This window comes from Candidatus Poribacteria bacterium (assembly GCA_026706025.1).
Lineage (GTDB): Bacteria > Poribacteria > WGA-4E > WGA-4E > WGA-3G > WGA-3G.
Map to the genome: position 1 here is coordinate 57,672 of JAPOZO010000084.1, position 57,671 is coordinate 115,342.

The window sequence follows — 57,671 nt, forward strand, 5'->3', positions numbered from 1 at the left end:
GCTCTTCCTCATCGCGAGCCGCCTGCATTTCGGACTCGACGCGTGCGAGTTCTGTTTCCTTCTTGCCGAGTCTCTGACGGAGTTCCACCGTCCCTGCCTCTTTTTCAAGGATCGTGGCATTCAATTTGGAGTTTTTGTTAACGTTAATGGCATGCCTGTGTGCAAGTCTGGCATCAGCGGTGGCTTGGTATGCGAGTCGGAGTGCGTCGTTGCCTTTCTTTTCCGTGAGTGCTGTTTTTGCAGCTTCAAGGTTGGATGTAGCGGCTCGAAAGGCATCGGGGGCAAGTGATGCCGCATCAACGTCCCGTGCGGCTGTGATAGCTGCTTCTGCATCCGCGATCGCCGTGTCAACTACAGATGACTCAATTTTTCCGAGTTTTCCACCACAACCTGCTAAAGCCAAAGAGACGAGAAGCATCGCGACAATCAAAATCCTAAGCAATGCGAAGTTATACTTCCGCGGTAAAGCAATGAACTGTTTCATTTTTTAACTCCTTCTAATTCTGTTTTATTATTCTGTTCGGTTTAATTTCCAGTTTTTTTACGACAATATCCAGCACCTCAGTCAATAAGTTGCCCTCGTGAAACCTATAGGTTTGGCTACCGTACGTCACAAGCCCCGATTTAATCGCGGGTTATTGACACATGGACAAAGCAAGCACATGGGGTTGGGTCGTAGTCGTCTTCATCTGCAAGAGTGTATCCTTGATTGTAGATGCCCTTGCTTTTCCGACCCCATCAATTGCTTGGAGTTCACCAATAGCGGCGGTGTAAATTCTATCCAACGTTTTGAATTCGTGAACAATGTTCTCAACAATATTGAAAGGGATACGCGGCACCTGTCTCAGCATTCGATATCCGCGCGGCTCAAGGACTTCAAAGGTATTCCGAATATCTCGGGGATACCCTAAAGCCTCACTAATATTACTCTGATGTGCAAGACTGTTGGCATCAAGCCCTATAATTTTCTCGACGGCTTCGGATTCATCGCGCAGACTTTCATGATAATAATCTTTAGTAATCAGAAGCCCGCTGTCAATTTCAGTTGTGAGCTCTGGGATGTGCTGAATAGATTCTGCTTGTGTGCCTAACTCTATTCTGTATAGGTTCAATTCCTGTTCAGCACGGCGAACCCTTTCACAGAGTTGGATCGCCGTGACAACATTCGCTAACGTGACGTTCCCACTTAACTCTGCCCAATTCAGCATAGCGACGGCATCTTGCATGGCTTTGACGTACTGGGTCAGTGCGAGCATGGTCTGATTCGCGCCTGAGAGTAGAACCGGACGTTCCCGGAAGATATAATGTTGGTCCTTGAGAAATAAGGTGAGCGTATTCCGACTCTGTGATACAGCAAGAACGATGTGTTCTGTCTGTTTAGCAAATTTATCTGCCGATCGGTGGCGGAGCCCGGTTTCACTGGACGGGATAGATGGGTCTACCCTTAACGTCACATTGGCGCGAACGATCCGTTTCATATCCTCGGAAAGGATAATCGCCCCATCCATTTTTGATAATTGATACAGACGCGCCGATGTATATTGGCAATTGATCCGAAAGCCGCCTTCTGTCAAATCTAAGATTTCCGGTGTATCACCAATGACAATAAGTCCACCCGTCTTACCCTGGATGATATAATCAATACCCTCTCTCAGATGGGTCCCTGGTGACAGCAACTTCAAGGTTGCCAAAAGTTCACGTGTCTTATGATTTTCTGTAGAGATGCTCCGCACTGCAACCACCTCCAATTATTAGGATACCATGTCTAAACTGCGGTGTCAAGGTTGAATTTAGTTATCAATTATCAGTTGTCAGTTTGAGTTCTGTAGGATTTATTTGCTTGGGTGTTTTTTGAGTATGTTTATAGAATGTCTTCAAATTTTGTTTGACTTCACGTGCAAATCAGTGTATAATGTCTATCAACTTGTATTTCGCCGAGAATACTATATCCATATAAGGACTCTCGCCGAAGATTTTCGATACAATTTCATTAAATAAGATTTACGCCCCAATCTCTTGAACAGAACCGATGTTGCGTAAGTCTTGATAAAAAACAGAAAAGGAATTCGTGAAAATTCGCGGTTTTCACAACGCAATCATGCGATTAAGTTTAGTAGGTGCATTTTTGGCGACAGTTATTTCATGCGACAACGAACAATTGCCTAATGTAACGATAGAAACAGAAAAAGGCAACATTATAATAGAACTTTACCCTGAAGCTGCCCCCACCACGGTAGCGAATTTTGCGCAGCTAATTGAGAACGGATTTTACGACGGCGTGACTTTCCACCGCTATGTACCGGGTTTTGTCATTCAAGGGGGTGACCCCGACGGTACCGGCAGCGGCGGACCGGGATGGACAATCCGAGGCGAATTTCAAGACCCTGATCTTCGCGACAAAATGCCGCCACACGATAAAGGGGTCGTAGCCATGGCGCGCACACAGAACCCCGATTCAGCCGGAAGTCAGTTTTATATCTGCCTCACATCTGATCAGAGAAGCGTTGGACATTTAGATGGGAACTATACCACGTTCGGGAAAGTTATAGAAGGAATAGATGTCGTTGAAGCACTTCGCGAACGTGATGTCATGAAAAAAGTGACGATTGAAAATTATACACCCGCACCCTAATTCCGCATCCTATAGCTGCAGCGCGAAGTATCGCTTATTGCATTACGCTTACAAAGAGACAGACGTAGCAACGGAATTTGGAAAGGAAGGACACACTATATGGAAGAATGGAAACGTCTCGTTAGGGATACTGTCAACACACCCGAAAAACTTGCCGCCGCATTCGATGTTGATTTAGAGGAGATGCGGCGGATTCACAAAGAATTCCCGATCCGCATTAATCCGTATTATCTCAGTCTTATAGAAGAGCCGGGTGACCCGATTTGGAAACAGGTCGTTCCTGATCCAAGGGAATTGATGAGCACAGGCGTAGAGGATCCGCTCCACGAAGAAGACGATAGCGAGGTGCCGAACGTCACACACCGCTATCCAGACCGAGCACTCTTCTATGTTAACTATATGTGCCCTATCTATTGCCGTTTCTGTACCCGCAAACGGAAGGTCGGTGACCCGCACTCGATTTCTGAGAATAACGTCGAAAGGGGGCTCGCTTATATTCAGGAACACCCAGAAATTCGCGATGTTATCATCTCCGGTGGCGACCCACTTATGCTGACGGATAAGAAAATTGATATGGTTGTCGGTGGATTACGCGCGATAGAACACTTGGAAATTATTCGGATCGGATCGCGTGTCCCCGTGACGCTCCCGCAACGGATCACACCTGAGCTGTGTGCGATTCTGAAGCAGTATCATCCATTTTATATTAACACGCACTTCAACCACCCCCGCGAAATTACACCTGAGACGGAGAAGGCGTGCGGCATGCTGGCAGATGCTGGCATACCTATGGGTAACCAGACGGTGCTTCTTAAAGGCGTGAATGACGACCCGGCTGTGATGGTGGAACTCATGAAAGGGTTGCTGCGGATCCGGGTCAAGCCGTACTATATCTATCAAGCCGATCTTATTGTTGGGACGGATCATTTCCGGACGGCGGTGAAGACGGGTTTAGATATTGTTGCGGCATTGCGTGGGCATATATCCGGACTCGGTGTGCCGCATTATGTTGTCGATGCACCCGGTGGTGGTGGCAAAATTGCGTTGATTCCTGATCCTATTGTGGCTTTCGATGACGAAGAAATCCAACTTCGGAACTACGAAGGCAACGTCTATAGTTATCCAAGCACGCCGTTCTTTGATGAGGATTGGTAGCGAATTTTGTTTATTTTTCCGCAGATGTTTCACAACGCAGGTCTGCCACCGGTCTATCAGAAAATCTTATTCTTAACAGAGGTTGTTTTTTATGGCACACATTGACAAACTGAAGGAAGAGATCGGTTGGTTGAAGATAGTCTTTGCTATTTTGATTGCGACTGCTATTTCTCTCGCTGCTTGGGTGATTCAAAATTATGGTGAAGCTAATCGTGTTCTTACCATAGGAGGCGCAGCAGCGGTACTTCTGATCATAACTATAATTATTCGGATCAATAGTGTTGCTTATCAAAAAATCGATAAATTGGAGGACTTGTAATGGAATGGGTCGCTTTTTTTACACTCGTAGTGGTTATTGGTGGGCTTTGTATAGTCGCCGGACAGGCTATACGTCATGCTAACAAAGACTAAATCCGCATCTGCAAACCGGAATTTACCGACAGCAGCGGGTTCAAGACAACGATTTGGCGTGCCACACCTCCAGACCGGATTAAGGGGCAGTCAGCAGCACGCCTATCACCCAGACTCGGCAGGAACTTCCACCTGTTTTTCTCTGTTTTTCGTGCTGATTAAGGACATCCCAACCACAGCAACGACAAATCCAATAACTGTGCCCCACAAGCCAAATTCAGGTGTATGCGCACTTATTTGTATGCCAGTTTTGTTTACAATATGGTAGGTATAAAAATAATTGATATAGTGTGACAAAAGAACACCCAATCCAATGCCACTGCCAATGAAAATCGGTACCTTGGATTTCCAGAGAGTTTGCCGCCACAGCATGTAGAAGTTAATCCCAACGATGGTGATCGTTGCAATCAAAGCAATTGTAATAAGCAGATGCCATTTCGCAAGATCAAAACCTGAAAAGGAACTTCCAGCACCTATTCCCTCCCACGGTAGGAAGAAGCAAGCAAGCGCACCAATCGCTGCAGCATGTGCGATAAACCATGCGTATCGTTCATCCACAAACATTTCAGATTGCTCTTCTGTCTTTTCTGATCTGGTTAAGAATACGCCAACACCGGCAACGACGAATCCAATAACTGTCCCCCAAACACCAAATCTGAGAATGAGTTGAAGATTTTCAGTCTCCGCTATATACGACCTTTCAACCAACCTTGTATAAACAGAGTATTCCGACCATAGCACCCCAAATCCGATAATGCTATTAATGAGAATTAACACTCTGGATTTCCATGGCGTTCCTCGGATTATCATATAGAGACTTGAACAGATAATTAGTAGACACGCAACGAAAGCGATTGCAATAAGTGGGTTGTTATGGATGCCCATCAATCCTGAGAAAGTTTCGCTCATCGGACGACTGTCCACTTTTATTTTCACCCACGGCAAGAAGAAACAAGCAAGCGCAATAATCCCACCGAGTGGCGTGATAAATTGTGTCCATCGCGTTGCTTGATGCGTGTCCATATTCTCTCCTAATCTGTCAGTTTTTCGAGGAACGGACTCAGCAAATCAATCGGGATTGGGAAGACGACGGTTGAGTTTTTCTCTGCACTGACCTCCACCAATGCCTGTAGGAACCGCAGCTGCACCGCTGTTGGCGTTTTGCTGAGGATTTCAGCGGCATCGGTTAACACTTGTGCCGATTCAAATTCACCTTCGGCGTGTGTGACTTTGGCGCGGCGTTCACGCTCCGCTTCCGCCTGTTTCGCCATGGCGCGTTGCATTTCGACGGGGAGGTCTACGTGTTTAATCTCCATCGCCAGCACTTCAACACCCCACGGTTCACAATGCTTTTTGATAATATCTTCCAAATCCTGATTCAGCTTTTCGCGTTCGGAGAGTAGGTCGTCGAGTTCGGCGCGTCCGAGCACGCTACGGAGTGTCGTCTGTGCGACTTGGGAAATCGCGAAACCGAAGTCCTCGACTTCAATCACTGCCCTATCCGCTTCAGTTACCCTGAAGCTAAGAACGGCATTGACACTCACGGAAACGTTATCTTTTGTAATAACATCTTGTGGGGTGACATCGTTGACGATAACACGGAGGCTGATTTTCTGCATCCGCTCAATCCAGAACGGAATCATAAACACGAGGCCGGGACCGCGAGTCCCTGTCAATCGTCCGAGACGGAAAATAACGGCGCGCTCGTATTCTTTGAGGATCCTAACGCTTGTCGCCAACAGAATAACGACAAATACGGTAATGGCAAAATAGATTGGCTCAATTTGTGGTAGCATATTTTTAATTTTCCTTGCGGTTCGTTGAGGTGAATTTGAATATTGACGATCCTCTACGTAGAATTGAAGAAACACCCAAGCAAAAACCCTTCCACTTCGTTTCAGGCTTGGTTTCTGATGTTATCAAGTGGAGTAGCCAGTAATGTCGCGAGCCTTCTGGAAAAAATCACGTTTACGCGATGTGTTGATCTGCCATTGCACCGGTACGGATTGGTAACCGTGGTAATAATCGTTTTCACCCGGGTCAAAGTATCCCCACGATGCGTATTGGCTGACAGCAGCGACGAAGTTGTTCAAGGGTTTATCGAAATCGAAATGATCGTCTTCGTTGAAAAGGATCGGCATCGGACGGTATCCCGGTACCTCGCGGGTCTGTTGGACCATCTCAATAATGCGGTTCGGGTCCTTGACACCGTTGCCATGCACGAGCAGAAAATCTGAGGAACGCACAACATTTTCCAGTGGCACCTTACCACCCCCGTAACTCGTTCCAACGAGGAATCTATTACCGTTATGTGTCGTCGCTTTGACCTGTTCAATCAATTCGTGTACCCGTTGTGGCATTAGAATTTCATGGGTATATGCCCTGACGTTGCATTCGTTGTTCACCTCAATGATAACGTTGGTATACCCCTTGTCGAAGAGCCAGCCCGTTGCATTGTCCACAGCACGTTTGACGGCGTTCTCGTCTTCAACCCGTTGGTCCTGCCCGAAATAGAAATAACCGAGAATGACAACCATGCCGAGCGTGTCGGCAAAATCAATGATGCGTTCAAGTCGCGATAGATAATCAGGGTTCAGGCTGCCATCGGCTTCAATACCGGAGTTGTGCCACGGCTGTGCTTTGGAGTAACCTTCGGGACTACCGCCTTGGAGGTTGATCGTGAACGCCAATACGCCGTGCGCGCGCCATGTCGGCATCGCGGCTAAAAATTCGCGGGTATTGCGTTCGGGGTCCCATTCTCCAGTGTCCGGGTATTCCCAGAGATGTATAGTCTCTGGGTTCCTGTCATCAAAGATACCCTGCACCATGCGGGTGTTGATGAGCAACCCTTCGATTTTGTTATCTTGGTAGAAACGCCCTGGGTAGGTAATTTCGCCGTTAATGTAAAATGCATCGTCAACGATACTAACTGCAGTCTTCATTTCTGCTTCCTTTTCGTTCATACGCTTATTAATATGAGTTTCATGGTTGTCCGCGTATAGTTGCTTGGGATTCTTAACGAGAAACATTCCCGCCAACGCGGTGCTTCCGTTAATCAAAAAATGTCTACGGTTCATGAATTTTTCCACCACGCTTACTGGGTCTTCTGCGAAAGTGCTTTAAAATAGCGTCGCAATTGTTCTCGATACTGGAACGGAATGTCCTCAAGTTCCTTTGCGTCAGGTGTAACTTCTAACTTCTGAACGATTTCGAGGAGTTCGGGATGCAGAGGTGGTACCTCCTGTGCAGGCGTTTCAGGCTTTTTCGCCACCTCGGCTTTGCGCTGTTTACCGACGTCCCGTTTTTGCAACGATTTTAAGCTGTCAAGCATCCGTGTCAGGATTTGCGCCTGCCTATTGAGCACTTGCTCGTCGAGTTCACCTTGCCGGAGTGCTTGTTCAACTTCTGTCATGTCCTCAGCGACGTCTTCAAGACTTCCCAACATTTGTGCCATCTGTTCTGCGCGCTCAGCGAGGCGTTCGGTGGCTTCCCTGATGAGCTGCTGTTGGGCGGCGAGTTGACGCATCATCTGTTCAAACCCCGGCGTTTGTCCCTGTTCTCGCATCTGCTGACTCAGATTTTGCGCCATTTGATTCAACTGTTCCTGACTCTCGGCAAGCTGCTGGAGCTGCTCCAACAGGTTTTCCATCCCACTGGCACCCATCTGTTGGTTCATCTGTGCCATTGCGTCAAGGAGTTCAAAGATCGCCTGATTCAGATCGGCAAGTGCGGTTCTCTGAATTGGTGTAGCGAGGCTGGGTTGCCTGTCCTCCAAGGCACGCGCCGCACGCGCAAGCGCGTCATTTGAGGCATTCAGATGCCACACAACCTCAGGTGGGACTTCCATTTGTCGGTTACCGAGTTCCCAAAGCTTGTTGGCAAGTTGCGCGATACCTTCTGCGGTACTGAGTTCATCCGCTGCCAGATTCTGCAATTGTAAGATCTCACTCGGCATATAAGCCTCTGTCTGTCCAGCAATGATGAGGTCGTTCGTTTTAGAAAGCACTTCCTCATGGAGATGTGAGAGGTGCAGTCCGCTTTGAACGGCTTCACGCATCGCGGTCAAGGTTTCGTTCGCGTTCGCGCCTTCCATAAATTCCAAGGCGTTATCCAAACCTTGTGCGAGTTCTGTCAGCGTCTGTTCCGCCTCTCTGCCAGATTCAAGAGCCTCTCTGTTCTGTCCGCTTCGGAGATTTTCACTGGTCGTTTCAAGCGTTTCCGATAGGTTATGATCCTTGGTAAACTGGTTGAGACGTTTGATTTCATCTGCGAGACGTTCTATCTGCGGTGGCGCGTTCTCCTTGTTCTCGGCGAGTGCTTTCATCTCGGTACCGAGTTCGTCTAAGTCTCCGCTGAGCTTGTCGAATTCTTCACCGACGCGATCCTCCTTTTGTGCCAGTTCATTTGCGGGTGCGGTGTCGGGAGATGTCTCCAAAGTATCCATCAGTTCCTTCTGCTGTTCAGCGAGTGCCTTCGCCTGTTTCGCGGCGGCTTCGAGTTCCTGTTGGAGAAGAATCTGTTCATAGAGCGATTTGGCGCGTTCCAACTGCTGTAAGAACCGTTCTTGGCTGAGGTTCGCCTCCATCATTGATCTCTCCTGTTCACTCACCTGCTGCTTCGCCAATGCCTCAGATAACTTCCGCAGGATCTCTTTATGTTCCTCGGAGAGTGCCTGCTCCATCAGTTCCTGCAGTTCCTGATACTTCTGTATCGTCTCAGTGTCAAAGAGTTGCTTCTGCTCCATATCCTCTGCTGTCCGCTGCATATCTTCGACTAACCGCTTTGCCTCCTGTTCAATCTGTTTCTGGTTTTCAAGCACCTGTTGCATCAAGTTTTCATCGTTGAAAGTGAGTTCTTGGCTTTTCCTAATTTTACCGAGGAGCGTATCAATTAAACCTGTTGCATCTGCTTGCTCATCGACGAGTTCCTCAAGACCTTGCTGCTCTGTTTCCTGTTCAGCCGCAACTGAATCGTATAATTCGGAGAGCGATGGGAAGCGGAGTGTATAGGTAGGCGACTTGCCGATATTTGGACCTGAAACATTGTCGTTATCCAGAGCCTGGACGTAATAAGCAAGCACTTCACCCGGGAAAATGCCAATCCGATCTACATCCCACCTGTATGCGACAGAGACGGATCTACGTATAGGCACGTTCTCCACACCCCACCGCTTTAAAGGCACGTTCGCTTCTTCGGCACCCTCTGCCTCAACACGATATACCAATTGGAGTGCTTGTATACCGTAGTCATCCGTCGCCTCCGCCTTTAGGTCCACCAACATGGCATTATCCAAAACGGTATCCCGCGCCGGTGAAACGATATTGACATCAGGTACGGCATCTTTGAAAACGGTAAGCGTATAACTAATAGGGTCACGATTTTTAAAACCCTCAATATCGGTAATTTGGATACGGTAGTTTCCGCTCTGCTGGGCAATGAAGCTGCCTCGCATTGTCCGAGGGATAGGATTCGCTTCCGGCAGCTGCCCATCTGCACCCGGCTGCGGAATCGTTTCCGGTAGGTGTCGCGCTGTAATCTCTAATTCGACATCATCGGATTCTTCAAATGCGAGGGATGCCGCCGTAAGGGGTTTGTTACTTTCACCTGTAAATACGATCTCCGTTCCGAAGAGCACCTGTATATCACCGGTGTTTGCTGGAAACGTCTGCGATTGCAGTTGTGTGTAGGCGGGGTAGTTAAGCCGATACTGGAATTGGGTAACAATCGGTTCGTCGCTGATCGTCACTTGATACTGTGACGATGCTACCGCTTCGGCAGAAATATAGTATTGTAGGGGACGGGTAACATTTTCGAGCGTCAGATGATAGGAAGAGGCAGTGCCGGGAACTTGTTGATCACTGGCGCGTTGCATCGGCATCGATTGCCATTCTACGGCTGCCGTTTGCGCATTACCGTCACCGATGCGGTAGTAAAGTGTAACGGGCGCGCCGAGGTGTCCGCTCACTTTTGCGGCGACGTTAACATCGGTGCCGCGTTCGACTTGCGTGCTACCGGGATGGATTTCTGTAATCTGAATGGCTTTCTTCAGGTTCTCTTGAGCGTTTGGTAGTGTCCGTGGCAAAGTCTGGAAGGTCGCAGCAAAACCGTTGAATGCGTTGGGTAAAAGAAAATGGGTAATAAGCAGAAGTCCTACGCCAGCGACAGCGATACCCGCGTTCCGTTTAATTTTTTGAAATTCGGATTGAAACACCTCTCTCCGCTGAATGTGTTCCATATCTTGATCGGTCTGGATGATGAGATGTTCAATAAATTCTGGGGCATAGCCGAGCCGATTATCTGTCAAGTTCTTCCAAAGTTGTACGGCACTGAGAATCCGGTTCTCTGACGCGAGTTCGCTCTGGCCTTGTGTCGATTCGAGACGCGATGCGACCGCAGCGTCTGTGAACCTTTTGCAGAGCGGTATAATAAGCGAGCGGATCACTATGTAGACAGCAACCCCGATTGACAATAAAAGGATCCCGATACGTACCCAGCGTAAGAACGGAGCCTGCCCTATTTGGAAACTGACGTTTAGAATGGCGAGCACACCGACCATAACAAGTGTTAGCATACCGACGCACTTCAGCACGCCTTCAGAGAAAGTGAGCCACCACCACTGTCGCCGGGTGGTCTGCAACTGAGCAATGAGGCTTTCGTAGGCATTGTTTACATTTTGTCTGTCCATTCTATTTGTCCTTTTGTTAGAGGCATTTAGTTTTAAGAAATCCTTGAATTTGATGTCTTTTTTGCCAATCCGGTGCGGTTGGGAATGCAGATCGCATGAATCAACGGTATGAATGCCTTATGGGCATTCCCCGAGGTGTGTACACCGCAAAACCGCACCTACCGGGTTGGTTACTTCTTTTAATGTGTTAGCGCGTACACAGCAATATTAACCGCCATCTTTGCAGCGAGCTCCCGTACCTGTGGCGTATCCTCTGGGTGTACATCGGCATCTTCAAGTCCATCACCGATATCGGAACTGTAAACGTAGTAGACAACCATTCGTCCATCGTGAAAGAGTCCAAATCCTTGTGCTGGCTCGCCATCGTGTTCATGAATTTTCGGTAACCCTTTCAACTCGTAGAAACACCGGTAAATTAGATGTGTATTCGGTATCGGTTGCAATTCTTGTTCGGGAAACACCCTTTGCATTTCACGCCTAAAGCTCTCGTCGAGTCCGTAATCATCGTTGGCAAAGAGAAATCCACCGTTCATCAAGTAGTCTCGTAATGCTTCAACCTCCGCTTCGGTCAGTTGAATATTGCCGTGTCCTACAAGGTATAGCATCGGATACTGGTAAAGCGTATGATCCGTTAGTTTCAGAATTACACGAGCCTCAGCGGTCTCAATATCCGCCCGCGTTCGGAGGAGTCTGAGCCAATTTTTAATAACAGTTGCGTCTCCGTACCAATCACCACCGCCGCTATAATGCACCTGAGCGATGGTCATTGGAACCTCGGAGGCGAGCAGCCTTTGTCCTATAAACAGACCCACTGCTGTGCAAAATAGGAGGCAGCCGATAAAAAAAGGATTCCATCTTATGAATCGTATCATGGCATACTGCTCCGCTAAGTCAACCCAATCCGTTTCCGTAAAAACCATTCTGTGCCTAACAATCCGACGACCATAATGAGAATCAACGGATGGCTCCAGAGTTCCCGTTCTGCATCAACAAATACCTGATTTTGGACCTTGACAACATTTTCGGGTAATGATTCTGCATCCGCCATTGCAAAATAGGCACCACCGGTTTCCGATGCGAGTTTCTTCAAAAGGGCTTCGTTGAGTTGCGGTGCCTCTAATTCGGCGAGTTGTGGATGAACGTGGATATCAATTTGATCTTCGCCCAACGTCTGATGCGTAGTTCTCGCTGTTGCCCGGATCCGGTAAGTGCCATTTTGTAGTAACGAAAATTGGGTGCTATAGAGATTACCGGTTTCAGTAGCGGTCTCGGTTGCGCGCTCGGTTATACCGCGGATTTGGAGTTGGAAGGGCGCGCCTTCAGGCGGAACAACTTCAAATTGAACGGTTGCATCTGTCTGTGTTGCGCGGTAGGCTTCAGAATATAGATACGCCGTAACCGTGGCTGTGTCGCCGATAGCATAACTGTTGGCATCCGTGGTAAGGTGCAATTGATCGTCATCGGTATTTGTTGCCATCCATCGCAGGACCTGCGCCCAGAAGCGTAAATAAATGTCTTGATAACGGGTATCTTTAAAAGTATTGACCCCGAAATCCCAATTCCAGAGTCCTTCTGCTGCGATCAATAGGCTTTTTCCCAAGCCCGTTCGCTGCAGCATCAGGATAGGCACCCCTTTTCCGCTTTCCATGAGAGCGGTGGCACCACCTCTCAAACGAAACCCACTAAAGGATCGAGACAATGCTGGCATATTTCGCCACGTAGATACGTTATTATCGGCTAAGGACGAAACTTGATTTGATTGCGTGTCCATAAGCTGCAACATCGGGTGAAATATACCGGATGCGGTCGGTTGTACAATGAATTCAGTATCGTGTCTACGACAGCCGTTTCGTGGAATCTCAATCGGCAGCAGCTGCGCCAATTCCGTATTTCGTAGCCCATTGGTCCCGAGCATCCTGCGAGACGGGAGAAATATAATCGGTTTTCCTTGTACCTCAACGAAATCAACAATTGCGCGTTGCTGTGCAGCGGTCAGATGTTCGCTCCCTAAGTCGCCTAAAATCAATACATCGTATTTGGCAAGCTGCAGCCGTGTTTCAGGGAATCGCGCGGTTTCCGATGCTGGCGTCGTTTGTGGGTAATACCCATCTAAGCGACTGAGCAGACTACCCGCTGGTGGAAACCGCTTCGCGCTGTTCTTTAACAAGATGGCACAAGTCGCCTCAATATCAGGGTCTCGTTGGAGGGCACGTTTCAGGTATGTGTATTCCCATCTGGGTCTACCTTCGAGATAGAAAACATTGAGCTTTGCTTTCACAACTTTCACGGAAAATGTTTTTTGATTGTTCGCCGCTGTCAATTCACCATCAAGCACTGGAAACTCGACGGTATATTGAAAGTTTCCTTCAACTTGCGGTGTCAATTTCAGCTCAACGACCTGTTTTGTGGTAGCACTCGCGGAAGTTGCGTCCTGAGGTTTGTCAAAGATGAGTGTCGCACTATCTACAAGCGTTTTACGCGTCATCTCCCGCAAAGAGAGTTGTGCCGTTTTACCAGTATATCCGGCTTGTGCAACTGTTACACGGATGATACTCTCATGGTTTGTATAGGCAATCGGTGGATAATCAATATGTTGGATCTGAACGTCTTTGGGTGGTTCCGCAGAACCGACACCTATTGCATAAACAGGCACCCCTAACCCGGTAATATCTTCTAAAGGGAATTGCCCAGAGTTATGTCCGCCATCTGTAACAAGCAGCATCCCTGCGGTGTTTTGCCCCTTCCAGGCTGCTGCCGCTTCCCGTATAGCCGTTCCAATATCAGTGAGCGTTCCGTTCGGTTCAAACTGTGGCAGTGCTTCGGCATCAAGGTCTTGTGGTAACACCGTGCTTTGATGGAGTCCCGTATCGAAAGGATAAAGATGCACCTCGAACCGGTCGCGTAAAGCCTGTAGGAATTGCTTTTCCCCATTGAACAGCAATTGATTCACCTGACTCAGCCGAGAGACAGATGTTTCACCCATAGAAGCATCAACAAGGTTCATGCTTTTCGAGGTATCCACTAAAATGGAAAGATGCGTCGGTGGTGTAATGTCCTTCTTTTCAATGATGACGGGTGCTAAGAGACAACAGAGCAAGATCGACGCTGCACAGATGCGCATTGCGATGAGTAAAAATCGATACCTCGGATGCATAGGCTGTGTCACCCGTAGGTAAACAAATACAGTTACACCGATGACAATACCGATACCGAGTACAACTGCCCACCCGGGCAAAAAATAGGTGAATCGCATATATGTTCTAATCCCTTCTACAACATATTATAGTGTACTTAGCGGATTGATGTCAAACGGAATTTAGTTATCAGTCGTCAGTCGTCAGTTGCCTCACAGTGAGAGTAAAGTTATCAACTTCACAACTTTAGCACACTTTCTAAACTGACTGCTGATGACTAATGGCTGATGGCTGACTCGAAATAAGTTTGACAATGCGCGATTTGCTGTGTTAAAATATGTTTAAAATAAATTGCGACAAAAGTGGGGTAAAGCATGGCGGAACAAAACGGCAACGAAAATGTAGCCGAAACGCAAGGTCAGACTGAGGCAGCGAGTGGTGTTATCATTAACGCTTCGCAGCTGCAGTCGATTGATATTAGCGAACGGTTCACACGGACGAAAACAGAGACGGGTTGGCGGATTCAATTGGGAGCATCCGCCCGCGTCGTTGTCAACTTTATGACGAGTATGCGGAAACTTGAAATTACACTCATGCAGGACGATTGTATTGAACGTGACGGCGACGACCTAATTCTGATACGGAATCAATCTGCTGACGCGTATCGCTCACAAAGAGGCGTATCTTCATCACCGCTCGCGCGGAGCAATGAACGCCCATCGGCTTCTGACGCGTCTGAGAATTAGACGCTCTGATGCGTCTTTCATCAGGAAATACAGGGGGTGATTGCCCATTCTGGAACGTATCTATCGGCTTCTCTCAAGTTTAAAGGGTGGGACAATGATCCCTACAGGAGTAGTGCTGAGTCCACAAAGCTATGCACAAATTGTCTCGGAGCTTGCTGAGGTGCTTGGTTACGAAGGTGTATCGCATTTGCAGCTTGCACATCATCTCGCCTTAAGCGTTTCCATCCAACAAGAAAATACAGATCTGGTTGTCCTGAAGGAGTTGAGTCCTAACCCGTGTCCAATCTGTCACCGTCGGCTAACATTCCTTCGGGAAACAATGGATCGTTTTGAAAGCGACGGTTCCCAACAGGTTCGTTGTCCTATGGGACACCGCTATCCGGGTGAACTGAAAGTGTACTACTTGGACATTTTCCAACACGCTGCGGGCAGCGAATTGGAGAAGCCGGTGAAAGTGTGTCCAGAGTGTCAAGGTGGAAACATCCAGTATTTAGCAGTGAATGTGATGTTTTGCCTTGACTGTGATTGGGATAGCGGGATGGAGCCGCGGTATCAGATACAGCGTGTCGGAGATTGATAGCGGAATTGCGTTGAGAAAAATCGGATGGCGCGCTTATAAAGCGCGCCAACATAGATCATGATTTGGTGTGCTTGGCAGTACACCCAATTCAGAATAGGCTTAATGGAAATGCCCAGCATGCGGATCCGCTGCTTCAGCAGCCATATTCGGTGGTTCCTCAATCTCTGTAATAAGTGTTTCTGTCGTTAAGAGTAAACCTGCAATGCTCGATGCGTTCTGTAGCGCGGAACGGACAACCTTCGTCGGGTCAATGACACCTTCTTCAAACATATCGCCGTATTCGGATGTAGCGGCGTTGAAGCCGAAATTCCCGTCGCCTTCTTGTATTTTGGCAACGACCACTGAACCCTCTTCTCCAGCATTCTCGGCAATCGCACGCACCGGTGAAAGTAAGCTGCGGCGGATAATATTGAGTCCCGTCTCTTGGTCACCCTCTAATTCTAAACTACCGAGTGAGGCTGCCGCTCGGAGAAGTGCGATGCCACCGCCGGGGACAATCCCCTCTTCAATAGCAGCACGCGTCGCAGCGAGTGCATCTTCAAATCGAGCCTTCTTCTCTTTCATCTCCACTTCTGTAGCGGCACCGACGTTGACGACAGCAACACCGCCTGCGAGCTTCGCGAGTCGCTCTTCCAACTTTTCCCGATCATACTCGGAGGTTGTTTCCTCTATTTGATTACGGATCTGCGCGACTCTTCCCTCAACACTCTCTTTCGCGCCGCTGCCGCCGACGATTGTCGTGTTATCCTTGTCAACGACGACGCGTCGAGCAGTGCCAAGCATACCGATAACAACGTTCTCTAAGCGGATACCCGTCTCTTCGGCAATAACTTGACCCCCCGTCAGGGTTGCGATGTCTTCTAACATCTCTTTACGTCGGTCCCCGAAACCGGGGGATTTTACGGCGGCAACTTGAAGTATGCCGCGGAGTTTGTTGACGACCAAAGCCGAAAGTGCTTCGCCTTCTACATCTTCAGCGATAATGAACAGCGGGCGCCCAAGTTGCGCCGCCTTTTCCATAATCGGGGCAAGGTCTGTTACTGTGCTAATTTTTTCGGTGTTAATGAGAATAAAAGGGTTCTCAAATTCGACGACCTGCGCTTGTAAGTCCGTTACGAAATTCGATGATAAGAAACCGCGATCAAACTGCATCCCCTCAACGATGTCAACCATAGTTTCTGAGGTTTTACCTTCCTCAATCGTAATCGCACCGTCATTTCCAACTTTCTCAAGCGATTCAGCCACAATCGTACCAATGTTGCTATTGTTCGCAGGGTCATTCGCAGCGATTGAGGCGACTTGTAGAATCTCCTCATGTGTATCCACAGCACGGCTCTGTTCGGAGATCGCATTAACAACGGCATCCACAGCTTTGTCTATACCGAGCTTCAACTGCATCGGGTCGGCACCGGCTGTGACGTTTTTGAGACCTTCATGAAGAATTTCCTGACCTAACAGCGTAGCCGTCGTCGTTCCATCTCCAGCGACATCGTTTGTTTTGGTTGCGATGGATTCCAGCAGTTGGGCACCCATATTTTCGTATGGGTCCGGGAGTTCAATTTCTTTTGCGACGGTAACACCATCACACGTTACCAGCGGGGCACCGAAAGATTTTTGGATGACTACATTTCTTCCGCGTGGACCAAGGGTAACTTTCACGGCATCAGCGAGCGTATCTGCCCCGCGTTTGAGTGCTACCCTTGCTTCTTCGTCAAAGATGATTTGTTTTGCTGGCATTGAATTCCTCCTATATTAATTTGAGTGTTGTTATATTGAGACCTAAAAAGCGTTGCGACCATAAATCGCTTCCATAATTATAGCATACACGCTCGGTAAAGTCAATTTTTTATGATTGCTGAATGCTGTTCAGAATCCAAAACTTGACACCAGCGCGCGAATAAGATATAATACCCATAAAAATCCAGATACAAAATGGTTATTTGAAACATGTTAACCAATCGAATTAGGGAAAGCCCTCTACTTTTACGGGAAGGCAGGAAAACACTAATAGCTCTACATGGCGAAATTAAGAAAATTACTGACCAGTTGAAAAGAGGGAATATGAATCCCGGAATAGGAAACAAATCGATTGGTAACAGAATCATCGAATCACGAACCCGCGGTGGTGCGCGAGTCTATTGGAGAATTAGAGGCAGTCAATTTGAAATCTTAGGGATCTCTGGTAAAGATAACCAGCAGAAGGTCATTGATGAGGTCCTAAAACATTTTGGAGATAAATAAAAATGGATAAATCTTACATAACTTTACAACATAACGGTTATAGACTAACAATCTATAGCGGAATTGCCTCTCTGGATCCGGATAACGATAATGTCGATGTTCAGGTTACTTTTCCGAACGGTGACAACTTCTCTGCCACCTTTTTTACCCTCCAAAACATTAACACCTTGATGCAACACTATACAAAAACTGGCGAATGTGCTGCCGGTTCGTACTTCTGGGCATCTAACATGATCATCGTCCAAAAACTTACAGAACAGACGATCTGTGAAGCCATTGATGATTTGTTAGCAGGAGAGGAATTTACGTCTATTTTTTCAAAAAATTCGGAGCCCACAATTGTTTCTCCCAAAGATGGAGAGGCACTCTTCAAACGTTTTGATGAATCTTTACAGAACTCCTAATCTGAAATGCAAAGTTTGTGCGTAATATCCGGCGAGGTTAGAAACCTCGCCAGCAACGTCAAATGTTTAATATTACAAGGCTTCCCTACGCGACTTACAATCAACGGGAAGCCTTCAGACTGCCCCACGTAACTGCTAATTTCTGTGCGGGTTCAACTGCGAGTGTCGCTTCGCCTAAGGTAATCGCTGGGATTATAGGTACCGATCCTAATTCCAAAGAGACGATGTCTATCGTTTCAATCCAGTCATCGGGACGTGGGTTCTCCCATTTCGTGGTAATCAAGCCTGCGTGTCCACAGGGACCGCCTTCTTTCAAAATCCATCCCCAGACAGAGTTATCGTCTTCAAGATTGGCACCGTCGTGGCACCAGTCGTCGGAGTTAAAACCTGAAGTCAGCTCCAGTTCTTCCTTTTTCCCGGTCCGGTAGTGCATGACGAACTTGTAGCTTGGTACGCCGTTCTGCTCCCACCCCGTTGCGTGAAAAAAATAGACGAACTTCGCTTTGCCACCAACTTCAATGTCCTCGACTGCCTTGGGCCATTTCGCCGCATTCGTTCCGAAGACAACGATGGCCCCATCAATGATCTGAAATTCAACCTTTCCGTCTGGTCCCTCAAATTCATCGACTTCGCCAATGGGTAGGCGCGAGAGTGTACTGTCGCCTGGGTTCAGCGTCCACCATTGGTGTTCGACCAGTTTTGTGTTTGAATAGGGTTCAATATCAATATGCACCCATTCATCTAACGCATCGGCAATTCCTACTGCAAAAAGACTGACAGCAGAGAAAATAGCCATCAGCCTGAACAATTTAACCAATTTCATAAACGGTTTCCTCCTATGTCGATTTGTGGGGATAGTATAGCAGAATTATAAAGGATGTCTATAAATTTTGGTAGGTGAGTCAGAGACATTCAGTTTTCCATTTTTCGCTCTAATTTTTGCCCAGACCCAGTAGGTGCGGTTTCCTAACGGAATTATAGGTGTCAATTTAAGAAAAATAACCGTCGGTCCCCCAGGCCCGGTAGGTTCGGTTTCCTAACCGAACCGGCTCCTACGCGAAAACCTTGAGGACTTCAAAAATACTCTTCAGTCCCGTAGGGTTTATTTGCTGGGGTGTTTCTTCACAACGTTTATAGCAGGGTCATTTTATAACCCTTTAGCCCTGTAAGGGCGGCATGTTTATTACATCCGTTATAAAACGCTGCGAAAATCCCTAAAATGATACCTATAGCGCGGTTTTGCGGTGTACTCACCTGCCCCCCTGATAAGGGGGGATAAAGGGGGGTGTTTTTGCTGGGGTGTTTCTTGCGATCTGCATTCCTAACCGCACCGGATCATCAAAAGACGGCACGAAACCCAACAATTTCTTAAAATTGAATGGCTCTAGTAGGTTAGCATGGAGGTGTTCGTAGTGTGTGGGAATCAGCATCAATTACCGGTATGTTTTTTATAGGCGAATTCAAGGACAGGGAAAAGGGTTGACATATCTTCAGGAATATCGTAATAGATAAAATCTACTAATTTACCTTTCTGAACACCACATAACTTACATCCATCATGTTTAAGTTCCAATTGCTCTGCTTCTGCGTCGTCTATCCGGACAAAGAGTCTCGGTAACATAAATGCTTTAGGTTTTCTCTTAATTAATTCGCCATCCTTACCTACAACAACCTCTTCAACTGGTGGAAAGAGACCTTCAGGCAGAATTCCAAATATTCTTTTTATTTTTCCTATAACGCTCCTATCGGTTAGCCAAAAGCCACAAGCATCTTTGAAAATTTTGGAGGATTTAGCCCCCATCCCTCTTTATTTATCAAATTCTGTATATCGGCAACTCCTCCATAAAACAATTTGAGATTTTCTTCAGTGTATCTTTTTTTGAAGAAGTCTATAAGTTCTTCGGAAAGTGAATTTCTAACCATCTCCCTTGTCCACTCAACATCTGACTCAGGAAGAGTCGTAATTGGTCTTTCTTCCGAAAGGCTATCAATTGCGTCGTCAGTTGAATTAGAATTCGGAGCAATTGGACTAATTTCGGAAGTGCTCGTTTTCCCTTTTTCTTCCAATGCGATTTCAGCGTTCAACTCTGCCTCACCCGATATTACATTGGATTTTAGGAAATATTTCTCCAAATTAGTGACAGATCCTTCTCGATCTTCGTCAATATCAGTTTCACAAAAAATCCTGTCGCTCAAACTTGAGGCTTCCCATCGAGAAAGGTAAAACCGCCAGAGCTTGCCGTTTGTAATTATCGCAAGTGGTACGTTCCCGCTATAGGCGTAAAAACAGATTTGCTCTTCGTTTTTTCCGATTGGTTGATCCCAGCGTTTACACTCAATCAGCACTACAGGGTTTTGATTCCGTTTGGTATGTAAGGCATAATCGGCTCTTCTACTTTCAACCTTATATTCAGGTATAATTTCCATAGACGCTAAATTGGTATCGTCCCATCCTAACGTCCGCAGAATCGGTAAAACGACATATTGTTGGATAGTCGCCTCATTGGCTTCTGCTAAGTGTTGCTTGTGTTCAAGGATGTGTGCGATAGTATTTCTCAAATCGGTCATGCAAAATTTCCTGACTGCTCATAAAGCCGCTGCTATGCCAAAGCAGCCTTTTCCAAAACCTTTTGAAGGTAAACATCAAAATCTAAGTGAAGCTGTTCGGCATTCAAAGCAAGTTTGCAATGTGTCTCGGGACTTATGTGGATCATAAACTCACCAGAAAAAGGTTTATCCGGTATTTTACCTTGTTCCTTGCAGAATTCAATGTACCCCTCAATGGACGTTTGCATCTCTTTTCGCAGTTCGGCTACAGATGCACCATAGAACGTGATTACATCATTGGTGTTAATTACTGTTCCATGGAAAAGGTCAATTTCTGGGTCAAAATTGACAGCACCGATATAACCATTGTATTCAATCATAACATAATCCTAACAGAAGCAAGATTTTTATTCTTTCGACGACGGGACAGCGGGTTCGACGTATAATGTCTTCTCACGCGTGTAATGCACATACCCAGCGACGTTGCCCTTCCGTTTTACGACATACCGCGCCCACGTATAGTCAACTGGCACATTACTCGCATGATGCGCTTTGCTGTAGTAGGCGGCGAGTTGCGCGGCTTGTAATAACGTCGGCATCGGGATGTCCGGACGGTTTTCTGGGTTGCGGATGATGACGTGCGAACCGTGGATCTGTTTGGTATGGAGCCACATATCACTCGGTTTGGCAATCTGACGTAGGAGCAGATCGTTCGACTGGCTGTTCTTGCCGACATACATCTGGAAACCGTTGGTAGAGGTGTATCTTCGGAAGGGACCCTCGCCTGCTTCCTGCTTCTGCTTTCTGCTTTGCGGAACCTTGAGATAGCCGTTGGCGACGAATTCAGTCCGAAGTCGCTGGAGTGCTTCCAAAGTATCAGCGGATTCCAACTTAGATGTATACAGCTGGAGCGTCTCCTGATCCGCGTCCAAGTCTGCTATCAGCTGCTGGATGCGCGAACGTCCGCGCTTCGCCTTCGTGTATTTCTTAAAATAAGCCTGGGCGTTGTCGGAAGGGGTCTGCTCTGGATTAAGCGGTATCAACATCTTTTCGAGTTCAGGACTATAGTAGTTCTGGAGCTCCACCTGTTGCTGTCCGCGGGTGATCGTGTGTAGGTTGGCGAGGATTAATTCACCTTGAATGCGGTAATCTTCGGCTTTCTCTGCGCGTTCCAAATCGGTTTGTAGTGCCTTCGCCTTTCGACGGAGTATCCCCTTCTGTTTCTTCAACGCCTGCGTCAGCGTCCGGCGTTCCGAAGCGATGTTCTCCTTCAAGGTAATCGCGTCGTAGTAGGCGCAGAAGGCATCGCTCATCGTGTCGAATGTTTGAGAGGTGGCAGTCGGAAATTGCTGCAGCGGTAGTGCCGATACTGCGATTGGCGCGTTGCCATCCGTGAAGAGTTGTGGTGAAGCGTGCTTCGGATCGAAATAGGCGATAACCTGCTGATAGGCATCCCAGAGTTCTGTCTCAGCCGCGCGTGCGACGACCTCTTTCGCGAGTGCCGGACTGAAACCGTCAATCTTGTTAAAGAGCTGTCGCCAACTCACCTCTGCTTGTCCATCCATCAGTTCCGTAAACGCTGCCTTGTCTAACGTCAAAGGGTCCACTTTCCCCTGTTGCGGTGGTAAAGTGTAAGTCTCACCGGGCAAAATTTCTCGGTGTCGGCTCATTGTCTCATCAATACGTTTGAGGCTTTCCAGAATCCTGTCGTCGGTCGCATCTATGAGGATGATGTTGCTATGTTTGCCCATCATCTCTGCGATAACGGCTTTCGGGGAGGGTTGTATCGGTTCATCGGAGACGGGTTGGACGGTTATTTTAAGGATGCGATCCCAACCGAGTTGTTCAATCTCGGTAATCGTGCCGCCTCTGAGATGTGTTGTGAGGAAGTCTCCCAAATAGGACTGTCTTTGTCCGGGTGGCGGCTTGTCAATGAGATGGATACGGGCATGCACCGAGTGTGCTGATACCGTGAGCCAGTGCGTCTCGGCAGCATGACTCATCCTGAATGAAAAGGCGTGTGCATTCGCTTGTTCGATGTGCCGAATTGTGCTGCCTAAAAGGGTCTCGCGGAGTTCTTGCGTAACAATGCGGAGTGCTAAAGAATCAAAAGACATAGTAAAATCTAATGGTAACGCTTCAAGTCTTGTGTTATCCCGCGGAGTTGGGCTTGGATTTCTGCAGGGACACGTGGATTAAAGGGACCGCCGGTGCCTGCAGCAATATCGTCGAAACCGCTTAAGATCATCGCCTCAACGACGGCAGAATAGTTATAGACCCGCTCGTTCATGAAACGGATCTCCTCAAGCGGTGCGATGTCGGCTTCAATCTGTGCAGAGGTCTCGTAATCACCACGGCGTTGTGCGTTGTTAATTTCGTCTGAGGCACGCGCGAACGCGACGGCTATGCCGGAGGTGTGTCCTTTTGTGCCTAACTGTGCCGGTTGCGTACACCTGTCCCCGATCCCCCACATCACAATCCCACTATCACCGACACCTTCAACGAGTGGCTCAACATCTTCTTCTCCGGTGCCGATCTTCACACCAATGAAATGCGGGGAGTCGTTTAGGAGACGGATGACTGCTGCCAAGTCGCGCTTCTGACGGAAGTAGTAGAGAAACCGCGCGCCACAAGCAGTGCCGTATTTCTCTCCGAATTCCATGTATTGTTGGTAGACACCCTCTGGATTCGAGATCCCCGTCAGCGGCATAAGTAGATACGCATCTGGGGGTCTACTGAGCTCCGTTTGTGCTTCAATAAGTTGACCGGCTTGGCGGATGGGGTTGGGAACAATACCGGATATGAGGATACCGTCGTCGCCGATTTGCTGTCCGGTTTTGTCAATGAGGCGCAGCTGCTCGGTCTCACTGATGTGGTGAATCAGGCTTGTTCCGGCGATTGCAATGACGCGCTGCCGTCCCTCGTCCAAGTAATTGTTGCGCATCAAATAGTCGATATTTTTGGCATGTCCTGTCCAATCAATCTTGTCCGCTTTGAAAGGGACGATAGGAATCGCAGTAACCGAGTTAAGCGCATCCAGTAGTTGTGGTATCTCTAATGACATAGTTTCTCCTTCTAAAATCTTTTCCGCAGGACAAGCATGCCTGTCATTGCCCCTGTTGAACTGTCCGTCCGGACATCTATATCAAATGTGCGAGTTCGTGACTGGGAAATCGGATTTTGCAAGCGGGTATTGAAGCGTTTGGTTGTGATGCGCGCTTCCACTGCACTCACAACATGGTTTAAGATCGCAAATCCCAAGAAGTGTATCGCGCGTTTACCGGTATTGTTGGATTTTTGGCGTAAATCAAGAGCCCCCAACCGGTATTTTGAAATGATAGCCCTATCCTTAAGATCCTGAGAATTCTCATTTTTTAGATCGGGATCAAGATCCTTCCAATACCATTTGCCGGTGCGCTTTTGGGTTGCCTCCGAATCATATCTGTGGTTCCACGTTTCATAGTCCGTGGCATGTTCATAATCTTCATTATTCCAATCTTCAAAGGAGCCAGCACCGATAAAAACAACGTTTTCTCTGACAGCCTCATAGCAATCATCAAGTATGTTTGAACCGGAGTTTCGCAAGATAAAAAAAGCTGTGAGGAAACCGACCTCTGCCGCGGCATAGATATACCCGCGCTTGGCTCCTGTGTAGAGTTGCCCCATACCGGGAATAACAAGTGAATAGAGAAACGCTTCATTCGGGGATTTCCGAGGTTGAAGTGCTTGGCTTGTCGCCATGGGGACAGACGATTGGTTCGCGAGTGAGCGGGTACCGAGTTTAGAATCAAGCGCGAAAGCCGTGAACGGCTGCGCCTTGAAAACATCAGCAGCAAGGCAGACACCAGACGACAAACACAATAATAGTATAAGTATCAAAATTTGGGTATGAAATTTCACTTTTAGTGTCCCTCTTAAAAGATGATTATGCCAGTCATTTCGATAAGCCGCTGATTGTTTGGACCGAAACTGGGACCGTAACTCAGATCAAGGTTGAAGAGATATATCTTCACGCCGATACCACCCGTAAAATAATCTGTCAAATTCGGTAGGTTGATACCGGGTTCAATCTTATAGCCGACCCGGATCGCAAGAATATCGCCGAGCCAGTACTCCAAACCGAGATTCTTTTGAAGATGTCGCCACTCAAATGCCCGGATACCGACACCACGATCAGAGAGCAGTTGTTCCCGCGTCAGTTTTTCCTCTCTTTCGGCGTTAAGCCGTTCCAAATCAACCGCTAATTCGTGTTCATCTTCTGCCAATTTATCAATGTATGCGGTGATACCGCTGACAAAGCGGACGTGATTATACTTACCGCGATAAAGGCTCATAGACGTACCGAGACGTAGAAACCGAGGTAACGGGTCTGCTTGGTTTTCATCAATAAAAGAGATACCGGGTCCGATGTTCTGAATTGCGGCACCGACTGTTGTCGGTATGAGATCAAATGGTAAGAGGTATTGCATGCCGAAATCAACGGCATAAGAACTGCCGTTCTCACGTCCGAGTACCATCCGAATCATTTTGCCGTTAATGCCTGCCGATAAGGACTCCGTAATCCGATCTGCGTAGGAGAATGTCAAGGCGAAGTTGGTGCCAAGGCTCTCTTCGCGAAGGATTTCGGGAGAATCTGTCGTAACAGGGATAGTGCCCTGTCCTTGCATCTGAAGCGTTGCGCCGACAGTTCCGAAATCGCCGAGCGGCATCGCACCAGAGAGGAAAGTATAGTACAATCCTTCACCGGCTTCCCCGAAGGGTCCGCTGTAATCTGTATAGAACATTGAGGCTTGCGCCGCTTTTTTACCGGAGCGGAGTCTGCTTTCAGGCAAATCTGCAAGCCCGCTTGGATTCCAGAGGGATGCCGTCACATCGCCAGACATCGCAGAAAAAGCATCACCGAGGGCTCTTGCGCGCGCGCCACCGCCGAGGTTCAATATCTGCGCGCCGGTGCGCCCGGGTCCCGCAAGTACCGGAACCGGCAGCAAGACGGTCAGCAATAAAAGTAGTATCACGGTTTTTCGTATAGAAACGTACACTGAATTGTAGCTCCTCTTGTCAATCAAATTTTAATTCTAACCTTATTATATATTTGTTTGCCATATAGTATATAATAACGCATTTGACCTTAAAAACGCAAATCGGTTTAATTTGTTTACCAGAAGCACTTAGTTTTATACTATAGTTTGGACAATTTTTGAGAATTCTTATGGGATTTATAAGATAAAGACAACGCAATACCTAAAGCGTTTATCACACCGCATCCCTCCAATTCACTAAAATTGACACTTATGCTTCTTTTTTACCCGCACCTACCAATCTGGAGAATACAATTTGCGGCACAAAAAAAAAGGGACTGGTAAAACCAGTCCCTTTCGACGTTCTACTGAGCGTTAGACGCTATGCGGAGAGTGCCGCAACGGCATCAGCCTCGCTGTCGAAGTGTTCAAACTCAGTTATAATCCGAGTCATAACGAGTATGTTTCTTATATTTGTTCCGACATTGATAACCCCAATGCGACCATTCTTTCGCTTTGTCATGGCACGTGCGTCCAGAAGTGCGCCAAGCCCTGCACTATCAATCTTATTGACTTTCCCAAAATTGATGAGAATGCGGGGTGTGTCGTAATCCTCTATTTGGGGTGAGAGTGTTTCCCATAATCCTAATATTGAGGCTCCGACAATCTTTCCATTGGGTTCCAAAATCGAAATACCATTTTGCTGGCGAATTTGTGTAGTCATTTTTTTGCTCCCTATGTTTTTTAGATCACAATTTAGTTTGCTTAATTTTTTTCATCGTTTGAACGTTATTTAACCGTTCAATGTGAGTATTTGTTACTTTAGACTCCTTAAATCAAAAAAAGTTCAATATTTTTTAAAATTTATTGGTAAATTATCAAAATATGTAAATATTTATGGGTAGATGTGCCAATAGCGAAGTGTTCAAAATATCCTTGATAAGGAGGTTAAAGTCGTTAACTTGGCACTCGCGCTGCAAAATATGTTATAATTTTACCAACCCTGAAAATCTATAAATAAAATAGCACAAGTTAACCAAGAAGGACTCTCAAAAATGCGAACACCAAACGTTTCGGAAGCAAAAGAAAAAATTCAAGTCATAAAATACCTCGATGTCGGCGAGATGACGATCACAGGTTCGGGTAAGGTGAATGATAAGGCTTTTTACGCGGCGAAGGAAATTGTTTTGACAATCACTGCCAAACGCCCAGAGATCCTGAGTAAACTCTCAGGTTATGAATTTATCCTTATCGCGCCCGGTGAGAGCATCACAGCCTCGCTCGGATGGGAGGAGAGCAAGTCGCGTCTCAGGGGTCTCGCTTTAACACCGCAAGAGTCCCTGGGGTTCCCAGGTCGTTTCGCCGCTTATATTGAAAGGAAAAAGAAGCCGAGCATGGACACATTCGTTCACGAGTTCGGGCATGCAGTCCATTCTGTCGCTTCAAAGATGGACCCAGAATTCAATCCCTCATTAAATCGTGCTTACCATCAGGCGATGAAACTCGGATTATGGAGAGACAAGTATTTTTCTGTAGATAACTGGAAGTTAGAATCCTCGCCAGTAGGTGAGTATTGGGCAGAAGGTGTCCGTATGTGGTATTATGTCGGCAAAAATCAAGAATTTAAAACCAGAAATGCGTTCAAGAAATACGATCCAGGGATTACGGACTTGATTGGTCTCTGGCTGTCGGAAGAGAAAATCCCACACGGATACTAATGGTTCCAAGGTTCGGTAATCCTCAGGCCCGGTAGGTGCGGTTTTGCAGCGTGTCATAAGCGTCAATTTTAGAAAAAACAACCCTCTCGGCACCCTGACTCGGACAGGCGGTTTCCTAACGCTTTACACTTTTGCTTTCTGAACTCTGATTTCTCTGATGGTTATGATTTCCATGATAAGAGAACCCATCACAAGCAACTGAATACTGAAAATCCATGCATGGCGACTCAGCAATTCCGCAGGAACGCCCTCTCTGTAGCAACTTCAACACCACAATCAAAACCTTATTTTTCATCACTGACCCTTTCGCTTTCCCTGTAAGACGGATTTCCAAATCTCGAATTCTTTGACACAACCGATTCTAATGACAACTGAAAACGACAACATTTGATTGCCACCCACACCATAAATCTGCTATACTTGTCTGAAAAAGTCACACAATGCGCACTACGATACTTGAACCCCGCACAAAAATCCTGACGATGCTTATCGCTGGGTGTCTCGTCATTTTGCTGGACAGCCCGACGGCATTGCTCGCCTGTTTCCTCGGTAGCCTGACGCTCATTGCGCTGTCGGGACCGACGTGGCGGCAGATTGGGTTGCTTTGTGCGTTTCTCTTTTTCACAACGTGGGGACTCATTTACAGTCAAGCGATCTTCTATAACGAATTTCCGCGCACCGCGCTATTCACGCTCGTGCCACCGGAATTTCCACTCATAGGAAAGATGACAGGTGGGATTCGGGTCTATCGGGAAGGGCTATTCCACGGGATTATTCAATCGCTCCGTTTCAACACGACGCTCGCCATCGGGTGTTTTATCGTCTGGACGACGCAACCCCGGGACCTGCTCCTCGCCTTGTCGCAGTTACGCGTACCAGCAACGCTCGCCTTTATGGTGACGACGGCATTGCATTTTATTCCGGTTGTTGCGAATGAAGCGTCGGCTGTGTTTCGGTCGCAACGGTTAAGAGGGTTCCGCTATTTTCGGCTCAATCTACTCGCTACGTGCCGCGGTGTGATCAATAGTTTCCGTCCTATTTTGGCAGGGAACATTCGGCACGCGACGCATCTCGGTGAATCGGTTGAGAGTCGAGGGTTCTCACCGGAGACGGCAGGGCAGCGTACTTCGCTGCGGACGCTGAAGATGGGCGCGTGGGATTTTGGGCTTCTTGCGGTGTTGACTGCTTGTTTAATCAGTATTATTGGGTTGAAACTGCTCTATTTCTGTTATGCGAACGGGTTTTATTACGCATCATGGTTGCGGCATGTGTATACCTTTACGCGCGAAGTATTGTGATCGACTATTAGCCATCAGTTGTCAGCAAGAATAGCCATCAGCCATTAGCAATCAGCAAAGAAGTATTTGATTTAATCAGAAACTCTTTTACTGACGGCTGACAGTTTTTTCGGAGAAAAAAACGCCCTAACTGCTGACGGCTAATCCCTTGACAACTATTTTACCGTCCGACTTCCCATGCGAGATGTTGCAATTCGGGTCCGATCAATTTTTCCCATGCGAGTTGTACAGCCGCGGTTGATCCCGGTGTAGAAATAACCACTTTGCCACGATAGACACCCGCCGTTGCTCTTGATAGCATCGCCGCTGCACCGACCTGATCATAACTGAACATCCGAAAGAGCTCCCCAAATCCGGGCAACGTCTTTTCCAATTTGCGATTCAGAATGTCAAACGTCGTGTCGCGTGGGGCGATCCCTGTACCACCGTTGAACAGGATGACTTGTGCGTCGCTTTCTGCCATTTGATCTAATACTGCGGCGACTTGGTCGGGTTCGTCTTTTATGATTTGGTAGGCAGTGACGCTGTTCCCGTCTGCGGCGAGCTGTTCGCGTAGGAACGCAGCGTTTTTGTCTGTTTCCGGCGTGCGGGTGTCACTGACGGTAACGATCGCGACGGCGACAGGTCCTTCTTCGGTCGCCATTTCTCGGTGTTGTTGTGTACTTGTAGAAGTTGTTGACATTATTATTCCTTTCAGTTAATAGTTAACAGTTACCAGTTGTGAGTACGATTTTTCTGCGAAAAATCTTTCAGTTTCAGAAAAGTGGTATTTGCTCAGCAGAATTCTGATTTGAGATTGGAATAGGTTCCGTTGTTTTGACAAAGGCACGTTCAACAATTTCCTTTGCACCATTGGTGGGATCGAGGCTATGACCTCCCAACTCAATCAGCGCGGCGTTCCCTTCCGGAGCATTGTCAAGGCAATTGGGGTTGAGTACAAAAAGCGGTAAACCCATACTGAGAGCCGTTTTCGCAGCGTTGAAAGTCCCGCTCATTTTACCTTGCGCATCTCGTTCAGGTCCCGATTCAATGACAACAACTGCTTTAGAGAGTGCACACACAAGTTTGTTTCGTGCCATTGCGTTGCGTGCAATCCATTTGGTATCTGGATCAAACTGTGAAACCGCGAGGACATCTCGGTCCCAATTGAATTTTTTAAATGCGTTTTTCTGACGCAGTTGGTTGATGCCATTCGGAAGGACAAGAGTCGTTGTTCCCTCTGCCTCTAATGCACCTAAGTGTGCTTCTGAGTCAACACCTTTGGCATATCCAGAGACAACGTTTATGCTTTCGCTTGCAAGATCATTGGCAAGTTTTCTTGCAATACGAATTCCTTTACCCGACACGTTCCGTGCACCCACGATTGCGACGCTATCCGATATGAGACGTTTTTGCTGCCCTTTAACAAATAGGATCGGGGCAATTTCAAGGAGATGTGGCGGAAAATCTGGGTGACCGGGATAAATAATATCAATTCCCTGCTTTTTAAGTTGCTCGTAAGCCGTAGTCACCTTTTCTCTCTCTTCTGCCCGGATTTTTCCATTAAGAATTTTCGCTAATTTGGGAAACTTTGCCGAGAGATCGCTTTGACTGCGCGGCAGCATTTCTGGGTTTAGGTTTTCTGCCTCTAATGTTTTAGCAACAGATACCAGAAGTTTGGGCCCTATGCCTCGTGTCTTAAAGAGCCGAAACCAGAAATAATCTCTATTAATGTTCATCTTCCTGTCCTTATTTGGTCAGTTTTAGTAACGCTGCAATTCATATCTTTAATTGCCGCCTGTCCGTGTTCGGGTAAGTGTTAGAACAAGCACATGTTGAACACCGCCCTGTTCGTAGAGAACTTTGGATACCTCTGTCAAAGTTGTTCCTGAGTCATAGAGGTCATCAACTAACAAAACGCATTGATCCTTTAAATCCTGGGATCGGACAACAAACGCTCCGCGGAGTTGTTCGCTCTTACTTTTCACATCTGGCAAATTCTTAAGAGGAACCGTCCGTTTTACTTTCGTCAGATAATCTGTACGTACCGGCACACTTAGGAGTTTCCCTATGTCTTGTGCGACTTCAGTAACAGGCTGAAAATCCCGATTTTGATCTGAGGGTGGAATCGGAAGAATCGCCTTTAGATATGGCAGGATCGGATGTCCATCAACAGCAAATTTCTCTTTACTAAAATTGGCAGCAACCTCTGCTATCGGTTGAATTTTCGTCCTATCATGACGATATTTCAACAGGAAAACCAATTCGCCAAATTCAGTTCGCTCCGTATCATACCCTCCACTCGGTAACGGACGACTTGATAATGTATGAGTATCCAAAGCCCAACCTGCCCGCCAATTGCCGTAAATTTCTTGTGGATTAATATTCATTTCCATGTGAATATAAGAAGCAAAATTCCATAAAAGAACGGTGCCGTCGTCGCCTCCGGTTGCGATTATGTGGCCATCAGGACTATACGCAAAACTAATTAAACTTCCGAAATGTCCGTGGGTAAGGGTAGTTTACATTCTCCAGCGACTGATAACTGAGTACCGACAACTGATAACTGAAAGATTTTTCATGCCTCGCAGTGAGAGAAAATCGTACTGACAACTAATTTATTGGTTCGGATAGGTTTTGCTTAGATGCTTCGGCATCGTAAAAAAGATGCCACCTGTCTGTTCCACGAGGGTTTTCTGAAAATCTGCCGCTCGCGGATGACCGATCACATAGGCGCGGACCCCTAACGATTGACATACGTCAAGCGCACGTTCCGGTGGATACTTGCCGGTTGTCGGTTCGTCTGTCAGGATGAGCAGGATCCGGCTGGCGTACGGACTGAATTTCACCTTTGGCAGGCCTTCCACAACTGCGTCAATAAGGTGCTCGTCGCCACCGAACGGGTCTTCCATATAACTCTTTAACATCGACTCGTTGAGCGGCATCTGTGTAACGACCGCGCCGTTGATGACCTTAATCGCATCCTTGGCTTCCGCGAAACGGATAAGCCCAATCCGATACTTGATAGGGAGGATGTCTAACCTACCGATAAGCGTGCTGAGTCCGAGCATAATCGCTTCAGATTTCCCGCCCATACTCCGACTGTAATCGAGCATGACAACAATATCCACAAAAGTCCCGAACCCCTTTTCAGGCGAGGCACCGGGGGTTCCACCGGCGTAGATGTTTAATTTATTTTTTTCACTTCGGACGGTGTACATCCGTCTGCTACTCCGGTCATTTATAAGCCATCTATTTCCACGCTGTTGTGTCATCGCGTTGAAGTTTTCGGCGAGCCCCCAACTTTCGGGAAAAATACCCGCATAAACGTTGAGTCTGTCGCCTGCTTTCCGGATTGTGTAGGTGTGTCCACTTGAGTAGTCCGTAATCACCCACAAATCGCCTTTTTCCTTCTCCCAGACCTTGGCATTATTAAAGAGGCTACCGCCCATGGATAAAGAGATTCCATTTTCTTCAAACATACGTTCCAATTTCTTGGCGGGTATATCACCATCTTCGAGATGCACCTCAAATTTCGATTCCATGCTGAACAGCAATTGGCCCCCGCTGCGACGAATATCTTTAACGATGTCCCGGAAGACCTTGATAAATGCGCTATTGCCAGCGTGCGTGCTGGGGAGTGCAGTTGCACTGCCGATGTCTCCCGGAATCCGCTGCCAGAGTCCGCCTGTCTCTTCGGCGAGTCGTGGCTGAAAGGGTTCTGTATGTCCGAGGACGTTGACCCGGATCTCTTGAAGTTGATATTCTTTAATAGCCTTCTCCCGCATCATTTTATAGGAATCCTCTTTCTTAAAAGCCGTCGATGCGGGTTCGTCGGTTACGAGGACGATAAATTTATCGGCATCGGCATGAAAATCGATCCGGTGTAGTGTGTCTACTAAAGCATCAAGTGCGTGTTCATTGCCGCTGAGTAAGACTTTCTGCATCCGTCTCCGTAGCATCGCAACATCGGGTAACAGGGTGCGGACTTCGAGTCTTTGTCCTTCATGTCGTACACTGAATTCAGACATCCCGAGGTGGTATTCGATATTAACGAGATCAAACGCGTCGGTTAAGGCATACAGATTCGCTGCGACTTGTTGGATGTTGTCGCGCATACTCGCGCTGGTGTCGAGTACAAAGACAACGTTCACCTTGTCGAGTTCTCGTGTCGCGATGATATGGTTAGCGATGTTTTTAAGTGCTTCAGCAAATGGGTTGGTGCTATCTCCGTTGCCGGTGCCTTCGCCTTCACCGTCGCCATCGCCGTCCCCGATCATCCCAACGTCGGAAGTCCCTGTCGATTCGAGTTTGTGAAAACCGTAAGCCCCATCGCCTTTAACGCGTTGCCGTGGGCTATTAACACCTTCACCTGCGGTCGTTTGAAAAGGACTTGCTACGGATTTATGAATCGGAGCGGCGCGGCTATTGAATGGACGTGCTTCTGTCATCACATCCGGCAGTGCTGTCTCTGTCTCCGAGACAGATTTCGTCGCGCTATGCAGCAGTTCTGCTTCTGATTGTCGCACAGTCTCATTGATTAAATTGGCGGAGGCAGCCAAGTCTAAATGGCGTTGGCTCGACTCAGTAGATGGATCCGTCTGCTGTGGGACCCGTAGTTTCTTCGGTGGCGGCGGTTTAAGTCTGCGCCGTTGTTTCGGTGCCTCTTTTGGGTTTATCAAATCTGCAGCGATCACGTCTTGAATATTGGTCGGTCTCTGGACATAGAAAGAGAACATAAAGACAATAGCAAGGCAAAGGTGAACAACACCTGCAAAAAGTAGTGCGCGTATAGAGCGATTTCGCCTTTGGGAACGGTTCATAATGTTTCCTCCGCTGTATCTAATTTAACTGGTAGCAGACCAACCTATATATTAATATTGTATGTAAGTCAACGAGCAATTTTTGTGCCAATCTGAGCAATACCGTACTGGCGGGTTTACTGCGCGCCCTGCACCAAATAGGGCATTTTTTACACTCGCTTGCACGAAATCGGGCATATTTGATAATCCAAGTCGGCGATTATAACTTTTTAGGTAGCAACTTATAGTAAATCCCATAATTATTTGCACACACGGTAACTCGTAGGGGCTGGGTTACCCAGCCCTACGAAGATGCGAAGTGTAAACACATTTTCCGATTTTACTATAATGTTTATTTCCTTGAAAATCAAATCTTATTTAAAAAGTTTGGTCTAATTCACAAGAGCGGTTTTTCCTCCCAAGTCTAAAGACTTGGGCTTCCAAACCGTAAATTTAGGTGATAAGCATTGAACACAAGTCAGGTGGGACATAACACGCTGCTGACGTAACGGAACGCGTTTAGCACATAATCTACGGCAGACGTGATAGATTGTGTCAGTTCCGTTGAATCCTTAAACGCAAACTTACGTTATTATAGCACAAAAAACGGAGTTGTTCAAATTAAACTTGACAAATTCTGTGCTTTATGATACACTTTTATGAATTCCATAGGACTTTGCACTTTTTTCTTGCAATTTATATTTGAAAAGTGCTATAATTTACTAAATGTGTTCTTTAATGCCTCGCGGTGCCGTATACAACACTGCGAAAAGTTAAAGAATCACATCGCTGACAAAAACCGACATCGGTTCGGTTTACCGATGTAACGTCAGCATTCACATGCGTGATTGCATGCAGTACTGCTATCACCGAAAGTTAAATCAGGCAAGGTGACGCTTTGGGAAGCGCGCTTTTCGCTCAAAGTTCAGAACCTTGTGTACATTTTTGAAGAAGGAGAATTCATAGCTATGAAAAAAGTCGCAATCTTTATTGCACTTGCCTGCGTTGTGATGCTTGCGCCAATGGCACTCGCACAAAATTGGCAACCGGCAGGTGATAACTGGATTGAAAAATGGTGGGGCCTCGACCTGGTAACGGAGACCGGTGGTTTCAGCACATCAGCGGAACTTGACTATCTTTCATTAGGTAGCGAGGGTGCTATTTCAAATGCCTCCGTTTCCACACGCGATGGTGTCGGAAAAACGGCAAATATCATCATCAAATCGGACTCGAACGGTGCCTTACTCGGTTGGTCAATTGTTGACATTGATATCGAAGACCAGTACAATATCTCATCCAGCCACGGTGTGGATGGAGCCGTCATCAGAGATGTAACGTGGCACGGCATTATTGCGATCATCTCGCCGGATGACCGGACAACAACGATGCATCCTGCACACGATGATCACGCCCAAATCTGGCTTAACGGCGAAAAGATTTATGATAATCCTACGTGGACAGGTGGTGCTCAGGTCGTTACAACACCGACTGAGATTCAACTCAGGAAGGGTGAAAATTTCTTACACTACAAGTGTGGTGAATCGGGTGGCGCGGATTACGTCAACCTCCGCTTTGAACCGACTGACACCGACCTCCTCATTGCACCCACAACGGATAACCTCTTTTTGAATGTCCTGACACCTGTTGAACCGAAAGGCAAACTGGCGACGCAGTGGGCAGATATCAAACGGCAGTAGTTCTTATTGCTAATGAAAAACCCGTATCCCAAACCGGATACGGGTTTTTTGTTGTCTATTATTTCTCTTACTTTCAACACCGTTCACTCCAACCTACAGGTTAAATTGACTCATGGCGTTTGAAATCCTTCACTGTTGCGACTCCATAATCGTTAAAATCTGATTGATAGCCACATTTTCCAACGCCTGTGTTGTACCACCTTGCCAGACAATCGTAATCTTCTCAATATGTTGGTTCTCTGCCAAACCGAACAGCAATCGCGTATCGCTGCCTGATGCGTAACTCGAACCGCTTTTTACCTCTCTTATTTGTGTCAGGTCCCCTGTGGAAATCGTAACCTTCGCGCCAATACCATCTCGATTGCTTCGGCTACCGATCAACTTAATACCGAGCCAATTTTTTTGGTTTCCACCGTCGTTGCGAAGCAAAACGGCGCGCTGGTTGGAATTCATGATGACGACATCGGTGTCCCCATCATTGTCATAGTCAGCCGTAGCGGCAGCTCTACCGACGAGCGTCTCCATGAAATAAGTCCCAGCGGTCTCTGATACGTCCGTGTAAGTGCCATCGCCGTTGCTTTGAAACATCTGATCGCGTTGGGCGTAGGTTTCGTGGTCCATCAAGATTTCGATGACATCTTGTGGATGTCCGTTTGCACAGAACAGATCAAGATGTCCATCGTTATCGTAATCCAAGAAGAGTGGACTAAAACCGACGTAGGGGAGTGTTGGTTGCTGTAACCCACTGTTCACGGTTGCGTCAAGAAAGAAAAGTCCTCCCTCGTTCTTATAAAGGGTCGCTTTCTCGGAATTTGCGACGATGAAGTCAAGCCACCCATCCCCGTTATAATCGCCACAATCCACCCCCATAGAACCTTCCGCGACACCGTTTTCGTCATAACCGATGCCGATAAACAGGCTTTCATCGGTGAAAGTGCCATCACTGTTGTTATGATAGAGAAAATTACGATTCGTATCGTTGGTGACGTAAATATCAGGAAACCCGTCATTATCGTAGTCACAGGCAACAGCAGCCATCCCTCTACCCTCAGCAGGATTTGTCACGCCCGCGGTTTCTGCGATGTTAGTGAAAGTGCCGTCGCCGTTGTTTCGGTAAAGCACATCAGGTGTTCCCTCGTAGCTGCGCGGATGCCCGTAACCGATAATACCTTTAAAGGTTGTAACTGGCATCGACAATTCGTAGACGAGATAATTGACGACGAAAATATCCAAATCGCCATCACCATCGAAATCGAGATAGATGACAGCGATCCCCCAAAGTGTGTTATCAATCCCTGCGGATTCGGTGATGTCAGTGAAGGTGCCGTCGCCGTTGTTTTGGTAAAGCACGTCCTGTCCAAAGTTGGCGACATAAAGGTCGGCATCACCGTCGTTATCAATATCTCCAGCGGCAGCTGCCATCCCGTACCCTGTGTCCCCTGTTCCAGACGGCTCAGTAACATCTGTAAAAAGTCCATTGCCTTCGTTGCGATAGAGCACATTTCCGAGTTGTGCCTGCTGCGTGTCCTGTCCAGTTTGTGGCATGCTACCACTGTTGACAAAATAAAGATCAGCATCGCCATCGGCATCGTAATCAAAAAAGACGACACCGGAACCCATTGTCTCGATGATGTGCTTATGTTCGGTTTTACCGTTGCTATGTTTGAAGTGGATACCCGCCTCTTCAGTAACATCTACAAAGACAGGCAGTTGCGCAGCAGCACGACCTATAAATGTGAGAGAGAGAAGTAAGAGGAATCGTGGAATCAGGTTGGAAGGCATCGTGTAGGGCTATTTTGATGTTTTTTCGGCGGTTTTTGCTAATCGGAAGCCGACAAAGGAGGTTTTGAGATTTGGGTAGAGGTAAAACCGAAATGTCGTGCTGCATCGGGCGATTTTATCGATCCAAGAACCGCCGCGGATGACACGCCAACTACCGACAGTCGGGCCCGTCGGATTCTTCTTCGGACGTTTCGCTGCAGCGCGTGAACTGTACCCGTAATAGACATCGCTGTACCAATCCGCTGTCCATTCCCAAACATTACCTGCCATATCCATGATGCCATAGTAACTTTTACCCTTCGGAAAACTCCCGACGGGCGCGAGGCGATTCTCGTAGCCGTCATCGTTGGCGGCGGTATTGGCGTGCGGTTCGATTGCATTGCCCCAGGGCCATATTCTATCGGTGTAGCCGCGTGCTGCTTTCTCCCATTCCGCTTCGGTTGGCAGCCGCATCCTTTTCCACACTGCATAAGCCTTTGCATCGTGCCATGAAATCCCAACGACTGGATGGTTCGGGAACTCCTTTGCGCGGGCGGGCCAGGCACCAATTTGTGGGAGATGTGAGAAACTTTCCGGCGTGTGTTTTGACCCATCCTGTCGGGCATCCGCTTGAAGTTTCCAAAATTCGTAGTACTCGGCGTTGGTTACTTCATATTTGCTGATGTAATAAGCGTCAAGATAGACTTTATGCTTCGGTTTTTCATCAGCGGCGCGGTTGTCGCTCCCCATTGTGAAGGTACCGGCAGGAATTAGGATCATATTCTCCGCTTTTTGTGCGAATACGATCGGACAGGCGCAGATACTGAAAAGCAGTGTGAAAAGAGACAGTAATATGATATTGCGATGACTATTTCTGTTTCGCTTTCTGTTCAGACAAAAAGTGTTCATAGGCGCGATAATGCTCCTGCGCAAGTTGCTGGTTGCCGAGACTCTGATATAATTTTGAAAGATTAAGGTGATAATAGGGTTGCTCGCTGTCAAGTTCAACCGCTTTTTGGAATGCTGCAATTGCCTTTTGTGTGTCGCCTTGCATCGCATAAGCACTTCCGAGTGTATTATAGAGGATAGATTCGTTCGGACGCAACTGAATGGCTCTTTTGGCAGCTTCGGCGGAGTGTTTAGGATAGTTCAAATTCATAAATGCTCGGCTTAAACCGTGATGAAGGGTGGCATCGTTCGGGGCAAGCTCAATACATCTCTGAAACGCCTGAACGGCTTGACCATAGTTTTTTTGGTTCATCAACAAGGTGGCTAAGCCTGTCCAAGCATCAAGGTTATTCGGTTCGGCGCGCGTCAGACGCATCAGGCGTTCGTATTCGGCGAACTCCTTTTGTAACTGCTGATAAATTTGCATCTCGGCTCTACTTTTCTCGCGGTCGCCGGATCGGAGATATGCCATACCGAGTCCATAGTGTGGCTCCGCGTAACGTCCCGGTCCGAACGCTAATGCCTGTTTGAAGCTTTCTATCGCTTCTGGATATGCTTTCAAATTGAGGTGCGCCGTGCCGAGTTCTTGATACGTCCCCGCTGCCTGCGGTTTCAGTTCAAGAGCCTGCCTCAAAACTGAGATCGCCTCTGTATACCGACGGAGTTTGATGAACGACTTGCCGAGTACTTCGTATCCGCGTGCGTGTTGTGGTGAAAGTTCAACGACGCGCGCTAATGCCGGTACCGCGTCTGCCCACTTATCCAGTCTAAAATACACAACGCCGAGCGAGTAGAGTGCCTCAATGTTGTCGGGCATCAACGTTAGAGAACGCTGATAACTTTCGGCGGCTTTGTTCCAGAATTGTTCTTGGGCATAAGCCATGCCGAGATAGTGCAAGATTTCATAGTGATCAGGTTCAATCGTCAGCGCGGCTTCAAATGCGGAGATAGCCTTCTGATTGTTGCCCCGGAACATGAAAGCAAAGCCTTGTTCTACGTGTTGCACATATCCACTATGGTCATCAGATTTTTCACCAACAACATTAGAGAACGGCAAACAGAGCCAAAGCATGATGCCAATTTTCAACCAATTTCGCATTGGGTTATCCTAAAATTTCGTGTACAGAACTTACGCAAATTTAGCATGCAGGGCGATATTTTAGTACACTTAACCCCCTAAATCCCCCTTATCAGGGGGACTTTAAGGAAAAATGCGTAAGTCCTAGTGTATTTATATCAACAGTTCAAATCCTGCTAACACGGAAAGTTGTTTAAATGTTAACGCCACTCCCGAAAAAAGTCAAGTTTTTCATAGTGAAAAACGGAAGTCGGTGTTATACTGTGCAGAAATTATCAAACAAGAAATGAGGCATAAAAATAAAAATGCGACAGGTTACAATCTATCGAGAGCCAGGGCGTTATGCGGGCTGGCCAGCAAATTACGGTATCTGGTCATGGGACAACGAGATCGTTGTCGGTTTTACCGTTGGGTATCACAAGTCGGATGCGGGTTTCCACCGTCGCGACCGAGATAAACCGTTTATAGGGATGCAGGCACGAAGTTTAGATGGCGGCGAGACGTGGCGCGTTTCGGAGACCCCATGTCGTCTACCAGCAAGAGGCACACTCTCCGCAGATGAGCATGTAGAAGAACGGCATCGGCAGGAAGCAGGTGTCTCGTTTGAGACCCCACAACGCGTCGATTTTTCACACCCAGATTTTGCGATGATGTGCAGCAGAACCGGACTGAGAGCCGGAGCATACTCATGGTTTTATACCTCTACAGATCGGTGCAAAAGTTGGGGAGGACCGTTTAAGCTGCCGATGTTCGGGTACACCGGTATCGCAGCACGCACGGATTACTTGGTCTCAAGTTCGGATGAATGCTTGGTGTTTCTTACCGCGTCAAAAGCGGATGGTGAAGAGGGATTGATATTCTGTGCACAAACAACCGATGGCGGCGCGTCTTTTTCGTTGTTATCTCAGATCGGACCGGAACCTGAAGGGTTTGCTATTATGCCTGCAAGCGTTCGGTTGTCGGCGTCGCAAATTTTAGTCGCGGTTCGATGCCGCGGCAAAGGTAATGCTTCAGGTTCAGACTGGGAAGAGCGGTTAAACTGGATTGATCTCTACAGTTCAAATGATAACGGACAGACATGGGACTACATGAACCGTCCTGCGGAAAACACCGGACGTGGTGGGAATCCGCCAACCCTAACGCTTCTTCATGATGGCAGATTATGCCTTATCTATGGATACCGGGATGCGCCGCACCAAATCTGTGCGAAGTTGAGCAGGGACGCTGGCAAAACCTGGGGTGAGGAAATCGTCTTACGCGATAATGGTGGTGACCACGACATCGGCTACCCTCGCACGATCCAACGTCCCGATGGAACTCTGGTAACTGCCTACTATTTTGATGAAGAACCGGATGGTGAACGGTTCATTGAGGCGACGTTGTGGAAACCGTAGCGGTTTAATTGGTGCCTGAACGCAGATCGAAGCATACAAGGCGATCTTTGCCACGGATATAGAGATAACCATCTGCCAATACAGGGGCTGCCCAAGCAGGATATTTCACTAACTGGCGACCGTTTTTATCTCTCAGTGAGGACACCTGAGAAATTACCTCTAATTTCTCAGGTGTGCATTTAAGGAGCATCAAACGTCCGTACTCACCGAGATAAATAAAGTAGTTGTTCACCCAAAGCAGCGAGGCACGTTCATCAACGCGTTGTGACCACCTGACCTTACCCGTTTTGAGTTCCACACAGCGGAGTTCTGCCCCGTTGGGACGTTGCCCACTACAGGCATAGAGGTAACCCTCATGGTGGATTGCAGTGTTCCAGTGCAACTCCATGGACTTGTTCCTGCGCGTCGCGCGATCTTTCCAAACGACCTCGTAGCTGCCCGGACGCACCTTGAGTACTGAACTACCAATGCCGTAGGACTCGCTAATAAAGACGAAATCGTCGGCAATGACCGGACTCGAAGCGTTGACGGATTCAATTTTGGAATGCCGCCACGGATAGTGGAAATCAATTGCGCCTGATGCCGGTTCAAAGCCGACGAGTCCACCGCGTAGGAAGGCGAACCCCCACCGTCTATCATCAATCGTTGTAAAGATAGGACTCGCGTAACTCGCGAGCTCATCTGCGATTTGGTAGACGACTTCGCCGGTGTGCTTGTTAAAGGCGACAATACCACTCCCGTTCGGATCGGGGCTGCCGTTCGCGCCCCAAATATCTTTCGGACTGCCCGGTGGCGAACCGCCAATCTGAACGATGAGCAGCTCACCTTCGACAGCGGGTGCTGAAGCGACACCGAAAAAGTTTTGGACGACGTGAAACTGCGCCATCGTGTCAATTTTCCACAAACCTTTACCATCCGAAACGCGAACACAGTGTAGTATCCCGTCTGCCCCAAAAATATAGACACGGTCATCGTCAACAACTGGACAGCACCGGGGTCCGTTATTGTAGCCGTACATATCCGTATAATCTGTCGGGTATTCAAACCGCCAGCGTTCGTTGCCGGTCATACTATCAAAACAGGTGAGACGCGCCATATCACCGTGGCGTGCGAAAATAAACAATTGTCCATTAGCGACGATCGGTGCCCCGTAACTCGTGCCGATCTGCTTATGCCAGACGACCGGTGGTCCCGTTTTTCCCCACGGTGCGATGTCTATCTTTTCCTGAGACTTGCCGTCCCGTTCTGGTCCGAGGAAGTCGTTCCAGTCGGCAGCAAACGTCGCTACCAACCCTACCCAGGAGAAAATTAGGGTTAGAAAGACAACGCGCGGGAAATTTCTCACGCAGCGACCTCCTCATTGGCGCGCTTCACAAGGGCGTTCATATAGGCGATCGTGTATGCTGTGCCGACGCGGTGATCGCCCGCCATGCTCGGAATATGATCCGGGATCAACACACCGTTGAAATCTACTTCACGGAGGGCTTTAGCGACGTGGTACATATCCTGATAGCCGTTGTCAACGAAGGTCTCAACGAAATGCGGGAGCGGTTGATCGACGTTGCGGAAGTGGACTTTGAAAATCTTGTCCCGTTCGCCGAAATAGCGGATCGACTCAATCACATCTCTGCCCATGAGTTCGCCGCCTTCTAACCAACAACCGACGCAGAAACACATCCCGACATTCGGGCTATCGGCGATTTCGAGGGCGCGTTTGTAGCCTTCAAAACTGCTGAAGATACATCTCGGAATTCCTGCGAGATGCAGTGCGGGTGGGTCGTCGGGGTGGATACCGATCATCACACCGGCTTCCTCAGCGACAGGTGCCGCCTGCTTGATGAAATACGTGTAGTTATCCCAGAGTTCCTCTTCGCTGTATTCGCGTCCGTGTGAGAGCGGCATTTTATATAGATTGCCACCCCAATGTCCCTCTTGCGCAGTCTCAAGGTTGAATCCCCTTGCACTGGCACCGCCACGGGTCGTTTCGCGCTCAGTGCTCCAAATACCGTTCCCCATGTGCGCGTATGTGGTATATGGGATTCCGGCTCTACCGAGATCACGGATGTACCGCTTGTACTGTTCGACTTTCGCGTCGCGGTTCTCCAAGTTAAGCACAATCCCGTCTTGATTGTGGACATCACTGTTGCCGAACCCGTAAATCTTGAGCCCTGCGTTCTCGAAAATCTCGCGGCGGCTCATGAAATAATCGTAATTTGCATTTTCGCCGTTCGTCCAGAGGACGACATATTCAACATCCATCTGCTTGGCAAACTGCAAGTCTGCCTCACTCGGTTCCGGCGACATCTGTGCCGTAACTTTCATTCCAGGTTCAATATTTTTTAATGGACTGTGATTTGCCATTTCGTGCCTCCATTTTCTGTAGCCATCAGCAGTCAGCAATCAGTTAAGATTTCTTTGTAGCAGGTAGAATGTTCACAGCCTCCAGAACAAATAACCGACAACTCTCACTGCGAGGCAAACTGATAACCGGCAACTACTCTTCGTCTCCTGCTTCTGTTTTGAGTCGATATAACTCTTGCGTTAATTCAGTGACAATATCTGCGTACGCTGGGTCGTCGTAGACACTACACATCTCATTCGGATCTTTCTCCAGGTCGAAAAGTTCCCATTCCGGTGCTTTCGATTCATCGAGGGATCCAGTTGTGCCAAGTGCCTCGCCGTAGTAATAGATGAGTTTATAGCGATCCGTCCGTATCCCGTAGTGCGCGGGTACATAGTGGTGCGCGAGGTGCATCCAGTAACGGTAATACATGGACGTTCGCCAATCGTCAGGTGTCTCACCATTGAGGATTGGCCGTAGACTCGTGCCCTGCATGTCATCAGGAATTGATACGCCTGCGTAGTCGAGCCAAGTCTCTGCGAAATCTATGTTTAAGGACATGGCATCGGACGCGCTGCCGGGTTGAATCTCGCGCGGATAGCGGACGAGGAACGGCATTCGTAATGATTCCTCATACATAAACCGCTTGTCATACCAACCGTGGTCGCCTAAGAAGAATCCTTGGTCAGAGGTATAAATCACGAGCGTGTCGTCTGCGATACCGTCTTCATCAAGGTAGTCGAGCATCCGACCTACATTGTCATCAATTGAGGCAACACAGCGGAGATATTCTTTGATATATCGTTGATAATTCCAATTTGCCATCTCTTCCTCTGACAACCCTTCAGGTGGTGGACCGAGTTTATCAATCTTGAGGTCCCTTTCGGTCATGTGCCCGAAGACGCGCATCTTCGCTTCCTTTGCGGCGTTTGAACGGTTGGCGTAATCGTCGAAAAAGTTGTCCGGCATCGGAACATCGCCGTCCTCGAACATGTCGGCGTGTTTCTCATCGGAGTCCCATGGACGGTGCGGTGCCTTGTGGTGACACATCATGAAGAAAGGTCTATCCTTGTCACGATTCTGGAGCCACTCCAATGAGAAGTCGGTAATGATGTCGGTAGTATAACCTTTGTGGGTTTTCCGACCGTCAGGTTCAATCATGACTGGATCGTGATAGAGGCCTTGCCCGGGCAGCACGTTCCAATAGTCAAACCCTGTTGGGTCGGCATCACCGCCGTGTCCGAGGTGCCATTTACCGACCATCGCGGTTTGGTAGCCGTCCGCCTGTAGCATCTTGGCAACATTCGGTATTCTGCCATCAAAATGATCCCCTATGGTCTTCACTCCGTTAAGGTGGCTGTGTTTGCCGGTCAAAATATTCGCACGGCTCGGTGTACAGATGGAGTTAACACAGAAACAGTTATGGAGAATCATACCGCCGTCTGCGATACGATCAAGGTGGGGTGTTTGATTAATTCGACTCCCGTAGCTGCTAATCGCGTGTGATGCGTGGTCGTCGGACATGATGAATAGGATATTAGGTCTGCTCAATTGTGGCTCCTTTAAATTTATGATTTCCCTTATCATATTCTATTCTTTATCAAAAGTCAATCTTTTTTCCGGTGAGACCAAAGGGCATTTGATTTTCTCTACCCAGCATCGTAGGTTGGGTTGAATGGATTCTATAGAACCACGAAAAAGAAACAAGAAAGCGAAGTTCTCCCCATACATACTACATCAAACAGAGACCGAGTGAAACCCAACGCTTTTGCCGTTTCCGAGACGCTGAAGGTGTGAAGTTGGGTTTCACGGCGTTCTTGAGCGTATACGACGGTATGTTGGGTTTCACTGGTATTTGGAACAACACATTCGCCTTCTCAGTTCCGTTCAACCCAACCTACAGGACTGACAAAACGAAACGCACCAGCAGTTAATCTGGTGCGTTCAGGAATAGAGGCTGTGAATTGTAGTGTCTCCTATCGGGAGCACTCAACCAGCGTTTAGCGATGGTGGCAGCTCGGCGAGCGTGTAACCTTGTGCTTTCGCTTCAGTTTGCCGTTGATACCACTTTGTCCAGATTTCTCCTTCTTTAGCAGTGCCTTTTACAGTGCCTCTCGCCTCTTGGTAACTGGAGATCAGGATGGGTATGAACACCAAAAGGATTGGCATAGAACTCCCTATTTCACCGAAGAAAAAAATAACAATAAGAACCCAAAAGATAAAATGAATCATAAGGCGCGTCGGATTAAGTAGCATCAATAATATTGCCTTTTGTGCTATCCTGAAATAAGAATTCGCTTGCGTATTTTCCAATGGTGGCGGTTCCTCAAAAATCTCTCCGCGGTTTACGGTTTCTTGTTGCCCTTGGTACCACTGCATCCATACTTGTTGCGCATTGGTAACACCTCTTAGGTTGCCTCTTGCCTCCCGGTAACTGATGACGAAAACGATTAGAAAAATCCAAAGAAGCAATTGTCCAAAGAATCCTATTATCTCAAATATTTCAAAAATATCTTCAGGCGTTTCTGAGGGTGGAAGTGTCGTGAAGAATAAAAGCGCGCATGTGAAAATCCAACATGTAAGATGAATGATAAATGGCTTCAGGTTACGCACCATGAAAAACAGCGTTTCTGGAATTTCTCCGATATAGGAATAGTCTCGCACGTTTTCCGATGCTGGCGGCTCTTCAAAGGAACTTTCCTGCACAATCGCTTTGATTTGTCGGTAGTACCACTTCGTCCAGATGTCTCTCTCTATCGCCACTCCTTTCAAGTTGCTTCTCGCCTCGCGGTAGCTAAGTATGAGCGTGAATATAACAGTGAGGATAACGATTTCGGGAAGTGATCGCACAAAATCGCTTGGGTCAAATAGGGTAGGAAGCGCGAACAGTGTAAACCAAAATATGAAATGCCCTGCAGGAAGTACCAGGTGCCGAAACATGAATAGCACCGTTTTGCGTGCGGATATGAAATAGGAACCGCCCGGTATATGTTCTAATAATGGCGGTGTCTCATAAGTGCCTCGCTGAACCTTTATTAACTCTTGGCGGTCGTACCACTGCATCCATGTCTGTCGCTCTGTAGTAATACCTTTCCGGCTGCTCCTCGCCTCCCTGTAACTAAATGTGAGTGCGATAGGGATAATAAACAGGCATAACCTATAAGAAAAGATGAAATCGCGACTGATTTCTTCAATGATGAAAGAAAAGGCTGTGACTAATTTCCAGAGGGACCCAGGCAAATCCTCAAAAGCACCTTCTGCTGCCGCAACCACATACGGCCATGTGCCGTATCTGAACGGTTCGTCCCATATAGTGAGTATAGCAGAAAACAGGATCCAACATGCGAGAAAATAGACGATAAAAGTTGTCGGGTTCCACAGCATAAATAACAGTGTTTTTCGGGCTTTCATGATATATCCTTATGTGCAAGATTTTCCGTGAAATCGTGTTTCGTATCTGTTAATACATGCGGAACAATGGCGGAGACACGTCAAAAGGGACACCTTGTACTTTCGCTTCTTGCTGTTGGCAATACCACTCCGTCCACGTCTGTTGTACTTTGGCGACTCCTTTCACAGTCCCTCTTGTTTCTTGGTAACTGGAAATGAGACCGAATATAGCAGCGACTATCGCGAGAAAAGATACAGCCGACAAAAAATCGCGAGCGAAGTTCTCGGTTGTCCGAACCACATCAGCAAAATCTGGAAATACTGTTATGAGGATTAGTAAGAGGATTAGTAAAAAGCAAGTCAGAAACCAGTATAGAAAATGAATGATCGGTAGTTTTGGGTTACGAATCATGAATGACAACGTTTTTTGTGCTTTCCTGAAATAGGAGTTGACTCGCATGTTTTTCAATGGCGGTGCGGGTTCCACGAAATTGTCGCCTTCTGCTGTCGTTTCCTGTTGTCGGTGATACCATTTCATCCATATCCGATGCTCATCGCTAATGCCTTTTAGGTTGCCGACTGCTTCGCGGTAAGATATAAGGAAAGGTGGCATAACGACAAGCACCCAAGATCCAGTTCTCGTTAAATCTTCTATGATTTCATCCCAAATAATTGAGGCAGCTTTTAGAAAATCTCCGATAGACGCAGGAGATTCCACAATAACTTTAATATAGGGCAACGTCCCTTCTATGAATGGATCGTCCGACACGATTCCCCAAGCAGCAAGCAAAAACCAGCACGTTAAATGAACGATGAGAGGTATGGGGTTGCGAAGCATGAATAACAGCACTTCTAAGACCTTCATGACATTACCTTCTTACATACGAGTTTTTTATTTCAACCTTTGGAACATTACGGAGAGATTTTCATCTTTAGTTGAAACCGTTCCGATTTTCTTCAAAAAAGCAGCTTCTATATGGATGCCGTTCCGATAGAACTCAAGGAGGGGTTTGGAAGAATAAGCCGTTTTTTTTAATCGGACGAACTGCGAAATAAAAAAGGCGAGGTTAAAAACCTCGCCAACCTTAATCAGTGATAACAGTTATTTCGCTTTGACTTCTTCCCACGCGCGGTCGTAGTGCCTTGTAAAATCGCCGGGATCTCGCAACCATTCAAGGGATTCCAGGACCTCTTTTGGTGGATAGATAAACTTGTGTTCCCGTAGATTTTCGGGTAAGAATTCTTTCGCTGTCGGGACGCAGGTACCGTATTTCGTGAAAGCGGTGATCTTGGCGTTGACTTCGGGACGGAGAAGGTAGTTGATAAACTGTTCTGCAAGTGCCTTATGCGGTGCGGATTTCGGGATGCAGACAGCATCAATAAACTGGCTCGATCCTTCTTTCGGGATGACGTACCGGATCGTCGGACGCGTCTCAGTCGCGCGGAAAGCATCACCACTCCAGCAGTGCGCCATAACGACATCCCCGGCGATAAGGAGCTCTTCCGCCTCGCTTTTATACTGTTTCACAAGCGGTTTCTGCGCGATGAGTTTCTCTTTCGCCGCTTTGATTTCATCCGGATCGGTCGTGTTGAGACTGTATCCGAGGAATTTTAGTGCGGCACCGATGGTTTCACGTTGGTCGTCTAACATGCTGAACTGGTTTTTATATTCTGCATCCCAGAGCACTGCCCAACTATCCGGTGCTGGTGAAACAACAGCCGAATCGTAGGCGATCCCTGCCGTGCCGAATGTATAAGGAATAGAATATTGGTTTTCAGGGTCGAAGTATTTACCGAGAAACAACGGACTAATGTTCTGGAAGTTGGGAATATTGTCGCGGTTGAGTTCTGCTAACAGGTTTTGCTTAATTAGGATGGATACCATATAGTCGGATGGCATAATGATGTCGTATCCTGTCGCACCCGCTAATAGTTTCGTGAGCAGATCTTCGTTACTGGCATAGGTATCAACGAGAACGGTAACCCCAAACGCCTTTTCAAAGCCTTCACGGATGTCATCACTGACGTACCCTGCCCATGTAAAGACGTTGAGTTGTTTCTTCTGCCCAATACCATCGCCGATGAAAAGTGTGAGGAGTATAAGTACTAAGAGGATGTATCTGTTGCGCATATTTTCTCCATTGGTATCTATGCTATGCGTATTATGAACGGGACGATTGCGTTTAGGGGAAACAGCGTCGCCCCGACTGCGATGTAAGATATTGACAATGTCTGCTATCTATGCTAATGTAACAACACTATTTATTCATCAGACTTTTCGGTGGGGAGTCCCTCAGCTTTCCAGCCCCGGAAACCGCCAGTGAGAACTGAGACGTTTTCATAACCCATGTTTTTTAACGTGTGTGCGGAGAGTGTCGCACGGGTACCACCACCGCAATAGGTAACGATGTGTGTGTCTGCGTCAGAGGCGATCTCATCAATATCAAGTTCGAGATAGCCGCGTGGCAGTGAAACGGCATTCGGTAGATGTTCCTCGTCGTAGTCGGGCTCGTCCCGAACATCTAAGAGGATGATTGTGTCTGTAACCTCTGTGAGTTCGTCGGGCGATATGTGTCCAACGTTTGCTTTCGCTTCGGTAACTAATTGTTCAAGGGTTTTCAGTGGCATCGTTATCCTCCAATTTTTTTTAACTATTGGTTATCTGGGCGAATTTTGAACGATTTTCAAAATTCGGTTTCTGTCACACCCGTACCTTACAGGGTAGGTTGCATAAGGTTTTTAGAACTATAGCATAAGACGAGTTGACGTGTCAACTTTTTTTGTCGGTTACAGACCGGATTATGATGATAACGAAATTGATTCTATAGGAAGAGGAGAAAAATGGAATTGCTTAAAAAATCGGTTCAATCTGTGCTTGAGAAAGAACGGATCGGGAGTCCAGTGTTCCTGCGGTGTGTACTACACGTAGCGGGTGATACAGCGAATCTGCTGCCATCGGCGGCAGAAGTGACCGCGCTCGCGAATGCGTGGATACCCTCCACACCGGCGCGCGTCTATGCACAGGGCGACGCAAGGGGGACACAGGTTACGGTAGCGGTTCATTATGCCGGAGGGCAGATGGCACTGTTGAGTGTCAATCGAGTCGATATTGAGACGGCAGTTGACATCATGTTGGTCGGTAATAAAGGTGTTATCTATCATGAAACGCCAGTCGGTAGACACTACCAGAACGCGATCGCGCCAGAATTCGGTGGAACAGGTGAACTGGCAGCGACTATCACGCAATCGCTTGAAAGCGGTCAGCCTATAGTATTGGGGGGTTGAACATGCAACAAGATGGAAAATATGGAGTTCTTTTGCTCGGTGGGCATCGTACGCATCAAGAGAATTACGCCTCAAACTTTGCACAGGATGCGCGTTGTCGGTTAGTGGCGTTCGCTGATGAACCGGACGCACCGACCGAACGAATTGAATTGGCACGTTCACTGGCTGAATCAATGGATTTGCCATTCATAGATATCGACGCAGCCTTGGCGCGCGAAGATGTGCATATTGTGAGTCTCTGTACAGATGTGGAACGTCGCGGACGTATAGGTGCAAAATGCGCTGAGGCGGGAAAACACGTCTATCTCGATAAACCGATGGCACTTAATCCAGAAGATACGAAAGGGATCATCGCTGCAGTAGCAAAAAGCGGTGTCCGAACCCAGATGTTTAGCAATATTCATAGCACTTGGGCACGCACCGTTCAGCAGGCATTGGCGAGTGGACATATCGGCGAACTTCAGGCGATTCATTGCGACGTGCTCTTCTCCAAAGGACATCCCGGCACCGCACCCGTCGGCGAGAAAAGAGTCCAAAACTCCACGCTGGAACGTTACAGTTTCGTTGAAGCCAAACCTGAGATGTTCGATGTCGGTGTCTATGCCGTGTCAATGGTGAATTGGTTGACCCAGAAACGCGTGCAGCGTGTTTTCGGTGGAACGGCGAACTATTTCTTCAAAGAGCATCGCGACTGTGGACTTGAAGACTTCGGTGCTTTAGTCCTGACATTGGAAGATGGGATTACAGCGACAATTGTGGGTGGACGCTACGGGTGGCAGAGCCACGCCCAAGGTGGCATTCGGAAGGTGCATCTCGTCGGTACTGAGGCGACCATGACCTTTGACGCGTCAGCGAACCGTTTGGAAGTTTTTGCCGCGGAACCGGCGTTTGAACCGCCGACCCCACATCCGCTGGATCCGATGGGAATGTGGAGCAGCACGCAAGCAGAGATCAAGATGCAACCGAAGCAACAATGGATAGATGTCGGTAGTGGAGACGATGGACAGCGAGAATTTAGTGCGTTTATAGATTGTATTGAGAACGGTGTAGAGAGTGAGATGAACGCTGAATTTGCGGCGCATTCCGTGGAGATTATCTGCGCGGGGTATCGTTCAGCGGCAAGTGGCGAGATTATCAACCTGTAGGGATAGTCTTCAAATCGCAGCACTACTATTTTACGATAGTAAGGTTTACAATTTCGTTTCTCCTTTTTCATGGATGCCGTCTTTTATATCGACCAAAGCGTTTATCAATGTAGAAAATAATTTGGTTTTTAGGGTCGGAATATGCTACACTAAAATATAGTCTGCTGGACATGATTCGACCTTATCATAGAAATAGATTGAACGTGCGTATACTAAAACAATGTGCCATGATCTAAGAAGAAAGTAAACTGACAAGCTTTGGAGGATGCAGATTGGGAGTTAATAAAAATAAACCAGATAGATGGAAAACAGATATTGCACAGTCTGTTGATTTCTACAATGACTGGTTTTTGCGATCTGCACCGCAGGTTTTCAAGGAAACACGTCTGAAAACTAGCACACAGGTTGAGCAAGTACTGAAGTTAACAGCCAACTTCACACGACTAAATTCTGAAGTTTTACAGGAATACCCGACTATTCTGCCTGTACTGCGAATGGCAACTTGTCCACCAATAGCAAGGGATAGATTAATAGGACTCGCTGGAGTCCCACGAAATCTTGTGAAATCTATGGAAGATAATGAACGTGTGCCACCGCTTATGAAACCTTTGCAACTTCAAGAAAACTTGAAGCAGATTGAAAAGGTTATCCGGAACTTACTTGACTCTGATATTTTCGTTTGGCTTGATCGAGGCGATGAGGGGAAAATAGAAGAAATTCGCCGTGCTGCAACGATTATTGCCGATAGACTTTGTGGTGCTGAGGCGAATCCGATTCTTAGAAATGCTCAAGAAAAGCGTCAATTAATGTCTATCCAGCGTTGGCTCCAAGAACGTGGTTACATGTTTGACGAAAGGGTTGGTAGCAGAAAATTTGATGAACTTTCTCCTGGCACATTTGTGTTTCATCTCAACGTTCCAGTACGCCGGGCAACTACAAATAGGGAAATAAAAATGCCTATTGATGTTGTTATTATGCCCCTTAAAGCACAGTTAAGTGATTTTCCGTTGTTGATTGAGGCAAAGTCAGCAGGCGACTTCACTAATACGAATAAACGCAGAAAAGAGGAGGCAACCAAGGTTTCCCAATTGCGCAGCACCTATGGTGACAGTATACGTTTCATACTTTTCTTATCTGGTTATTTCGACAGTAATTATCTTGAATATGAGGCGGATGAGGGCATAGACTGAGTCTGGGAACATCGTATTAATGATCTGGCAGAGTTTGGATTATAAAGTATGTCTGTAGACAAACGACTTGCAAAAATTCATCGAATTGAGTCAGAACGTTTAAAACTTCAGGCTCAATTAAATATAAAAAAATCCCAAGAAAAACGCAATAAATTAGGTCAATTTGCGACCCCACCAAAACTGGCGATGGACATTATGGAAGTGTCAAAAGAATTAATTGGACCTTCCAAAGGAATTCGTTTTCTTGACCCAGCGTTTGGGACCGGAGCATTCTATTTTTCTTTCTTGAAATGTTTTTCGGATTTACACCTCAATTGGGCACGAGGGTATGAAATAGATCCTCACTGTGGAAACGAGACGGTCAAGCTATGGAATAATACCGGACTTGACCTAAAAATCGCTGATTTTACGAAATCTAATCCACCAAGTTTTCAACAAGATAAAGCCAACTTTCTAATTTGTAACCCACCTTATTCCAGGCATCATCATTTACCCTCTGATGAGAAGTTAAGGTTACAGAAACTCGCCAACCAAATAACAAGTATTAAGGTAAGTCAGTTGTCAGGTTTATACTGCTACTTCATGCTTATTTCACATAGTTGGTTGGCAGATAATGGCTTGGCCTGTTGGCTTGTGCCAAGCGAGTTTATGGATGTAAACTATGGTCAGCAACTAAAGGAATATCTAACAACTCATGTAACTTTATTGCGTGTTCACCGCTTTTCACCTAAGGAACTACAGTTTGGAGACGCTCTTGTTTCTTCATCTGTAATTTGGTTTAGAAAGACCAAACCGTCAACGGGTTATGAAGTTGACTTCACTTATGGCGGGACAATAACGGAACCAGAAAAGCGTTGTGTTTTGTCTATTGACTCGCTGCGAGATATGAGAAAGTGGAATCATCTCTCAAACATTGTGAGAACTTCTAATGCTAACACGACAGGTAAGTCTGAGGGAGCCAAATTATCGGACTTTTTTCATGTGAAACGTGGTTTAGTAACAGGTGCGAACAAGTTTTTTATACTTTCCCCCGCCCAGATTTCTGAATATAATCTACCGACTGAGTTTCTAACGCCAGTATTACCAAGTCCGCGATACTTATTATCCGATGAAATTCAGGCTGATGATGCAGAAAACCCCATCCTGAAACAGGCTCTGTTTTTGTTAAATTGTTCCTTACCGGAGCACATCATTCAACGTAATTATCCATCACTTTGGGAATATCTACAATCGGGAACTCGGATGGGAATTCATGAGCGTTATCTCTGTCGGCATCGTTCACCATGGTACCTGCAAGAGAAGCGCAAACCGAGTTTGTTTCTCTGCACATACATGGGACGGGAATCTGTTAAAAATCCAAAACCCTTCCGCTTTATTTTAAACCATTCTAAAGCAGTCGCTGCCAACGGATATTTAATGTTATATCCGACTCCTCGTTTGGAAAAGGCATTTAGAACAGATCCGGAACTAATTCATACAACGTGGGAAGCTTTAAACGCAATTACATCACAGGATTTAGTAAGTGAAGCACGGGTTTACGGCGATGGACTCTATAAACTTGAGCCAAAAGAATTAGCTAACGTTTCTGTTGGTGATATATTCTCAGCACGATTAAGTTTGGAGAAACATCTCACAGCACAGCAGATGGAATTCACATGGCACTAAAAAAGAGGAAATGAATTAAAAACCCTGGTAGTGTCAGATAGCCGGTAAATCCGGTATCAAGAGTTGCTTCAATTTTCGCGCGTTGATTTAATCCGATCACTTCCACTTCAATGATAGCTACGCGTTCGTCTCTAATTTTCCCTGTTATCATTATAGTATTCCACATTACATTTCACGAAGCTAAAGCCGATACCGTGGGTGGCTGGGTATCCAATTCGCACACCATAAGTCATAGCCTTGGGATTCTTAGCAAGCAGACGTTTTGTAGCTTCCAAATCCTCATCGGCGATTTCATAGTTTTCCGTTTCAATGTCAACTACAAAAAACTGACCTTTGTATTGAACTTCGAGTTCTTCGCGGTACTGCTGATAGATTTCTTCGCCGCGGGCGGCGATGGTTTCAGAGGCAGCATTTTTCTTCCTACCCTCTAATACCTATCGCTTCAAGTTGAGCAATCTGCTTCACCCAAGAGTCTCGAATTTCTGGAGAGTAGTCGCCAGGGAGTAGCGATTTACGTGTGCAATTGAGAAGTGCCTGTAAGGTTTGATACTGTCTTATGGGTCCGATATTGGGAAGGATTCGATCTTCGGCGACAGCAATAATTTCATCTAATGTGAGTTTACCCGTTGTTTCCGAATCTTTCTTGAGCAAACTGGCGGCTTCAAGATCAGAACGTAGTGATGCGAAACTCGCTGCAGAGTAGGCCTCAGTTACTTTTAAGAGCCGTTCAACTGCATCGTCCGGGAGGGAACCGCGGAAAACTTTGGCAATCGTCCAGCGGAGGAAAGCCTCACGGTCTTCGCCACTTGGATCAAGCACTGGAACCACTATATCTCCGACCCTACCCTCGCGTCGCAGGTCAGGAGATAGATTGTAGATGCGGGCAGTCATCAGAAGCCATGTGATATTACCACGCAGCTGCGGGTCTGACATCATCGCCTGTATTTTCCCAGTCAAACGCCGCTCTGTACTGTGTGCATCCTGCCCGACACCACCGAATTGCGTATCCGCCTCATCAACGAAGATCAACACCTTCACGAGTGCCATCAGCAATCGCCGGAGCCGTTCAAAAATGACATCTGTCTGTCCGAACCACATGCTCCGGATGTTCTTGAGGACGAGGACAGGGATATCGAGTTCCCCGGCGAGTCCCTCAAAAATAAAAGTTTTTCCACTCCCGATAGGACCACAGACACTCATCCCTGGAATTGCGTCGGAACCGGTTGAAGTAATACGCCGGATCAGGTGCGTCTTGAGAAAATCCACCAGTTTTTGGTTACCAACGATGTCCTTTAGACTGTGCGCCGGTTTTTTGAACTCTACAACATCTTCACCTAATTGTGCTTGGATAAATTCAGAGACTTTCTCAATAACATCCTCAGGTTGAAGTTTTTCACCGGAGTAGCAGGAAGAGAGCAACATCTGGCGGAGTGCTTGTAATGATAACCCCGCAGTGAGCATGGCGAGTTGTGCTTGTGAACCCCAAAGGTTTAAAGGCTTTTCTATGAGTTTCGGCGTGTTATTAAACCATGAAATAAAGTGCTGGCGTTCTGCCATCCCCGGGGCTGGGATTTCAACAGTAACAACCTGCGGCAACCTAATAATTCGAGAGTTCACGAGACTTGGAGATTCCGCGATAAAGACGACGGTATCATTGCCGTTCATGAAATTGGAATCGGAGATCCAGTCTTGAACGATGCTGACGCGGTGTCTGTCTGGCTGGGACAGACTCCGAATTTCGCCTTCCGGGAGCAACATGTCCGCCGCTTCTATCAGGATAATCAGTTTTTCGGGCAGCAGTTTTTCGCCTTGTGCGTTTGTGCTTCGGGAGAGCAGGCAAAACTGCCGAAGGAGTTCAAGTGCTAACGTCGGGCTGCCGATAGCATCGTTCATGTACTGCGAGAAAGAGGCATCGGGTGGCTCTGGAACGGCATCAAGGTATATCGGAGGTGTCCTTCGAGAGGAGGTCGATGCCTGTGTAGCCCCCGGTGTACCAGCACTCGTATTTATATCAAGATCTGGCTCAGTTGTGCCGCGCCATAGGTTGAACGCTTGTTTAACCTTTTCGCGTTCCGTTTCTTGTGCGAATCTTATGGGGCCATTGAGTTCATAAACGATTAGGATAAACCCGGGTATGTCCCAACTGCGGCTTAAAAAGGGGACAAGTGGAATATAATCCATATCATCTTCTTCGCGTCTAAAGAAGAGATCATGGATATTTCCGGACAGGACGAGACTACGAGACGTTCCTGAATTAATGAGCATTCCGGCTTCTGTCCGAAATGCGTAAGTCGGGCTTTTAACGGCTATGAGTGCTCGCCCCCTTCCAATTTAAATAGCACACCTACTTTGATAGCACTTTAGAGCGGCAGCTCAGAATCAGAATCCTCTGTCTTCTTAGCGGGTTCTGTCTCCGTTTTCGTGTCCGTCTGCTGAGCACCGAAAATTAATGCATCAAATTCGTCGGAGGCGTTGGATGAGCGCGCTGCAGCGAGGAATTCCTCCTCTTCGCTTTTTGAGTCGGTGCCAGCTAATTCCTGTGCGACTTTTGAACGTCCTTTCGCTTTCTCGCGAATTTCCCGCATCCGGGACAATTCAGCGGAAGTTCCGTCCATGCTGATGCCGGAAAGCATATCGGCGATTTCCTCTTGCTCTCGCGCCGTGATTAGATCGGCGACTGCCTCAGACTGCTCGCTCTTAATCTTATCTAAATCGCGATGGAGGCTGGTAATCTGAATTTTATGGGAATCAATATCCGCCTGCGCATTTTCGATCTCGCCTTCGAGTTCATCGATGCGCCCCTCTTTCTCTTGTAGATTGGAATTGAACTCTTGGTAAGCGGTAACGCATCGCGTGTATTCGCCGTGCTGCTTGACTTCTTCTGCTGCCATTCCCTCTTTTTGCAAATCAGCAGCGGTCTGCTGTGCTTTAGCGATCGCCCCAGCTTTTAATTCTTCCAAATTTTCGACTTCGCCGGTAAGAGTCTTTAGTTGTGACCTCTTCTGTTCAACAAGTGCGATCAGCTGTCCGATTGCTTGCTTATAGCGTTGGATATTCCCTTTCTTATCGCTGATGATGTCTTCGTAAGCCCCTCTAACGGCTTCGGGGTTTTCCATCATCCGATCCGCTGTTTCGTGGGCGCGGCCCGTCAACGTATACCAGATAGCCTTGAAAAATCGTGTGAATCCGTTTGCCATTTCAGTTTCTCCTGTTGCGTCGTGTCTTATAAGTGCGACCTTATTGTATTGGTTTGCGAGTCGTACCAATATTACTTTGCACGGTTTTGATCCGCGCCGCAAAACTTATCACATCGTATTTTAACATATTTTATCTAAAACTGCAAGAAAATTCTGCATACACCGCAGCGGCGTTTAGCTTTCCGAAATTTTAGATTTACGGTTCGCGTGGATCCCTATAGGAACGACCTTCATTTCCCAGCAACGGGTAGGAACCCGGTCGAGACTTTTCGACAACCTCGCACAAAAAGCCTAAAACTGCTTGACATAAAGGAGATATCTGAATAAAATAGGCAATAAACACGACTTTCAATTAGCAGAAGATGCACATACAACCGACAATACACAAGACATTTTCATACTGGCTGTGGTTTACTGCATTCGGTGTATTGGCATTGATACTCGCCAATGTGCCGCTGTTCAATATCCTTGCGTTTGAGTTTTGTGCTGTGTTGGCACTCGGTATCTCTTTCGCGGGTGCGCATGTAACACTAACAATGGTGCAGCAGATGAAGCGGCAACCCGCTGCACTGATGGGTTCACCCCGACAAATTGTTACTCGGTGTTTCCGGAATGCGCTGATATTTAACTTCGGACTGCTCGTACTACCGCTCGGTATCATTCTGCTGAACGCGCTTCGTATCAAAAACTGTAATTTCAGTGAAGGATTTATCTTTTTTTTTCTATTGTCCGTAATCAGTTGTGTATACGCGACAGCAGGAGGAACATTTTTCGGGTTCTGGATTAAGAGGCGATGGTTGGCATTTTTGGCATATATCGGATTTCTCTTGCTTACGTGTGTTCCGGTGGTTATCAACCTGATATTCCATCCGCCGGTATTCGCATATCACGCAACGTTTGGATATTTTCCGGGCCCGATATACGATTTTGTCATTCCGATAACAAGCACACTGCTCATCGCTCGCGCAGAAACGCTACTGTGGGCACTCCTATTTTTGGGGCTTACCGTCAGTCTATGTGAAATAAGTAGGCACACAGACTTGATGCCTCAGTTGAGGTGGCGTAAACTGTTCAGTTCGCTTACAAAACGTGTCTGGTTGTATCTGTTAGCCGTCTGCCTACTCGGTTTCCAAGTCTATGCAGGTGCGTTAGGCATCCGCCCAACGCGCAGCGATATTGCTCAGAAACTTGGTGGCTTTCGTGAAACTGAACATTTTGAAATTTTCTACG

51 protein-coding genes (2 of these 51 cut by a window edge) are annotated in these 57,671 nt (G+C 47.3%); 16 read left to right on the forward strand and 35 right to left on the reverse strand.

Annotation, left to right across the window (positions count from 1 at the left end; all coding sequences use genetic code 11):
• Together OXH00_21000 and disA are read right to left on the reverse strand one after the other, a co-directional pair.
• Positions 1-484 carry the start of a DUF4398 domain-containing protein gene (locus tag OXH00_21000; protein ID MCY3743500.1) on the reverse strand. It extends 845 nt beyond the left edge of the window, so the window shows 484 of its 1,329 coding nt (coding positions 1-484); it begins with the start codon at positions 482-484; its stop codon lies off the left edge, out of view.
• A gap of 151 nt (positions 485-635) precedes the next feature.
• Positions 636-1,733, reverse strand: coding sequence for a DNA integrity scanning diadenylate cyclase DisA (disA, locus tag OXH00_21005; GenBank protein ID MCY3743501.1), 1,098 nt, complete (start codon positions 1,731-1,733; stop codon positions 636-638).
• Between the two features lie 392 nt (positions 1,734-2,125).
• Between disA and OXH00_21010 the strand changes: the two genes are divergently transcribed.
• The 3 genes from OXH00_21010 to OXH00_21020 all read left to right on the forward strand — a co-directional run bounded on the left by OXH00_21010 (position 2,126) and on the right by OXH00_21020 (position 4,106).
• On the forward strand, positions 2,126-2,632 hold the full coding sequence (locus OXH00_21010) for a peptidylprolyl isomerase (protein ID MCY3743502.1): 507 nt from the start codon (positions 2,126-2,128) through the stop codon (positions 2,630-2,632).
• 99 nt (positions 2,633-2,731) lie between these two features.
• Positions 2,732-3,787, forward strand: a complete 1,056-nt coding sequence (locus tag OXH00_21015) for a KamA family radical SAM protein (GenBank protein MCY3743503.1) — start codon at positions 2,732-2,734, stop codon at positions 3,785-3,787.
• A 91-nt stretch (positions 3,788-3,878) separates the two neighbouring features.
• The gene (locus OXH00_21020) at positions 3,879-4,106 is read left to right on the forward strand and encodes a hypothetical protein (GenBank protein ID MCY3743504.1); all 228 of its coding nucleotides are present in this window, start codon (positions 3,879-3,881) and stop codon (positions 4,104-4,106) included.
• Positions 4,107-4,303: 197 nt separating this feature from the next.
• Here OXH00_21020 and OXH00_21025 read toward each other — a convergent pair whose 3' ends face one another.
• From OXH00_21025 to OXH00_21050, 6 genes are all read right to left on the reverse strand, one after another.
• Positions 4,304-5,221, reverse strand: a complete 918-nt coding sequence (locus tag OXH00_21025) for a hypothetical protein (GenBank protein MCY3743505.1) — start codon at positions 5,219-5,221, stop codon at positions 4,304-4,306.
• Positions 5,222-5,229: 8 nt separating this feature from the next.
• Positions 5,230-5,994, reverse strand: coding sequence for a slipin family protein (locus tag OXH00_21030; GenBank protein ID MCY3743506.1), 765 nt, complete (start codon positions 5,992-5,994; stop codon positions 5,230-5,232).
• A 123-nt stretch (positions 5,995-6,117) separates the two neighbouring features.
• Entirely contained in the window at positions 6,118-7,161 is a 1,044-nt protein-coding gene (locus tag OXH00_21035; protein ID MCY3743507.1) for a hypothetical protein, read from the reverse strand.
• Between the two features lie 131 nt (positions 7,162-7,292).
• A complete protein-coding gene (locus OXH00_21040; protein ID MCY3743508.1) occupies positions 7,293-10,883 on the reverse strand; it encodes a hypothetical protein in 3,591 nt (1,196 codons plus the stop codon).
• Positions 10,884-11,062: 179 nt separating this feature from the next.
• Complete coding sequence (locus OXH00_21045) at positions 11,063-11,755, reverse strand: DUF4159 domain-containing protein (GenBank protein MCY3743509.1); 693 nt, start codon at positions 11,753-11,755, stop codon at positions 11,063-11,065.
• 14 nt (positions 11,756-11,769) lie between these two features.
• Positions 11,770-14,136, reverse strand: coding sequence for a VWA domain-containing protein (locus OXH00_21050; protein MCY3743510.1), 2,367 nt, complete (start codon positions 14,134-14,136; stop codon positions 11,770-11,772).
• Between the two features lie 255 nt (positions 14,137-14,391).
• Here OXH00_21050 and OXH00_21055 point away from each other — a divergent pair, with 255 nt between their 5' ends.
• Positions 14,392-14,763, forward strand: coding sequence for a hypothetical protein (locus OXH00_21055; protein ID MCY3743511.1), 372 nt, complete (start codon positions 14,392-14,394; stop codon positions 14,761-14,763).
• A 40-nt stretch (positions 14,764-14,803) separates the two neighbouring features.
• Positions 14,804-15,340 carry a hypothetical protein gene (locus tag OXH00_21060; protein MCY3743512.1) on the forward strand — a complete coding sequence of 179 codons (537 nt, stop codon included), beginning with the start codon at positions 14,804-14,806 and terminating at the stop codon, positions 15,338-15,340.
• Positions 15,341-15,442: 102 nt separating this feature from the next.
• Here the strand turns inward: OXH00_21060 and groL are convergent, their stop codons facing one another.
• On the reverse strand, positions 15,443-17,080 hold the full coding sequence (gene groL / locus OXH00_21065) for a chaperonin GroEL (protein ID MCY3743513.1): 1,638 nt from the start codon (positions 17,078-17,080) through the stop codon (positions 15,443-15,445).
• A 324-nt stretch (positions 17,081-17,404) separates the two neighbouring features.
• Between groL and OXH00_21070 the strand changes: the two genes are divergently transcribed.
• Both OXH00_21070 and OXH00_21075 read left to right on the forward strand, forming a co-directional pair.
• A complete protein-coding gene (locus OXH00_21070; protein ID MCY3743514.1) occupies positions 17,405-17,584 on the forward strand; it encodes a hypothetical protein in 180 nt (59 codons plus the stop codon).
• A gap of 2 nt (positions 17,585-17,586) precedes the next feature.
• Complete coding sequence (locus OXH00_21075) at positions 17,587-17,988, forward strand: hypothetical protein (protein ID MCY3743515.1); 402 nt, start codon at positions 17,587-17,589, stop codon at positions 17,986-17,988.
• Positions 17,989-18,088: 100 nt separating this feature from the next.
• Here OXH00_21075 and OXH00_21080 read toward each other — a convergent pair whose 3' ends face one another.
• From OXH00_21080 to OXH00_21120, 9 genes are all read right to left on the reverse strand, one after another.
• Entirely contained in the window at positions 18,089-18,811 is a 723-nt protein-coding gene (locus tag OXH00_21080; GenBank protein MCY3743516.1) for a hypothetical protein, read from the reverse strand.
• A gap of 606 nt (positions 18,812-19,417) precedes the next feature.
• The gene (locus tag OXH00_21085) at positions 19,418-19,609 is read right to left on the reverse strand and encodes a hypothetical protein (GenBank protein ID MCY3743517.1); all 192 of its coding nucleotides are present in this window, start codon (positions 19,607-19,609) and stop codon (positions 19,418-19,420) included.
• 128 nt (positions 19,610-19,737) lie between these two features.
• Positions 19,738-20,556, reverse strand: coding sequence for a type I restriction enzyme HsdR N-terminal domain-containing protein (locus OXH00_21090; protein ID MCY3743518.1), 819 nt, complete (start codon positions 20,554-20,556; stop codon positions 19,738-19,740).
• Between the two features lie 32 nt (positions 20,557-20,588).
• A complete protein-coding gene (locus OXH00_21095; protein MCY3743519.1) occupies positions 20,589-20,915 on the reverse strand; it encodes a type II toxin-antitoxin system HicB family antitoxin in 327 nt (108 codons plus the stop codon).
• 27 nt (positions 20,916-20,942) lie between these two features.
• Complete coding sequence (locus OXH00_21100; GenBank protein MCY3743520.1) at positions 20,943-22,652, reverse strand: NFACT RNA binding domain-containing protein; 1,710 nt, start codon at positions 22,650-22,652, stop codon at positions 20,943-20,945.
• 8 nt (positions 22,653-22,660) lie between these two features.
• Positions 22,661-23,599, reverse strand: coding sequence for a dihydrodipicolinate synthase family protein (locus tag OXH00_21105; GenBank protein MCY3743521.1), 939 nt, complete (start codon positions 23,597-23,599; stop codon positions 22,661-22,663).
• Positions 23,600-23,610: 11 nt separating this feature from the next.
• Positions 23,611-24,435 (reverse strand): DUF5683 domain-containing protein, encoded by an 825-nt coding sequence (locus OXH00_21110; protein ID MCY3743522.1) that lies wholly within the window; start codon positions 24,433-24,435, stop codon positions 23,611-23,613.
• Between the two features lie 14 nt (positions 24,436-24,449).
• Positions 24,450-25,574 carry a PorV/PorQ family protein gene (locus OXH00_21115; GenBank protein ID MCY3743523.1) on the reverse strand — a complete coding sequence of 375 codons (1,125 nt, stop codon included), beginning with the start codon at positions 25,572-25,574 and terminating at the stop codon, positions 24,450-24,452.
• A 361-nt stretch (positions 25,575-25,935) separates the two neighbouring features.
• Entirely contained in the window at positions 25,936-26,277 is a 342-nt protein-coding gene (locus OXH00_21120; GenBank protein ID MCY3743524.1) for an STAS domain-containing protein, read from the reverse strand.
• Between the two features lie 331 nt (positions 26,278-26,608).
• On the opposite strand from OXH00_21120, the gene OXH00_21125 reads away from it, so the two are divergent.
• The gene (locus tag OXH00_21125) at positions 26,609-27,271 is read left to right on the forward strand and encodes a hypothetical protein (protein MCY3743525.1); all 663 of its coding nucleotides are present in this window, start codon (positions 26,609-26,611) and stop codon (positions 27,269-27,271) included.
• A gap of 440 nt (positions 27,272-27,711) precedes the next feature.
• A complete protein-coding gene (locus tag OXH00_21130) occupies positions 27,712-28,569 on the forward strand; it encodes an energy-coupling factor transporter transmembrane component T (protein ID MCY3743526.1) in 858 nt (285 codons plus the stop codon).
• 160 nt (positions 28,570-28,729) lie between these two features.
• Here OXH00_21130 and OXH00_21135 read toward each other — a convergent pair whose 3' ends face one another.
• The 4 genes from OXH00_21135 to OXH00_21150 form a co-directional block, all read right to left on the reverse strand.
• The gene (locus OXH00_21135; GenBank protein ID MCY3743527.1) at positions 28,730-29,251 is read right to left on the reverse strand and encodes a molybdenum cofactor biosynthesis protein MoaB; all 522 of its coding nucleotides are present in this window, start codon (positions 29,249-29,251) and stop codon (positions 28,730-28,732) included.
• Positions 29,252-29,324: 73 nt separating this feature from the next.
• On the reverse strand, positions 29,325-30,287 hold the full coding sequence (locus tag OXH00_21140; GenBank protein MCY3743528.1) for a DNA-processing protein DprA: 963 nt from the start codon (positions 30,285-30,287) through the stop codon (positions 29,325-29,327).
• 48 nt (positions 30,288-30,335) lie between these two features.
• Positions 30,336-30,944 (reverse strand): phosphoribosyltransferase family protein, encoded by a 609-nt coding sequence (locus OXH00_21145; GenBank protein MCY3743529.1) that lies wholly within the window; start codon positions 30,942-30,944, stop codon positions 30,336-30,338.
• A gap of 222 nt (positions 30,945-31,166) precedes the next feature.
• Positions 31,167-33,371 (reverse strand): VWA domain-containing protein, encoded by a 2,205-nt coding sequence (locus OXH00_21150; GenBank protein ID MCY3743530.1) that lies wholly within the window; start codon positions 33,369-33,371, stop codon positions 31,167-31,169.
• A gap of 947 nt (positions 33,372-34,318) precedes the next feature.
• On the opposite strand from OXH00_21150, the gene OXH00_21155 reads away from it, so the two are divergent.
• The gene (locus tag OXH00_21155) at positions 34,319-35,047 is read left to right on the forward strand and encodes a hypothetical protein (protein ID MCY3743531.1); all 729 of its coding nucleotides are present in this window, start codon (positions 34,319-34,321) and stop codon (positions 35,045-35,047) included.
• Between the two features lie 129 nt (positions 35,048-35,176).
• On the opposite strand, the gene OXH00_21160 is transcribed toward OXH00_21155, so the two are convergent.
• From OXH00_21160 to OXH00_21170, 3 genes are all read right to left on the reverse strand, one after another.
• A complete protein-coding gene (locus tag OXH00_21160) occupies positions 35,177-36,829 on the reverse strand; it encodes a CRTAC1 family protein (protein MCY3743532.1) in 1,653 nt (550 codons plus the stop codon).
• 9 nt (positions 36,830-36,838) lie between these two features.
• Complete coding sequence (locus tag OXH00_21165) at positions 36,839-37,588, reverse strand: formylglycine-generating enzyme family protein (GenBank protein MCY3743533.1); 750 nt, start codon at positions 37,586-37,588, stop codon at positions 36,839-36,841.
• A gap of 88 nt (positions 37,589-37,676) precedes the next feature.
• Positions 37,677-38,855: a tetratricopeptide repeat protein gene (locus tag OXH00_21170; GenBank protein ID MCY3743534.1), complete on the reverse strand. Its 1,179-nt coding sequence runs from the start codon at positions 38,853-38,855 to the stop codon at positions 37,677-37,679.
• A gap of 284 nt (positions 38,856-39,139) precedes the next feature.
• On the opposite strand from OXH00_21170, the gene OXH00_21175 reads away from it, so the two are divergent.
• On the forward strand, positions 39,140-40,228 hold the full coding sequence (locus OXH00_21175; protein ID MCY3743535.1) for a sialidase family protein: 1,089 nt from the start codon (positions 39,140-39,142) through the stop codon (positions 40,226-40,228).
• A 4-nt stretch (positions 40,229-40,232) separates the two neighbouring features.
• Here OXH00_21175 and OXH00_21180 read toward each other — a convergent pair whose 3' ends face one another.
• The 7 genes from OXH00_21180 to OXH00_21210 form a co-directional block, all read right to left on the reverse strand.
• A complete protein-coding gene (locus OXH00_21180; GenBank protein ID MCY3743536.1) occupies positions 40,233-41,573 on the reverse strand; it encodes a PQQ-like beta-propeller repeat protein in 1,341 nt (446 codons plus the stop codon).
• Positions 41,570-42,589, reverse strand: coding sequence for a mannonate dehydratase (locus OXH00_21185; GenBank protein ID MCY3743537.1), 1,020 nt, complete (start codon positions 42,587-42,589; stop codon positions 41,570-41,572). The genes OXH00_21180 and OXH00_21185 overlap by 4 nt, the downstream gene beginning before the upstream one ends.
• A gap of 133 nt (positions 42,590-42,722) precedes the next feature.
• Complete coding sequence (locus OXH00_21190; GenBank protein MCY3743538.1) at positions 42,723-44,120, reverse strand: sulfatase; 1,398 nt, start codon at positions 44,118-44,120, stop codon at positions 42,723-42,725.
• A 438-nt stretch (positions 44,121-44,558) separates the two neighbouring features.
• Positions 44,559-45,980 carry a hypothetical protein gene (locus OXH00_21195; GenBank protein ID MCY3743539.1) on the reverse strand — a complete coding sequence of 474 codons (1,422 nt, stop codon included), beginning with the start codon at positions 45,978-45,980 and terminating at the stop codon, positions 44,559-44,561.
• A gap of 49 nt (positions 45,981-46,029) precedes the next feature.
• Positions 46,030-46,824 (reverse strand): hypothetical protein, encoded by a 795-nt coding sequence (locus OXH00_21200; protein ID MCY3743540.1) that lies wholly within the window; start codon positions 46,822-46,824, stop codon positions 46,030-46,032.
• A 237-nt stretch (positions 46,825-47,061) separates the two neighbouring features.
• Positions 47,062-48,090: a spermidine/putrescine ABC transporter substrate-binding protein gene (locus OXH00_21205; protein ID MCY3743541.1), complete on the reverse strand. Its 1,029-nt coding sequence runs from the start codon at positions 48,088-48,090 to the stop codon at positions 47,062-47,064.
• A 131-nt stretch (positions 48,091-48,221) separates the two neighbouring features.
• The gene (locus OXH00_21210) at positions 48,222-48,587 is read right to left on the reverse strand and encodes a rhodanese-like domain-containing protein (GenBank protein MCY3743542.1); all 366 of its coding nucleotides are present in this window, start codon (positions 48,585-48,587) and stop codon (positions 48,222-48,224) included.
• 213 nt (positions 48,588-48,800) lie between these two features.
• Between OXH00_21210 and OXH00_21215 the strand changes: the two genes are divergently transcribed.
• The 4 genes from OXH00_21215 (at position 48,801) to OXH00_21230 (ending at position 53,244) form a co-directional block, all read left to right on the forward strand.
• Positions 48,801-49,244, forward strand: a complete 444-nt coding sequence (locus OXH00_21215) for a hypothetical protein (GenBank protein MCY3743543.1) — start codon at positions 48,801-48,803, stop codon at positions 49,242-49,244.
• 2 nt (positions 49,245-49,246) lie between these two features.
• The gene (locus tag OXH00_21220; GenBank protein ID MCY3743544.1) at positions 49,247-50,389 is read left to right on the forward strand and encodes a Gfo/Idh/MocA family oxidoreductase; all 1,143 of its coding nucleotides are present in this window, start codon (positions 49,247-49,249) and stop codon (positions 50,387-50,389) included.
• A 272-nt stretch (positions 50,390-50,661) separates the two neighbouring features.
• Positions 50,662-51,579 (forward strand): XamI family restriction endonuclease, encoded by a 918-nt coding sequence (locus tag OXH00_21225; protein ID MCY3743545.1) that lies wholly within the window; start codon positions 50,662-50,664, stop codon positions 51,577-51,579.
• A gap of 48 nt (positions 51,580-51,627) precedes the next feature.
• Positions 51,628-53,244 (forward strand): N-6 DNA methylase, encoded by a 1,617-nt coding sequence (locus OXH00_21230; protein MCY3743546.1) that lies wholly within the window; start codon positions 51,628-51,630, stop codon positions 53,242-53,244.
• On the opposite strand, the gene OXH00_21235 is transcribed toward OXH00_21230, so the two are convergent.
• From OXH00_21235 to OXH00_21245, 3 genes are all read right to left on the reverse strand, one after another.
• Entirely contained in the window at positions 53,231-53,395 is a 165-nt protein-coding gene (locus OXH00_21235; protein ID MCY3743547.1) for a hypothetical protein, read from the reverse strand. The two genes, OXH00_21230 and OXH00_21235, sit on opposite strands and share 14 nt — an antisense overlap.
• Before the next feature lie 269 nt (positions 53,396-53,664).
• Complete coding sequence (locus OXH00_21240; GenBank protein ID MCY3743548.1) at positions 53,665-55,509, reverse strand: ATP-binding protein; 1,845 nt, start codon at positions 55,507-55,509, stop codon at positions 53,665-53,667.
• A 95-nt stretch (positions 55,510-55,604) separates the two neighbouring features.
• Complete coding sequence (locus OXH00_21245; protein ID MCY3743549.1) at positions 55,605-56,441, reverse strand: hypothetical protein; 837 nt, start codon at positions 56,439-56,441, stop codon at positions 55,605-55,607.
• A gap of 362 nt (positions 56,442-56,803) precedes the next feature.
• Between OXH00_21245 and OXH00_21250 the strand changes: the two genes are divergently transcribed.
• Positions 56,804-57,671: the beginning of a tetratricopeptide repeat protein gene (locus tag OXH00_21250; protein ID MCY3743550.1), read on the forward strand. Its footprint extends 1,475 nt past the window's final position; only the first 868 of its 2,343 coding nucleotides appear in the window; the start codon lies at positions 56,804-56,806; its stop codon lies off the right edge, out of view.

Excerpts from the sequence above, each read along its gene's own strand:
- OXH00_21165 (MCY3743533.1), bottom strand. The coding sequence starts at position 37,588 with ATGATCCTAATTCCTGCCGGTACCTTCACAATGGGGAGCGACAACCGC.
- OXH00_21120 (MCY3743524.1), bottom strand. The coding sequence starts at position 26,277 with ATGACTACACAAATTCGCCAGCAAAATGGTATTTCGATTTTGGAACCC.
- OXH00_21045 (MCY3743509.1), bottom strand. The coding sequence starts at position 11,755 with ATGATACGATTCATAAGATGGAATCCTTTTTTTATCGGCTGCCTCCTA.
- OXH00_21145 (MCY3743529.1), bottom strand. The coding sequence starts at position 30,944 with ATGGAAATGAATATTAATCCACAAGAAATTTACGGCAATTGGCGGGCA.
- OXH00_21070 (MCY3743514.1), top strand. The coding sequence starts at position 17,405 with ATGAATCCCGGAATAGGAAACAAATCGATTGGTAACAGAATCATCGAA.
- OXH00_21030 (MCY3743506.1), bottom strand. The coding sequence starts at position 5,994 with ATGCTACCACAAATTGAGCCAATCTATTTTGCCATTACCGTATTTGTC.
- OXH00_21155 (MCY3743531.1), top strand. The coding sequence starts at position 34,319 with ATGAAAAAAGTCGCAATCTTTATTGCACTTGCCTGCGTTGTGATGCTT.
- OXH00_21195 (MCY3743539.1), bottom strand. The coding sequence starts at position 45,980 with ATGAAAGCCCGAAAAACACTGTTATTTATGCTGTGGAACCCGACAACT.
- groL (MCY3743513.1), bottom strand. The coding sequence starts at position 17,080 with ATGCCAGCAAAACAAATCATCTTTGACGAAGAAGCAAGGGTAGCACTC.
- OXH00_21100 (MCY3743520.1), bottom strand. The coding sequence starts at position 22,652 with ATGTCTTTTGATTCTTTAGCACTCCGCATTGTTACGCAAGAACTCCGC.
- OXH00_21025 (MCY3743505.1), bottom strand. The coding sequence starts at position 5,221 with ATGGACACGCATCAAGCAACGCGATGGACACAATTTATCACGCCACTC.
- OXH00_21175 (MCY3743535.1), top strand. The coding sequence starts at position 39,140 with ATGCGACAGGTTACAATCTATCGAGAGCCAGGGCGTTATGCGGGCTGG.
- OXH00_21105 (MCY3743521.1), bottom strand. The coding sequence starts at position 23,599 with ATGTCATTAGAGATACCACAACTACTGGATGCGCTTAACTCGGTTACT.
- OXH00_21160 (MCY3743532.1), bottom strand. The coding sequence starts at position 36,829 with ATGCCTTCCAACCTGATTCCACGATTCCTCTTACTTCTCTCTCTCACA.
- OXH00_21130 (MCY3743526.1), top strand. The coding sequence starts at position 27,712 with ATGCGCACTACGATACTTGAACCCCGCACAAAAATCCTGACGATGCTT.
- OXH00_21135 (MCY3743527.1), bottom strand. The coding sequence starts at position 29,251 with ATGTCAACAACTTCTACAAGTACACAACAACACCGAGAAATGGCGACC.
- OXH00_21205 (MCY3743541.1), bottom strand. The coding sequence starts at position 48,090 with ATGCGCAACAGATACATCCTCTTAGTACTTATACTCCTCACACTTTTC.
- OXH00_21050 (MCY3743510.1), bottom strand. The coding sequence starts at position 14,136 with ATGCGATTCACCTATTTTTTGCCCGGGTGGGCAGTTGTACTCGGTATC.
- OXH00_21230 (MCY3743546.1), top strand. The coding sequence starts at position 51,628 with ATGTCTGTAGACAAACGACTTGCAAAAATTCATCGAATTGAGTCAGAA.
- OXH00_21215 (MCY3743543.1), top strand. The coding sequence starts at position 48,801 with ATGGAATTGCTTAAAAAATCGGTTCAATCTGTGCTTGAGAAAGAACGG.
- OXH00_21200 (MCY3743540.1), bottom strand. The coding sequence starts at position 46,824 with ATGAAGGTCTTAGAAGTGCTGTTATTCATGCTTCGCAACCCCATACCT.
- OXH00_21075 (MCY3743515.1), top strand. The coding sequence starts at position 17,587 with ATGGATAAATCTTACATAACTTTACAACATAACGGTTATAGACTAACA.
- OXH00_21240 (MCY3743548.1), bottom strand. The coding sequence starts at position 55,509 with ATGCTCATTAATTCAGGAACGTCTCGTAGTCTCGTCCTGTCCGGAAAT.
- OXH00_21170 (MCY3743534.1), bottom strand. The coding sequence starts at position 38,855 with ATGCGAAATTGGTTGAAAATTGGCATCATGCTTTGGCTCTGTTTGCCG.
- OXH00_21085 (MCY3743517.1), bottom strand. The coding sequence starts at position 19,609 with ATGTTACCGAGACTCTTTGTCCGGATAGACGACGCAGAAGCAGAGCAA.
- OXH00_21055 (MCY3743511.1), top strand. The coding sequence starts at position 14,392 with ATGGCGGAACAAAACGGCAACGAAAATGTAGCCGAAACGCAAGGTCAG.
- OXH00_21080 (MCY3743516.1), bottom strand. The coding sequence starts at position 18,811 with ATGAAATTGGTTAAATTGTTCAGGCTGATGGCTATTTTCTCTGCTGTC.
- OXH00_21140 (MCY3743528.1), bottom strand. The coding sequence starts at position 30,287 with ATGAACATTAATAGAGATTATTTCTGGTTTCGGCTCTTTAAGACACGA.
- OXH00_21035 (MCY3743507.1), bottom strand. The coding sequence starts at position 7,161 with ATGAACGAAAAGGAAGCAGAAATGAAGACTGCAGTTAGTATCGTTGAC.
- OXH00_21040 (MCY3743508.1), bottom strand. The coding sequence starts at position 10,883 with ATGGACAGACAAAATGTAAACAATGCCTACGAAAGCCTCATTGCTCAG.
- OXH00_21095 (MCY3743519.1), bottom strand. The coding sequence starts at position 20,915 with ATGATTGAATACAATGGTTATATCGGTGCTGTCAATTTTGACCCAGAA.
- OXH00_21090 (MCY3743518.1), bottom strand. The coding sequence starts at position 20,556 with ATGACCGATTTGAGAAATACTATCGCACACATCCTTGAACACAAGCAA.
- OXH00_21150 (MCY3743530.1), bottom strand. The coding sequence starts at position 33,371 with ATGAACCGTTCCCAAAGGCGAAATCGCTCTATACGCGCACTACTTTTT.
- OXH00_21125 (MCY3743525.1), top strand. The coding sequence starts at position 26,609 with ATGCGAACACCAAACGTTTCGGAAGCAAAAGAAAAAATTCAAGTCATA.
- OXH00_21015 (MCY3743503.1), top strand. The coding sequence starts at position 2,732 with ATGGAAGAATGGAAACGTCTCGTTAGGGATACTGTCAACACACCCGAA.
- OXH00_21185 (MCY3743537.1), bottom strand. The coding sequence starts at position 42,589 with ATGGCAAATCACAGTCCATTAAAAAATATTGAACCTGGAATGAAAGTT.
- OXH00_21245 (MCY3743549.1), bottom strand. The coding sequence starts at position 56,441 with ATGGCAAACGGATTCACACGATTTTTCAAGGCTATCTGGTATACGTTG.
- OXH00_21210 (MCY3743542.1), bottom strand. The coding sequence starts at position 48,587 with ATGCCACTGAAAACCCTTGAACAATTAGTTACCGAAGCGAAAGCAAAC.
- OXH00_21235 (MCY3743547.1), bottom strand. The coding sequence starts at position 53,395 with ATGATAACAGGGAAAATTAGAGACGAACGCGTAGCTATCATTGAAGTG.
- OXH00_21220 (MCY3743544.1), top strand. The coding sequence starts at position 49,247 with ATGCAACAAGATGGAAAATATGGAGTTCTTTTGCTCGGTGGGCATCGT.
- OXH00_21020 (MCY3743504.1), top strand. The coding sequence starts at position 3,879 with ATGGCACACATTGACAAACTGAAGGAAGAGATCGGTTGGTTGAAGATA.